Source organism: Bradyrhizobium sp. CCBAU 51745, from assembly GCF_028128715.1.
GTDB classification, from domain to species: domain Bacteria; phylum Pseudomonadota; class Alphaproteobacteria; order Rhizobiales; family Xanthobacteraceae; genus Bradyrhizobium; species Bradyrhizobium manausense.
The window spans coordinates 1-51,215 of record NZ_LBJP01000063.1; the positions used below are offsets into that span (position 1 = coordinate 1).

Consider the following 51,215-nt stretch of genomic DNA (forward strand, 5'->3'; position numbering starts at 1 on the left):
CACAAGGTCGGCGGATTCTTTTGTGCTAGTCGTCTCGACAACGGATGCCGAAATTGTCGCAAGTGAGCGCGAACGTCTCTTTCGCATTCGCGTCTTCAAAGCAAAAGCGTGTACCGGCGTCGCCGCGATCGGTCCACCAGTTAATCTGTTTTCCCTTTGCGATGCGCGAAGCTTCTCCGCGGAGCAGGTCCAATTGTCTTCCAGCAGCATGTACGATCAAGCAATGTTCGTTGGGCATTAGATCTCCGAAAGTGGAATTCGCAGAATACGAAGGCCGCAGCTGGGGCAGCTGCGGCCCGCGCATTGGTCAAAACTTCCGGGTGAAAAATTTAAGTGAAGTATCAGCCAGCCCCGGTTTGCCGAATCTTCCCGGCACCACTAGTTCCGGCCACAACAAATGTGAGTCGCGGGATTTATTTTCAGACGAACGGTCCCGAGCATCTCGGGGGCTGGAGACGAGACGCTCCGAGACCGCCCGACGCACCAAACTCAACCCGGCACGCCGGTTCATATCCTTCTGCTCGGGATTCAATCCCTCAGTCCAAAAAGATACAGTGTTCTAAATTTAATCGGCCGTTTGGGTGTGGCGTTCTCTAGGGCGATAGATGGTCCTAGGCCCAGAGGTGCGCCGCGTGATCGTGCAGAACGTCGCGGTGTAGGGCCGCAGGAGCCGTTGTAGAGCGGAGCCTGCGGCCCTTCTGTTGGCGCCGGTTCACGCTGGCGGGCCTATAACTCCCGGCTCATTGCAGGGTGACTCCGGTTCTTGACCTGATCCAACCCCCTTGAGCGGCCAGCTTGGTAGGGGCGATCGCGGCGTTTCGAGACGATGCCCTCGAGGCCGAGCTCGCAGGCCTTGCGGAAGAGATCCGGACCGATCTCGCCCCGCTCGAACGGCGCCACGAAGATGCCTTCCGGCCGCCGCGCGAGCAGCTTACCGAGGCGCGCCTTGCGCTCGAACAGCGGCAGCTCGCGCAGATCATCGCCCTCGGGCGCCACCAGGTCGAAGGCGTAGAGCTGGGCTTCTCCGTTATGCTTGTTCGATTGCAGAGCGTTGAAGTCCGATATGCCCTGGACGTCGAGCACGCAGATCTCGCCATCGATGACGAAGCGCTGCTGTTTCATCTTTAGCGCGGTCTCGGCGATCCAAGGGAAGCGCCAGGTCCAATCGAGCCCGCTCTTGGACAGGATTTTGACGTCGCGGCCGTCGCGGATCACGCGCTCCCGGTAGCCGTCATATTTAACCTCGTCGATCCAATCATCACCGACCGGCACAACCTTGCGCGCCTGCGGCCTGCAGAACTCGAACTGTTTTGGCATGGCCAGCATGTAAGTCGGCGGCAGCAAATTGCCACATCAGCCGCGCTTTCGCCGACGATATGGCGACGTGACAATTTGGGCAATCAGGCGCCTCGAGGTGCGCCACTGCGCTTTTTAATCGATCCACGCCCGCCCCCTTTTTTCAGGAGGCTAGCAGGCACACGGCACGGCAGATACATCAATTGTTGCTCCGATTGCTGCGGGACAGATGTCAAGCGGCGGCTCAGAAATCAAAGGCCCGCCGGTTCGCTGGCGGGCCCCAGCGATCGATCACGTCGCGCATAATTCGGGCGAACATTCTGGCCCAATCGAGTGCTTGTTCGCGGGGCACTTGCCCCGGACGTAGCCGTCGCGACGGTAGGTCGTCGAAGTAGAAATAACGACTTCGGCGCCCATCAGCGAAGCGCACCTTGAAGCTTCCGGTGCCGGGCACGGTTTCGTGCTTGATGAGACGGACACTCATCCCGCCATCGAAGCCCGACACCCGCGAGAGTCAAATTATCGATTAGCGGTATCTCGGAACGATTGCGAGCTACTGCGCGTCGTGGGTGTGGAAAGCGTTCTCTCGGAACGGGGGCCATCACCCGTCTGCTGATCGCGTTCTGGGGCTTGCACAAACAAGTATAAGCTGTCCCGAGAATCGTTTTATCTTCACCTTAGCCAAACCTCACGGGGGAAGCGGGGAATGGTTAGGCCCGGCGCGCGATCACCGGACAAGAACCGCGCCGGGCCACGAGCGTTTGATTGTCAGAAATACCGCCGGCCTGCCGTCATCGTCGACCGCATCCCCCACCAGCAGAGCATGGCCGATAGCGATATCCCGTCCAGATCCACAGGGCTGAGCGAAGGCAATGAGGGCGGCCGACAACCCGATCACGAAAAGGCCGAGCGCAAGCGCCGTCCATACGCGTGTATTGGCCCGCAGCAGTGCTGCGACGACCGTGCCGAGGATCCCGAGAAGGACGGTTATCGACGTCCTCCTCGGACCCAAGTTTGGCGACACGCGATGGACTGACTGGACTGTCGCCCTGCCAAAACGCGAGGAAATCCGGACTAGTTGGACGTGCCAACACAGGGCGACACTGCGCCGCCCGAACTTGAAAACCGGCGTGCCCGCAAGGGTACCGTGGGTTCCGCCATCAGGTTCAGTTTCAGCGTCAATAATTCTGTCTAATTGGCTGAATTAACTGGAGTTTGATCCGATCTAGGTCAACTTCAATTCCAGGTGGATGGCATCGGGATCCCAGCCCTTTGCGCGCACGAATCCAAATCTATCGAAGAGGCGGAGCATGGCTGCATTCTCGGGGAGCACCTCTGCCGTCAGTTCGCCCAGCCTGGCGTCGCGCGCCAGCGCGATCAGGTGACGCAGGAGCAGGCCACCGATGCCGCGCCCCTGCCAGGCGTCGATCACCATGAAGGCCATTTCGGCGCGGCCTGGCTCTGCGACGATGTAGCGACCGCCGCCGACGATGCCCGCATCGTCCACGCAAGCGACCAGCGCGACATGGCGCTCGAAATCGATCTCCATGAAGAAGTCGCGCTCCCTGTCCGAAAAATGCTGCTTCGGGACGAAGAACCGACGCCGCCGCGACTGCGCGCTGGTCTGTCCCAGCGCCGCGAGCATCTCGACCTCGTCCTCAGGGTGGAGCGCCCGAATTTCGACGGACGTGCCGTCGCGCAACGTGTCCCGGCGCGTGTAGCTCGCGGCATCGATCATCGGTGTCTCGCTGCGTTCGTGAGGCGGAGACGACGACCGTCGTCAGCATCCGGCGATCAGGCTGGTGACTGCGGCGGAACTGCTTGATCTGGATCAAGCCGGCTGCACGAGCGGAGCCGCTACGCTGAGCAGGCTCCTGAGCACACGGGCACCGCGCTTGAAGACAATTCGACAAGTTCTGACGACCGACGGCGTCATCCAGCTCGTGATCCGGCTCGGATTGCTCGGACTGCTGGTGGCGTGGACCTTCCTGATCATCAAGCCGTTCGTCCCGATCCTGACCTGGAGCGCGGTGCTGGCGGTGGCGTTCTATCCGGCGTTCAGCTGGCTCGCCAAACTCCTCGGCGGCAGCCCGCGTATCGCGGCGGCCATTCTCACCGTGATCATGCTCGGCATCGTCATCGGCCCCGCGGCGTGGCTGGGCTTGAGTGCCGTCGACGGGATCAGGGACATCGCAAGCCAGATCAGTGCTGGCGAACTCGCGTTGCGGGCCGCACCCGAGCAGATCAAGAGCTGGCCCGTGATCGGCCAGCAGCTCTACGATCTCTGGAATCTGGCCTACACCAACATCCGAGCGGTGCTGCAGGAGGTGACGCCGTATCTGAAGCCGCTTGCGGGGTTCATGCTGTCCTTCGTCGGCAGCGCCGGCATTGGCATGCTTGAGTTCCTGCTGTCGGTGCTGGTCGCCGGGCTCCTTTTTCCCTACGGCCCGCAGCTTGCCGGTGCGATCCGTGGCTTTCTGTTCCGGATCGTGCCGGAACAGAGCGAGCATTTTCTGGAGCTTTCCGGCGCCACCATCCGCGCGGTGTCACAGGGCGTGATCGGCGTTGCGATCATCCAGGCGTTGCTCGCCGGCATCGGCTTCAAGCTCGCCGCCATTCCGAGCGCGGGCTTACTCGCTGTCATCGTTCTATTGCTGTCAATCGTGCAGATCGGCGCGGCCATCGTTCTTCTTCCCGTGGTCATCTGGATCTGGATGGACAAGGACATGACCGCAGCACTGCCGCTGACGATATTCTTCGTCATCGTGGGTCTGCTCGACAACATCCTGAAGCCGTTGGTCATGGGGCGCGGGCTGACCACGCCGACGCTCGTGATCCTGATCGGGGTGATCGGCGGAACGCTTGCGCATGGGATCATCGGGCTCTTTATCGGGCCAATCATCCTGGCGGTTGCCTGGGAGCTTGCGGCCGCCTGGATCCGCATCGAGCGGGCCGCGCCGGTGCCGGACGTTGTTGCCGACCGTTGACCCAAATCAACGTCGACGATTGCAGCCGCTCTTGGATGGCTGTTTGGCGCGCTCCAGGGGGCGGTCGATGCCGGAGAGGGGCGTCGGCTGTCCGGGACGGCTTGCGCGATTGAGGTCTGGTCGAACCCTATGCTGTTGCAATTGACGGTCGGCGCGCTGATCAGCGCGGTCAACATCGGCATTCACGCACTGGTTACGCTCATCGCCGTCGCAATTGCCCGCAGCGCAGGCCTTCGCAAGGTCGAGCGGCCGAGATTGCATCTGATGGGCGTGATGGTTGCGACCGCAGCGGTTCTGAATGTCGCGCATGCGCTGGAAGTCCTGATATGGGCATGGACCTATGCCATCGTCCAGGCCGTGGCCGCTCCCGAGAGCGACCTCATCTATTTCGCTTTCGTCAACTACACGACGCTTGGCTATGGCGATATCACGCCGGTGCGCGAATGGCGGCTGATCGGGCCGCTGACCGCGATGAACGGCGTGCTGCTGTTCGGCTGGTCAGCCGCAATCCTGTTCGAGGTCTTGCGCAAGACGCTCGACCACGTCGGACTGATCACGGACGATGTCGTCAGAGGAAAGGAACACGTGCCGTGAGCGCGACCGGCAGCGTCCCGTGCCGGCCTGGCTCGTACAAGCGCCTTTTGTGGCGCAAGCGGAGCTGAGGCCAGATGCCCAATTTCGTGACATCCCGCTGGGTTGCCGATTTCTTGTTCGGTTTTGGCGCGCTGTTTGCGATCATCAATCCTTACGGACTGGCCTTCATCTTCCTGGACCGGACCAGAGGCCTCTCTGAGGACGAGCGCGCGGATCTTGCGCTGCGCGTTGCCGGATACGCCTTCGCTGTTCTGTTAGCCTCGCTATTTCTCGGCAGCCAGATTCTGAACTTCTTCGGCGTGACCATACCAGCGCTGCGGATTGCCGGGGGCCTCGTGGTCGCCGCAACCGGCTGGTCGATGCTCCACGCCACGCCAGGTGCGGCCGGCCCCCACGCCGAGGCGACCGCCGATCTTGCGACCATGAAGCGCATGGCGTTCTTTCCGCTGACGATCCCGCTCACAACAGGACCTGGAACGATAGCAACCGCCATCGCCATCGGAATCAGCCGGACCGACAGCCTGGATGCAATGTTTGGATCGTCGATCGTTTCGCTGGCGGTTGCCCTCGCCGTAACCGCGGCAATATACCACGCCTACCGCAAGTCGAGCGCGATGGCACGCCTGTTCGGAGAGGAGGGCACCAGCGTGGTTACAAAGCTGTCGGCGTTCCTCCTGCTCTGCATCGGTGTGCAGATCATCATCACCGGGACAACGGACGTCGCGCGAACGATCCTGGATGGTGCTCCACACAACGTCCATGAGCGACTTCCCGTCAGGTCAAGCCGGTAGATCGAGGCTTGCAAGCTGGTGCCGGTCCAGCAGCACGATCTGACGCTGCGTGTTGCCGATAAAGCCGATGATGCCGAGCTCGTGCAAACGCGACAAGGCGCGTGAGACGGTCTCCAGCGTCAAGCCGAGATAGTCGGCGATATCGCGCCTCGACATGGGCAGCGCCATGACACTTGCCGCGGTCAGCCGCCTGTCCATCTCGAGCAGGAACGCCGCAACGCGCTCCAGCGAGGTCTTGCGCCCGAGCAGCAGCATATGATCTTCCGCATGCTGCAGGTTGTTCGTGGTCATGCTGAGCAGGTTCCTGGCGACCATCGCGTCATTTTCGGCGACCAGTTCGAGGCTCTGCCGCTTGACCAGACGTACTGTGGTATCGACGATCGCCTCGGCCGTGAATCTGTGCTCGCTGCCATTTTCCAGCCCAAAGATATCGCCGGTGAGATGAAAGGCGCCGATCTGCCTGCGACCGTCCGACAGCAGCTTGTAGCTCCGCACAGCCCCGGACTTGACTTGATAAACATATTCGGCGGGTTCTTTCTCGCCGTAGACTTCAGCGCCTTTCTTGTAGGAAAATTCGCTCAGACTGACCAGCGCAGTTGAAGAGCTGGTCATGCCGAGGTCGCGGAGCGAATTGGGGCGCGGTGCAGAATCAGTGGTGATGCGAACGAACATAGGCCAACTCCTCAGCTCTACGCCGAATTGGTCCGTCGGACAGAATATCTCGTCGCAGGAGATGCGGCCGCGCTATCCCATTCCCGCTGAAGTTGATTTACGACTAACGCGGTATTCCCAACCATTGTCCCAAGGTACATGGTACCCAGGGACCGAATGGACTTACTTGCGCGGATTGAGAAGTCCTTTGCCGCCTACGGAAGGGATCTCGTGAGGAAGCACATATTTTGATTTTCGTTCAATTTGCCGAATATCGCTTCGGTCATTCATTCGTCATCGTTGAACTCTGCGATAGGTGAAGAGTGCCCGGTCTGGTCCACGTAGTTGATGACGACGCATCGTTCCGGACGGCGATAGAACGCCGGCTGAAGCTCGCCGGCTATGATGTCGCGACCTATGCATCGGCGCAGGACCTGCTGGACGCCGCGCCAGGTGACGATCAGCCCGGATGCATTTTGCTCGACGTGCGGATACCGGGACTGAGCGGCCCCGAATTGCAGAGCCGGCTGGTAGCATCGGGCTCGACGCTGCCCATCATCTTCCTGACCGGACATGCCGATACGGCAACCACGGTGCGGACGATCAAGGCCGGAGCGGAAGACTTCCTGACCAAGCCGGTCTCGTCAGAGTTGCTGCTTGACGCGATCGAACGCGCGCTGGTGCGGCAGGACGCGGTGCGAAGTCAACGTGGCAGGCTGGAGGTATTTCGCGCGCACCTCGCCAGGCTGACCCAGCGTGAACGACAGGTGTTTGATCTCATCGTCCGCGGCAAGATCAACAAGCAGATCGCTTATGAACTGGGGACGACCGAGCGAACCGTGAAGGCCCACCGCCACCAGGTGATGGAGAAGATGCAAGTCCATTCGCTTGCAGAGCTTGTTTCGATCGCGGAACGACTTGGATTGCTCGATACGAAGGGCGATTAGCTCTCTGATCGCGCCGGGATCGTGGTTTGCGGCAACGGGACTGCCCCAAGGGACAATATGAAAGTTCGTGGGGCGGTGCTGCCATGCGAGCGTCGCGCAGCAAATAGCGCCGGCCCGAGAGGTCGCTCCTTGCCGTCCCGCGAAACAGTTTTCGTCGTCGATGACGATCCTTCGATGCGGACCAGCCTGAGCAGGCTGCTTCGTGCGCACGGGTTCGTTGCGACGCTGTTCGATTCAGCGAACGCCTTGCTCGATCAGGGCAGGTTCGAGGAGGCGATCTGCATCGTGCTCGACATCAATCTTGACGGAAAGTCCGGCATTGAGCTGCGGCTCCGACTGGCAGGGCAGGGGGTTGTCGCGCCGGTGATCTACATCACCGGCAATGACAGCGCGGCAAATCATGCCGCTGCGATCGCATCAGGCTGCGTTGCATACCTGACAAAGCCGTTCTCGGCGGAATCGCTGATCGCCTCGGTGATGCGCGCATCGGCCGCCTGATCTGCCGGATCTCTCATTCGTCGACATATTGCTCCAGCGTTTTCGCCGGTGGGCCCTTGTGCGCGGCTGCGAACTGCGCCAGGGGAATAGACGTCGTGAGCGCCAGCAGATTGGAATCGACGGTCTCGAGTGTCAGCGTCTTTCCCGCCTCCAGCTGCTTGACCACGTCTGCCGACGCGACGTCGGCCGCGATGCAGGCGTTAGTCAGGCACCAGGTATACGGCACGCGGACTGGAGCACCCTCGTCGATGGTGAGTTTGATCGGTTGCTGCAGATACATGCCAACGGGCACGAACAGCTGCAGTCGCGCTGTCGGGGTATCGTCGCGCTCGATCAAGTCGATGCGCACGGCTATCTGACCGGTCGGGAATTTGCCTGTGATCGTGGTCCGGCACAACGTGGGTGCGCCGCCCGCCTTAAAGCATAGTTTCTGCCAGTCGCCGTAGTTGATGTCCTGGGCCTCGCGCTGACCACGCGTTGCGACTTCGGCAGGGAACGCTGACGTCGCGGTGATGAGGAGGACCAAAAAGGCTGAGAGATAGTTGAGAGCGCTGGTCATGGTTCGCGTTTCCGGATCGGGGCGCTATTTTTGCGCATCGAGAAATTTCGCCACCAGTGGCGACCAGATCGGGATCGCATCCGGTGAGCCGATGAAAAAATGGCCCTCGTGGCCGAATGGCGGCATCAAATGGTACTCGGCCTTGCCGCCGGCGGCCGTGAACGCATCGCGCATCCGCTTCGACAATTCGGGGCCGAAGAACGTGTCGTTCTCGATGTAGATCCAAAGCATCGGCACGCGCGAGGTGCCGCCAAAATCGGCGGTCGCTTCCACCAGTTTGTCAGGCGCACAGTTGTTGTTGGGCTTGCCACCGACACGGCCGCCGCGGCCGGCGGCGAAGGTGATGATCGCCTTCACCGGTGGCGGGTTCAGGCTCGACAGGGCGATCGCCGCCCAGCCGCCTGCGGACTGCCCGACCACGACGACGTCTTTCGGAATGATGCGTTTCTCGGCCGCCAAGTAGTCGATGATCCAGAGGTCGACTTGCGCGAGGGCGAGGCCGGCATCGTGGAAGTTGGGGTTGATGCAATTGCCGATTTTGGAGAAGAACGGACCGTAGAGCGCCCGTTCTGGAATATCGATGGCGGCGGCCCCATAGCCGCTTCCGACCGGCGCCACCACCAGATTGCCGCGCTTGGCGAACCATTTGGCGGCGTCGCGGAACTCGACCAGCGGAAAGAAGCTACGATCGGTCGGTTTGAGCGAGACGCCATGGTTCATGATCACCAGCGGGAAGGGACCGTCACCGACCGGTCGGGCCAAATAGGCGAACATTGGCAGCGGCAGCGGCAGGGCCCAGATCTCCTCCTGAATCCGCACGTCGTCCTCGGCATGCGCGCGCACCGCAAGGACGAGAAGGACAAGGACGGCAGTCATCAACCGGCGGAGGATTGCAGGCAAGGGACCCATCATGCCCTCCGTCATCCCGAATACGTGGCGGCGACGACGATCGGACCGAGAACCGTCAGCACGACGTTGCCGACGGCATACGGCACCGCAACGCCAAGCACCGGCGTCTTGCTCTCGGCAACATCGCAGGCACCAGTCACGGCGGCATCCACTGTCATGGCGCCGGCCAGCGCGCCGCACGTCACAACCGGGTTCATCCGCAGCACGTAGTAGGCGACCAGCGTTCCGACCGTCATCGGGACGAGGGTGACGACCACGCCCATGCCGACGAGGAGCAGGCCATGGGCCTGGATCGCCGACCAGGCAGCGAGGCCGTTGCCGAGGCCAATCGCCGCAATGAAACCGCCAAGGCCGATATCACTCAAGGTCTGCTGGGCGGCTGGCGGCATCGCGCCCATGGTCGGCCTGCGCGAACGCAGCCAGCCGCAGACAAGGCCCGCAATCAACGCGCCACCTCCGCCGCCGAGCGTCAGCGCCACGTTGCCAACCTTGAGGCTGGCGAGGCCGGCCAGAAGACCGACGGCAATGCCGGCGGCAAGAAAAGCAATATCTGTGCGATCGCTCGTGTTGAGGGCAGAACCAACCTGCGCCGTCGCCCGCGCAATATTGCCGGTGCTGCCGACCAGCGTCATGACGTCGCCGACATAGACGCGCGTATCGGGCCCGAGTGGCACTTCGCGGCCCATCCGGGTCAGTGCGCGCAGGAAGACGCCGCGGGTTGCGTCCCCGACGATGTCGACCACCTCGCGGAGCGACCGGCCGTGCAGCTTGCGGTTTTCTATGAGCACGTCGACGACGTTGCCAGGCAGGTTGCGCAGCAATTCGTCGGCGTCGATTTCAGCGCCGATGACCGGCTTGGCCGCGACGATCGCCGCGGTCGGGCCGGTCAGGACGATGTCGTCACCGTTTTCGAGCACGACATCGTGATGCGGTCCGACGTCGGCGCCATGGCGGACGATCCGCTCGACGACGGTACGTCCGCCGATCTCGGCTTCAATGGCTTCGACGGTGCGGCCGGCGGCGGCCGAGACGCGATAGGCCCGTGCCTGGAATTTGCGGTAGGAGAGATTATCCGTCTTCACGGGGACGCCACCGGCAAGCTCGGTCTCGAGTTTCTTGGCCTCCGCCTTGAGATCGACCCGCATCAGCCGCGGCGCGACGAATGGGACGAACAGCAGCGTCAGGATGTAGCCGAGCACATAAGTAACAGCATAGCCGGCTGCGATATTGGCTTCCTGTTGCTTCAAGATGTCGGGTGCGAGGCCGAGCTGCGCCAGCGCGCCAGACGCGGTGCCGATCACCGAGGACTGGGTCAGCGCGCCGGCGGTGAGGCCCGCGGCGGTGCCGGTATCGAGCTTGAGCAGGTGTGCAAGGATGAGCACGAGCACGAGGCCCGTTGCCCCGATCACCAGCGACAGCACGACCTGCGCCAGCGTCCGGACGCTCAAGGAGGCAAAAAACTCCGGCCCGGACCGGTAGCCGATCGTGAAGACGAACAGGCTGAACAGGATCGCCCGCAGGATCGGTGGAAAGGAGAAGGAGCCGAGCTGTCCGATCAAGACAGCGACAACAAGGATACAGGCGGTGGTGCCGATCGAGAATCCGCTGATCTTGATCCGGCCCAGGATGGTGCCGATGGCAATCGCCAGCAGCAGGAAGATTTCCGGTGCGGTGACGATGATCCACCTGACGGTTTCCATGGTCGACGTTCCCCGGCGCTTTTGCCGCGATTTGATTTGCTGCGGGAGGAGATTGCTTGATCCAGATCAAGCCCCGGCGAGGACACGGCGGGGTCTATGAAACGATGAAGGATTTACGCCCCGTAGTGTCGACATGAGCACCTTGAACATTGCCGCCGGCGCGGTCCGCCGCGACGAAACGGTCGAGATTGTCCTGCTGCTGGCCTTCGCCGGCGGCTTCATCGATGCTTACACATGGATCATCCACGGCGTGTTGGCGAACGCCCAGACCGCCAACGTGATCTTTCTCTGGGTCAACGCCATGGCCGGCGATTGGACCAAGGCACTGCATTTCGTGCCGCCCATCCTGGCCTTCACCGCCGGCATCGTCATGGCCGCCTGGCTGCGCCGCGTGGCCGGCGAGCGGGCCAGTGCGCTCAGCGTCCTGGTCGAGATAGTCTTCTTGATCGTGATCGGAATCTTGCACAACAGGTTGCCGGATGTTGCCGGAACGCTCGGCATTTCCATGGTCGCGGCCATGCAATCGGCCATATTCATCAAGGTCGAAGGCGCAGCCTGCAGCACGGTCATGATCACTGGGAACATGCGTCAGACCATCGAGAACCTCTTCGCGGTCGCCTACGGAGGTGCCCCGCTGGGGACGCTGCGCAAGTCGGCAACCTTCTTCGCGCTATGCGCGCTGTTCGGCTGCGGCGCAGCCGCCGGGGCTTTCGCCACCGGGACCATTCCCAGCCTCGCGCTCGGCATTCCCGTGATCGCACTCCTGATTGTCCTGCTGCGCTGCGAAGCCACACCACGCGAGGTGGTCACATGAATGCGCCATCCGAATCGAAATGGACGCGGTTCTTTCCACCGGCCGGCTGGCTTGCCGCCTATCGTCGCGAATGGCTTCCCTCCGATGCCGTCGCCGGCGTCACACTCGCCGCTTACGCCATTCCGGTCTCGCTGGCCTACGCCGCACTTGCCGGCCTGCAGCCGCAGATCGGTGTCTATGGCTATATGCTCGGCGGCATTGGTTATGCCTTGCTGGGGACTTCGCGGCAGTTGGCGGTTGGCCCGACCTCGGCGATCTCGCTGATGATTGCCGCGACCGTCGGCACGCTCGCCGGTGGCGATGCCGTGAAGTATGCGCAGATTGCAAGTCTCGCGGCTTTCGGCGTTGCCGTGCTCTGCTTCATCGCCTGGCTGTTCAAGCTCAGTGTGCTGGTCCGGCTCGTCAGCGACAGCATCCTTGTCGGATTCAAGGCGGGAGCGGGGCTTACCATCATCATGAGTCAGTTGCCGAGCCTTTTCGGCGTCGCCGGCGGCGGACACAATTTCTTTGACCGTGCCTTCAAGCTGGTCGGTCAACTCGGTCATCTCGATCTCCTGGTGCTCGCGATCGGTGCTGTCGCCCTCCTGCTGCTTCTGCTCGGCGAGCGGCTATGGCCTGGCAAGCCGGTCGGTATCACCGTGGTGGCGATTGCGATCGCGGTGGCGACGATATTAGGCTTTCCGAGCCTCGGTGTGCCCGTTACCGGGAGTATCCCGGAAGGGCTCCCGGCGCTGGGCATGCCGACGTTCGGCCTGCTTGAGTTCGACGAATTGTTTCCGCTCGCCGCCGGCTGCGTGCTCTTGGCTTACATCGAGGGCGTTTCGGCGGCGCGGAGCTTTGCGGTCAAGCACGGCTATCCGCTCGACGTCCGCCAGGAATTTTTGGGGCTGGGCGCCGCGAACCTCGCGGCCGCCTTCGGCCATGGCTATCCTGTCGCCGGCGGCTTGTCGCAATCGGCGGTCAATGACAGCGCCGGGGCGCGAACGCCTCTGGCGCTCGTCATCTGCTCGGTCACGCTCGGGCTCTGTCTTCTGTTCTTCACGGGGCTGCTGACCAACCTGCCCAAGGCGGTGCTCGCGGCCATCGTCTTTGCCGCGGTCTACAAGCTGGTCGATATCCGTGCGCTGGTGCGGATGTGGCAGGTGAGCCGGATCGACTTCTATGCTGCGTCGATCGCCCTGATCGCTGTGCTGTTGCTCGGCATCCTCCAGGGTGTCCTGCTGGCCTCGGTCGCGTCGATCTTCCTGCTGCTGGCGCGCGCCTCGCGGCCGAACGTCGCATTTCTCGGCCGCTTGCCGGGCAGTGGCCGCTATTCGGACAGTGCGCGGCATGCGGATGTCGAGCCGCTTGCTGGAATCATCGCGTTTCGCCCCGAGGCGTCGCTGCTCTACATCAACGCGGAAACTATCCTGGATGCGGTCCTGACCGCGCTGCGAAGTTCGCCGGGCATCCATCTGGTCGCCTGCGACCTTTCGGCGTCGCCCACGATCGATCTGGCGGGCGCGCGCATGCTGCACGATCTCTGCGACGAGCTTGCCGCACGCCGGGTGGGCCTCTGCATCGTCGGCGCGCATGCGCAGCTTCGTGACCTCCTGCGCGCCGAGGGGCTCAGTGAGAAGACCGACAGCAGTCAGTGGCTGCGCTCGCTCGACAGCGTGCTCGGCGAAAGCACAGGCGGTCCGGCTCAGCGAACGGCTTGACGAGCTTGTTGCAATGCGAACGGCATAGCGCCTGCCGAGAATGCGCGCGACCGTTGACTTGGATCAATGGAGCGACAAGCGCGCAAAGCACGATCCCGCATCACCTTTTGCCTGTCAGGATCGGGAGAGACATATGTCCAAGGACACCAAGGCGGCGCAGAAGCGCATCGACCAGTTCTTCTCCGGTCCCGGCGCGCGGGCGGACGATTGGCGTGATCTGGTCGAGGCTGCCAAAGCCTGGGCGCGCGGCGGCGATCGCGCTGCCTATGACGAGGCGCTGGCCAGTCTGTCGGTGACGGAAGAATTCCACGGCTATCCCGGCCTGCAATTGATGGCGGCCCTGCGCGAAGCAGCATCGTCAGGCGATGCGGCCGCGTCGCGGTCGCTTGCGACCCGGATCACTCAGGCGTTGGCCACGCGATCGTTCCGCCAGCATGCCGGTGATTGGAATGCGAAGGATGACGGCAATGGCGATGCGCCCGAACTGATCTCGCCCACCTTCGCCGGGCATAAGGCGCGCCGACCCTATTTCGAGACTTTGATCGTCACCGGCATATCGTCCAGCCAATGGCCGGCTCTTGCGGCCGAATGGCGCAAGCTGCGCCGTCCGGAGGATGGCTTCATCTACGAACCCGTCATCGTCGGCAGTCTGGAAGACGCGTTCTGCGCGACCATGCTCAACCCGAATCTGGGGGCTGTCGTCATCAACGAGGGCTTTGGCCTTCGTTCGCGGCACGACGCGCCGGTCCTCCGTTCGCTAACGGCCATGGCCGGCCTCAAGGATGAATCCGATGCGTCCGCCTTGCGCCTCGCCCAGATCATCAAGCGCGTCAGGCCAGAGCTCGACATCTACATGATCTCGAATCGGGACGTCGAAGAGCTTGCCGGCAATCCTGAAACCAATGTCGTTCGCCGGATTTTCTACTCGGTGGAAGAGCTGTTGGAGCTGCATCTGTCGATTCTCGAAGGCATCCAGGATCGCTACGACACGCCGTTCTTCGACAATCTCAAGAAATACGCGCAGCGCCCCATAGGCACCTTCCACGCGCTGCCGATCGCCCGCGGCAAGTCGATCTTCAAATCCGACTGGATCCGCGACATGGGCGAGTTCTACGGTCCGAACCTGTTCCTGGCCGAGAGCAGCGCAACCACTGGCGGTCTCGACAGCATGCTGGAGCCGACTGGCAACATCAAGAAGGCCCAGGAAAAGGCGGCGAGGGCGCTTGGCGCCGACCGCGTCTTCTTCGTCACCAACGGCACCTCGACCTCGAACAAAATGGCGGTGCAGGCGCTGCTCGCGCCGGGCGACATCGCGATCGTCGATCGCAACTGCCACAAGTCGCACCATTACGGCATGGTGCTCGCCGGTGCGCAGCCGCTCTATGTCGAAGCGTTCCCGATGACGGAATATTCGATGTATGGCGCGGTGCCGCTGAAGACGATCAAGCAGGCGCTGCTCAACGCCAGGGCCGAGGGCCGGCTCGATCGCGTCAAGATGCTGGACCTGACCAACTGCACCTTCGACGGCCACATCTACAACACCCGCCGGGTGATGGAGGAATGTCTCGCCATCAAGCCGGACCTGATCTTCCTGTGGGACGAGGCCTGGTTCGGCTTCGCGCGTTTCTCGCCGTTCCTGCGCCGCCGCACCGGCCTCGGCGCCGCCAACGAGATCGAGGCGTGGATGCGCGATCCGAAGTCGGTCGATGCCTATGAGAAGCAAAAGGCGCAGCTCGGCAAGAACCCGACCGATGAGGTGCTGCTCAGCACAAGGCTCGTTCCCGATCCGCGCCAGATTCGCCTGCGGGTCTACCAGACCAACTCGACCCACAAGTCGATGTCGGCGATCCGGCAGGGTTCGATGCTGTCGGTCAAGGACGTCGAATTCCACACGGTCGAGCAGCAGTTCAAGGAGGCCGTGTTCACGCATGCCTCCACCAGCCCGAACCAGCAGCTCATTGCCAGCCTCGACATCTCGCGGCGACAGATGGAGCTGGAGGGCTATGGGCTCGTCGCCAATGCGATCGAGATCGCGCTGGCGATCCGCCAGGCGGTCAACAACAATCCGCTGCTCTCAAAATACTTCCGCATCCTCGGCGCCGACGCCATGGTGCCGGCGCAATACCGCCAGAGCGGCTTCACGGATTTTCTCGCTCCCGGCGTGAACTGGGCGAATACGCTCAAGAGCCTGGATGAGGACGAGTTCTGCCTCGACCCGACCCGCATGACGCTGGTGTGCGGCATGGCCGGCTATGACGGTACCCAGTTCAAGGGCATTCTGGCCAACGAGTACAACATTCAGGTCAACAAGACCTCGCGCAACTCGGTCCTGGTCCAGTCCAACATCAACAACACCCGCAGCGATGTTGCGCATCTCATTCGGGTTCTCGCCGAGATCGCAGGCGAGGTCGACCGCGGGCTGCTGCAGGGCGGCGAAAACGCGCGCAAGACCTTCGAGGCGCGCGTCAAGAGCCTGATGAAGGACGTGCCTGACTTGCCGAACTTCTCCCACTTTCATCCGAGCTTCCGCGGCGATTCCGGCACCAAGACCAACGAGGGCGACATTCGCAGCGGCTTCTATGCCGCCTATGACGTCGCGGGCTGCGAGCATATCCGCCTCAACGATCCCGAAATCGACCGTCGGCTGAAGGCCGGCCCCGAGCTGGTCTCGGCGAACTTCGTGATCCCGTATCCCCCGGGCTTCCCGATCATGGTGCCCGGCCAGGTCATCACCCAGGAGACCATCGACTTCATGCGCAAGCTCGATGTGAAGGAAATCCATGGTTACGACGCCAAGGAAGGGCTCAAGCTCGTGCGCACCGAAGCCCTGGCGAAGATCGGCCGGCCCAAGCCCGGCGCGCAGCCGAAGCTCAAGGCGGCTTCATAAGTATCGGAGGGACCGCCATGCAGGGATTTTTCACATTCCTTCAGCAGAACCCGTATCTGCTGCTGTTTTTCACCGTCGGCCTCGCCGTTTGGATCGGTCGGGCCAGTGTCAAGGGTTATGGCCTCGGCATGGTCGCCGGCGCCATTGTGGTGGGTGCCGGCCTCTCGGTTTGGGCGTCCACCTACGGCGTGAAACTCGAGCTCAACAACTTTGCCAAGAGCCTGTTCTACTACCTGTTCATGTATGGCGTCGGCTTGCGTGTCGGCCCGTCCTTCGTCAACAGCCTCGGCGGCGATGGCCTCAAATTCACCCTCCTCGCCGTGGTGTCGAGCGTGATCGGCCTTACTCTCGTCGTGGTCGGCGCAAAGCTCTTCGATCTGCCGGTGGGCGCTGCCGGAGGCATGCTGGCGGGCTCGCAGACCATGTCGGCCGCGATCGGATCGGCCGAACAGGCCGTGACCTCGGGAGTCGTCAAGCTGCCAGCGGGCATGGCTCCTGAAGCGGCTTCGGGCATGATCGCGCTCTCCTACGGCATCACCTACATCTGGGGCACCGTGGGCATCATCCTGATCTGCAAATATCTGCCGCGCTGGTGGGGTGTCGACGCCAGGGCCGCCGCGAAGCAGTATGAAAAGGAATTCGGGGTCAAGGATCTCGAAGGCGGCGGCCTGACCGGCTACCGCCAGTTTGGCCTGCGCGCCTATCGGCTGGAGAATCCCGCAATAGCCGGACTCAGCATTGCCAAGTTCCGGGCGATGAATCCGGAATACCGGATCGTCAATGTCGGGCGCGACGGCGAACCACAAGGCGCCGATCCCGAGTTCGTGCTGCAAAAAGGCGACATCATCGCTCTGGGCGGCTCGACCGAGCACCTCACCGAGAAGATGGGTTTGATCGGCGCCGAAGTGGCCGATGCCCGGACGCTCGGCATCCCCATGGATCAGGCCGAAATCGTGGTCTTCAACAAGGATGTCGTCGGGCGCACTTTCGAATCCTTCCGCGAAACGGCCATCGCTGGCCAGTTGCAGGTCACCAAGGTCGAGCGCGGGGGCGTGCAGATCCCCGCTGGTCTGAAAACCCAGCTGCAGCGGATGGACATCGTCTCGGTGGTCGGCCTGAAGGGGGCCGTGAACGAGCTCGGTGAGATGTGGGGACGCATCGCGCGTACCAACACCTCGACCGACCTGCTGACGCTCTCGGCGGGCATGATCGTCGGCTTCCTGATCGGCATGATCCAATTTCCCGCCTTCGGCGCCAAGATCGGCCTCGGCAATGCCGGCGGCCTGCTGCTGTCAGGCGTCCTGGTCTCATCGATCGTGTCGCGGCTGCGCTTCTTCGGCAACACCCCCAATGCGGCGCGCAACGTGCTCGAGGATCTCGGGCTCGTGGTCTTCGTCGCCATCGTCGGCATCAATGCGGGCGCCGGATTGCTGTCTCAGCTGACGGGCGCGGTGGCCCTGAAAATCTTCATCGTCGGCTTCATCGCCTGCACGATCCCGCCCTTCATCGTCTGGGCGATCGGGTACCACATCTTCAAGATCAATCCGGCCGTGCTGATGGGCGGTGTGGCCGGTGCGCGGTCGCACTCCGGCCCGTGCCGCGAGGCGGCGGTGGAAATCCAGAGCACCGTACCCTGGATCGGATTCCCGGTCGGCTATGCCGTTTCGGGCATCCTGCTCACGGTGTTCGGCTACTTCGCAATGATCTTGGCTCAGTAACTCAGTGTGACTGCAAAGGGGAAACTACTCATGAGAAAGTCTGCAACGCGCCTCGCTCTCGCCGCTCTGCTCGTCGGTGTGGCCGGCTTCGGCACGCCGTCGCGTGCCGATACCGGCCAGGTCGCCGTGGTCTTCACCAAGGGCGGCTTCATCGTCGGCGTCGGCGGCGGGGACGGCGTGCTGCTCTACAGGGGCCACAAATATCCCTTCACGGTATCAGGGATGAGCGTCGGCTTCACGGTCGGTGCCTCCACGACCAAACTGGTCGGTCGAGCGCTCAACCTGAAGGGGCCGCAGTCGATCGAAGGCTCCTATGCCGCGGGCGGAGCGGGTGGGGCCGTTGCGGCCGGCGCCGGCGCGGTGCAATTGCAGAACGGCAATGGCGTGATCCTTCAGCTCAGCGGACCGAAGGTCGGAGCCGAAGTGTCGGCCGCGGTCGGCGGCGTCACGATCAAGCTGAAATAGCGGGAGCAAGGCTTGCGCAAACAAAACGGGCTGCGTCAATGCAGCCAGTTTTCATGTGGCGATCGCGCACGTCAGTATCGCTCCTCGACGAATTTGAGTCCGCGCAGGCTGGCCTGGTCGTTGTAGCGACCCTTGTGGGAGCGCGGCGGCAGCTTGACCTTCTCGCGCTTGATCTTCTTGTAGGGGATCGTCTGCAGGATATGCGAGATGACGTTGAGCCGGGCGCGCCGCTTGTCGTCGGAGCGGATCAGCCGCCAAGGCGCATGCTTGGTGTCGGTCGCCTCGAACATCATGTCGCGCGCGCGGGAGTAATCATACCAGCGGCCAAATGACTCGGTGTCCATCGGGCTGAGCTTCCACTGCCGCAGCGGATCCTCGATCCGCGCCTTGAAGCGGAGCTCCTGCTCCTCCATTCCGACCTCGAGCCACAGCTTGATCAGGATGATGCCGGCGTCCACGGCGAACTTCTCGACCAGCGGGCACAATTCCAAGAAGCGCTTGTGATCGGCCGGCGAGCAGAAGCCCATGACATATTCGACGCCGGCGCGGTTGTACCAGCTGCGGTCGAAAATCACGATCTCGCCGCCGGCCGGATATTGCTCGATATAGCGTTGCAGGAAGAGTTGGGTCTTTTGCCGGTCGGAGGGGGCGGGCAGGGCGCAGACGCGGAAGACGCGCGGGCTGACCTTTTCGGTCAAGGCCTTGATGGTCCCTCCCTTGCCGGCGGCGTCGCGCCCCTCGAAGATGATGATCACTTTCAGTTTTTGGGTCCTGACCCATTCCTGAAGGTGGCAGAGCTCGACCTGGAGCTTTTCGAGCTCCTTCTCATAAGCCTTGCGCTTCATTTTCTCCGCGGGCTCGTTCTTGGCCATGCCTGTCCTTTCGCTGCTAGAGCATGATCCGGAAAGGTGTGAAGCGGTTTTCCGATAGGATCATGCTCAAACAAAGAGCTAAAGCGCGATGTCGATTCAACCGAATCTCATCGCGCCTTAGCGTCGTTATCAGTCGTCCCATGCAATGGTCACGCCGATGTCGCCGGGCATGCCGCCTGGAAACTCGATGACCTGATAGGCGATGCGATAGCCGCGTGGCTGGAGATAGTCCTTCCAGAGCTGGAAGATCTCTTTGGGGATTCCGGTCAGCGTATTCTCCCAACCCTTTTCCATCTGGTTGATGGCGCGCCCCTTGTCGGTGCAGAGCGAGTTGGGAAAGCGATAGACCATCACTTCGGTCAGGCCGTTTCGCACGGCACGCTGGATGATGGTCGCGGCGAGCTTGATCTTCTCCTCCTCGGTCTTGCCGGAGGGCTTGCTCAATCGCTCGATCAGCGCGTGCTTTTCGGCCTCGGCGGCCGCAGCGAGCCGGACATACTCTTCCGCCTTCTCGGCCTCCTTCAGTGCGGCCTCTTTGCGGATCTGCGTCGCACTGGGAATGAGATCGTCAAGCCCGGGCATGGCTGCGGCTCCCTGTGATTGTTCGAACAGCGTTGACCAACGCTAGGTCCGGCGCGCGGCGTTCCCTTGATTCAAATCAAGCAATCTGGGAGGCTAGCCGAACACAGTGCCGCCCAAGGCGTTTCACCGGGAGAGAGGCAATTGGACAATCAGCTCAATCCGATGGCACCGCACCATCTGCCGTTCTATCTCGCGCCGGGGAGCGGGGCCGACACGCTGATGGTGGTGATGGGGATATTCCTGGTCGGCGCCGTGCTGTGGGTCGGCACGCTGTATTGGAAGCTGCACAGCCTGCCCGAGCGGATGGCGCACAAGTCGCAGAAGCTGCAATTCGAGTTCGTTGCCGTGCTCGGCCTGATCTCGCTGTTCACCCATATGCACATCTTCTGGATCGCCGGCCTGCTGCTGGCGTTGATCGATATTCCCGACTTTGGAACGCCGTTGCGCAGCATCGCTGACTCCGTCGAGAAAATTGCCGACGCGACACCGGGAGAAGCGAACGAACCAGCTGAAGCACCGTCGCCGGCCGAAACGCCGGTTGCCGCCAAGGAGAAGGAGCATAGCCATGTTTGAGCTCATGTTCTGCTCGCTCCTCACGATCGTGCCTGATTACCTTTATCGCCGTTATGGCCAGGGCAAGCGCTTTGGCAAGGAGATCACGTTCTTCTCGGTCTGGTATGAGCTGCGCTGGGGCATCACCGGCTGCCTGATGCTGACGATTTCGCTGATCACCATGATCTTTTACTTTCATCCGGCCACGGACTCCGCAACGCTCTATTTCCGCACAGTGCCGATCCTGCCGGAGGGATCGGGCCGGGTTGCCGAAGTAAAGGTCGGTTTCAGCCAGGCCGTGAAGAAGGGCGATGTCCTGTTCACGCTGGATAGCTCCAAGCAACAGGCCGCGTTCGAAACCGCCAAGCGGAAGGTTGCCGAGGTAGACGCAGCGATGCAGACGGCGCAGGCCGACGTAGCCAAGGCGGAAGCGCAAATTGGCGAGGCGAAAGCTAATCTTCAGCAGGCCAAGGATGAACTCGACGTCAAGAGCGAGCTACAGCGCCGCAATCCCGGCATTGTTCCGCAACGCGACATCGAGAAGCTGCAGGTGCTGGTCGATCAGCGTCAATCCGGCGTTGACGCCGCGACCGCCGCGAAAGAGTCCGCAAGCCTGCAGGTCTCAATTCTGCTGCCGGCGCAGAAGGCCAGTGCCGCAGCGGCGCTTGATCAGGCCCAGGTCGATCTCGACAAAACCATTGTCCGCGCCGGCGTCGACGGCCGGGTCGAGCAATTCCTGATTCGCCCCGGCGACGTCGTCAACCAGTTGATGCGACCGGCTGGCGTGCTCATTCCGGAGGGCGCGGGCAAAAAAGTGCTGCAGGCTGGCTTCGGACAGATCGAGGCTGGCGTATTGCAGGAAGGCATGGTGGCGGAAGCCGCCTGCATCTCCAAGCCATGGGTCATCATCCCGATGGTGATCACGACGGTGCAGGATTATATCGCTGCAGGACAGTTCCAAAGCGGACAGCAACTGATTGAGGCACAGAACGCGCCCAAGTCCGGCACGATCCTCGTGTTTCTCGAACCGCTGTACAAGAACGGGCTCGACGGCGTGACGGCGGGCAGCAGCTGCGTCGTCAACGCCTATACCAGCAATCATGAGGAAATTTCCGCGGCGCATACCAGCACCAGCCGGGCCATCGCGCTCCACGTCGTCGATGGCGTCGGCCTCGTGCATGCGATGCTGCTCCGCATCCAGGCCTTGCTGATGCCCATCAAGACGCTGGTCTTGAGCGGTCATTGAGGGCTGGAACAAGGTCGCTTAGGTCTGTCACGCCGGTGCGTCTCCCGCTAGAATTATGAGTCAGAAGCGGCCGAAAAAGGTCGCCGGCGGAGGCGAGATGAGCGGGCGCAAATCCCGGATGTCGGTCAAGCTGGGGCCGGTTTGGCTCTGGCTCAGTCTGTTGCTGGCCGCTCTCTCCGGCAGCGCTGATGCAGTCGAGCGCAGCGCGCGCGGCGAACTCAAGCGTGTGCTCATGCTGCATTCCTTTGGGCGCGAATTCCGCCCCTGGAGCGAGTATGCGCGAAGCATCAAGGCTGGGCTCGAGCAGCGATCGGCTTGGCCGCTCGACATCCAGGAACACACGCTGCTCAGCGCGCGTTTCAACAATCCTGGTCCGGAAGCGCCCTTCGTCGAATATCTGCATTCGCTTTACGAGAGCGCGCCGCCCGACATCGTGTTGAGCATTGGTGCTCCGGCGGCGAGGTTCGCGCAGCGATATCGCGCGAAGCTTTTTCCCGATACGCCGATGGTGCTGACCGTGGTCGAGGAACGGCTGGTGGATCGCGCTGATCTTACCGACAACGACGCCGTTGTGTCGGCCCATCTCGATTTCATGGCGGTGTTTGACAATATCCTGCGCGTCCTGCCGGACACAAGAACCGTCGCCATTGTGATCGGAGCATCACCGCTCGAGAAATTCTGGATCGACGCGTTGAAGCGGGATCTGATCCCGCTGGGCAATCGGGTCGACCTCGTTTGGTATTCGGACCTGCCGTTCGAGGCGATCCTCGCGCGCGCGGCCAGGCTTCCGCCCCATACCGTGCTGTTCTGGGGGCAGATGTCGGTCGACGCCGCTGGCATCGTCCACGAGGGGGACCTCGCCTTGCGCAGCCTGCGCGCGGTCGCCAACGCGCCGATTTTCTCTTACCAGGACCCCTTCTTCGGCGGCAGCACCGTTGGCGGCCCGATGCAGCTCACGGCGGAGATAAGCCGCAAGACGGTCGATGCGGTGATGCGTATTCTCGGAGGCGAGAAGCCGTCTGCCATCACGTACGAGCCGATCGAATTCGGACGGCCGAAATACGACTGGCGCGAATTGCAGCGCTGGGGCATCAGCGAAAGCAGTCTGCCTCCCGACAGCGAGATTCTGTTTCGCGAGGCGACCGTGTGGGAGCGCTATCGCTGGCAGATGCTGCTGATCGCCGCCATCATCCTGATGCAGGCCGGCTTGATCAGTGGATTGTTGCATGAGCGTCATCGCCGCCGGGGTGCGGAGATCGAGTCGCGCCAGCGCCTCGCCGAGCTCGCCCACGCCAACCGCTATTCGGCCGTTGGCGAGTTGACGACCTCGATCGCGCATGAGCTCAATCAGCCGCTGGGCTCGATCCTGACCAATACCGAGACGGCTGAACTCATGCTCCAGGGCAATTCCCCCGATATCGACGAGATCCGGCTGATCCTCGCCGATATCAGGCGGGACGATCAGCGGGCAAGCGAGGTCATCCGCCGGCTGCGCAGTGTCCTGAAGAAGACGCCGTTCGAGATCAAGGATATCGAGCTCAACGACACGGTCCGCGAAGCGGTCGGCCTCGCCAGGGCCGTTGCCGATGGACGCCGGATCACGCTGACCTGCACGCCGGTGTTGATCGATCTGCACGTCAAGGGCGATCCCATCCAGCTTCAGCAGGTCGTTCTCAACCTGATTATCAATGCGATGGACGCGATCTCCGATGCGAACACCGGCAAGCGTGAGGTCCGCGTCTGGACCGTGCGCGCCGGTCGGGAGGCCGAGGTCAATGTCGTCGATACCGGGCCGGGGGTGACGGCCCCCGATCTCGCCAATGTGTTCGATCCCTTCTTTACCACCAAGCCTCAAGGCATGGGCATGGGGCTTGCGATCGCGAAAACTATCGTCGAGGCCCACCAGGGCACGATCAGCACGACGAACCAGCCGGCGGGCGGGGCACGGTTCACCATCCGCCTGCCACTCCTCCGCTGATCACCGGCATCTGGATCCAATGGTCTGTCGCGTCGCAACAGCGCGGAGGCTCCGTTTCGTTGATCTCGATCAACAAACGCCGATGTCCCGGCCCGATGGTCGCGGGCGGAAAGCTTCGTGGAGGTCGTGATGTTTCGCTGCGGCAAGATCCTGATGGCGCTTGCGCTGGTAATGGCGGTTCCTGCCGCGGCAATGGCTCAAGCTACTACGCCGGCTGCACCGGCTGCGCAGACGCAGCCCGCAACGCCACCAGCCGCTGCCGCCGAGCTGCTGAAACCAGAGCAGCTCGAGGCGCTGGTCGCGCCGATCGCGCTCTATCCCGACGAACTGCTGGCCAACGTGCTGGCGGCATCGACCTATCCGCTCGAAGTGGTGCAGGCCGATCGCTGGCTGAAGGATAACAAGACCCTCAAGGGCGACGCGCTGAAGACGCAGGTCGACAAGCAGAGCTGGGACGACAGCGTCAAGGCGCTCGCCAGCACCGCCGATGTTCTTGCCATGATGAGCGACAAGCTCGAATGGACCCAGAAGCTCGGCGACGCCTTTCTCGCCCAGCAGCCCGACGTGATGGATGCAATCCAGCGTCTGCGCAACAAGGCCTACGACAACAACAAGCTGGTCACCACCAAGCAACAGAAGGTCAGCGTCCAGTCCCAGGAAGGCAAGCAGGTCGTCGTCATCCAGCAGGCGGACCCTGCGACGATGTATGTGCCCTATTACGATCCGGCGACGGTCTACGGCACCTGGCCCTATGCGGAATATCCGCCGTACTACTGGGGCTACCCCTCCTATATCGGTGCGGGCGTGGTCGCAGCCGGCATCGCTTTCGGCACCGCCTGGGCGATCGGGCGCTGGGGCAATTACTGGGGCGGCGGCTGCAATTGGGGTAACCGCAACGTCTACGTCAATCATCGCACCACCAACATCGGCAACGGCTGGCAGCACAATCCGGCGCATCGCGGCGGGGTGCGTTACAACAACGTCAACGTCCAGCAGCGCTTCGGCAACAACAATATCAGGGCCGGCGCGTCGGACCGCATGGATTTTCGCGGGCGCGACGGCAACCAGGTGCTGCGTCCCGGTCAGGGCGGCGCGGGCGACCGTGCAGGCGATCGTGCAGGCGATCGTGTCGGTGATCGGGCAGGCGATCGGGCTGGTGATCGCGCCGGCGATCGTGGCGGCGCCGGTGATCGCGGCGGTGTCGGTGATCGCGGAGATCGTCCGGGTGCAGGCGATCGTGCCAGCGCAGGGACGCGCGATCGGCCTGGCGGTGGTGATCGTGCTGGCGCAGGTGATCGTGCCAAGGGTGGCAACAAGGGCGGCAACAAAGGCGGTGGCGACCGCGCCAAGGCAGCCAACCGTGCCGGCGGCGGTGGTGGTGGCAATCGCGGCGGCGCCATGAACGTCTCGTCCGGCCGGTCGGCAGCCGCGGCATCGGCACGCGGACGCGCGAGCATGGCCAGCATGCCGCGCGGCGGCGGCGGTGGACCGAGCATGGCCGGGCGCGGTGGCGGAGGAATGGCCGCGCGTGGGGGAGGCGGCGGCTTCGGAGGCGGAGGAGGTCGTGGTGGCGGCGGCGGTGGCCGGCGTTCCGATCTCGCGCTCAAGCACGACATCGTCCTGCTCGGCCATCTCTCGAACGGGCTCGGCTATTATCGCTTCAGCTATATCGGCAGCGACAAGGCCTATGTCGGCGTGATGGCGCAGGAGGTCGAGCAGGTGATGCCTGACGCGGTGACCCGGGGCAGCGACGGATATCTGAGGGTCTATTACGAAAAGCTCGGGCTGACATTCCGCACCTACCGCGACTGGCTCGCGGGCGGCGCGAAAATCCCTGCGGAGGTGACGCCATGAACGGCGCGACATGGTTCCATCGTGCGATCATGCCGGGCGTGGTCGTGCTCGCACTGTTCGCCTCGCCGTCATCAGCGCAGGAATCCTACAAGTCCCCGGAGGACGCTGCCGCAGCACTTGCCGACGCAGTCAAGGCGGGCCCGAAAGACATCCTGAAAGTGCTGGGCCGGGCAGCCGCGGACATCGTCTCGTCAGGCGACGAGGTCGCCGACAAGGACATCCGGGCGCGGTTCTCGTCGATGTATGACGCCAAGCATGGCATCAAGGCGGAGGGCAACAAGACCGCGACCTTGTTGCTCGGACCGGATGATTTCCCGTTCCCGATTCCGCTGGTCAACACCAAGACCGGCTGGGAATTCGATACGGACGAGGGCCGCATCGAGGTGCTTCGCCGGCGCATCGGCCGCAACGAGCTCGACGCGATCCAGACTGCGCTCGCCTATGTCGATGCGCAGAATGAATACGCGGACAAGGACCGCGGCGAGGGCGTCGGCGTCTATGCCCAGCGCTTCGTCTCGACGCCCGGCAAGAAGGACGGGCTGTTCTGGCGCGACGACAGCGATCCGAGCCCGCTCGGCCCCTTCGCGGCAGCTGCTTCGAAGGAAGGCTACGAGGCGAGCGACGTCGGGCCCGCACCCTATCACGGCTACTACTTCCGCATCCTCAAGGGGCAGGGGCGCGATGCGCCGGGTGGCGCGCTCAACTATGTCGTCAAGGGCAAGATGATCGGCGGCTTCGCCCTGATCGCCTGGCCCGCCGAATATGGCAATTCCGGCGTGATGACCTTCCTGGTCAATCATGCCGGCACCGTCTATCAGAAGGATCTCGGCAACCGCACAGAGTTCATCGCCGCGCGCACCACGCTGTTCGATCCCGATCAGACCTGGAAGAAGGTCGATGCCGCAAAACCTTGAATGGCGCATCGCCGTCCGCCGTCGCGCGTTCCGTCTGATCGCGGTCCTCCTGCTCGCGATCGGGCTGGCAGCGCCGGCGACGCCGTCCTTTGCCCAGGCGGCCGGCCATGTCAGGGTCAAGATCGTCAAGGCCGGCCTGCTGGTCGGTGGCGGCGTCGGCCGCGGTGTGCTGACCTATCGCGGCAAGACCTATCCATTCAAAATCACCGGCTTGAGCCTCGGCATCACGGCCGGCGCCACGGTCGGTCGCTTCGATGGCTGGGCCTCTGATATAAGCGACGTCAGCGACTTCGCCGGCACCTACAGCTCGGTCGGCGGCGGCTTTGCGCTGGTCGGCGGCGTCAATGGCGTTCAGCTCCGCAACGAGAAGGGCGTCACCATCGTGCTGCAGGGCCCAAAGGCTGGGCTCGAGCTTGCGGCCAATATCAGCGAGATCACGATCTCGCTGAGGTGAGCCGCATCGCGCGTGCCATGTGGTTGGCCTCAGGCGATCCTCAACTTGAGCGTCAAAAGTGCCGCTGAACCAAGAGCAACCGCGACGCCAATTGCGCACGCAGTCCATCCCATCAAGTCAAATATCTGTCCGAGCACCGCGGTACCCGTCAAACCTCCGAGGAAATAGCAGGCCAGATAGGTACCGCTGGCGACGCCGCGGTTTTCGGTCGCGGCCTGTCCGACGAAGCTCGTCGCTACCGCTTGAGCGAAGAACGTCCCGACGCCGACCAGGACCATGCCGGTGAGCACCTCGGCAAGATGCGGGCGCAGCATCAAAAGCACGCCGAGCGCCGCGAGGGCGAGCGCGCCCCAGATCGCCGGTCGTGTCCCGATGCGTGTGGCGACCTTGCCGGCCAAAAGGGTGGTGACGATCGAGGGCAGGAAGACGAGATAGACGAGGCCAAGGTCCATCATGCCGAGCGAGAGTGGCGGCCGCACCAGGACGAAATTCACGAAGGTGAAGGTGCCGATGAAGGCTAACAGGATGCAAAAGCCGATGCCGAAGGCCGCGCGCAGCCGTTCATTGCGCCAGTGCGCGAACATGGCGGCAAGCGGCGAGGCGGCCGTGGACATCACATGCATTGGCTGGACGCGATTGATGGTGAAATAGACCAGAGCAGCGCCGGTCAGATTGAGTGCGGCAAAGAAGTAGAAATTCCAGGACAGCCCAAGGCTGTCGGCGACCGCGGCCGAGATCAGTCGCCCGATCAGATTGCTTGCGACATTTCCCGTGATGTAGGCAGCAAAGGCCCCGCCGGCATCCATCGCGCTGCATTGTTCGCCGAGATGAGCGAGCGTCAGCGCAAACGCCGATGCCATGCACAGGCCTTGCGCGATACGGAGACCCGTGAAGACAGCGAGGTTGGGCGCCACCGCAAGCAGACTGGTCGGGATCGCCAGCAGCGTGAGACTGAGAAGAATGCCAAGCCGCCGGTCGATATGCGGGCTGAAGACACCGACGACGAGGCTTGAGATGGCCATGCCGAAGGTGGAGGCGTTGACCGCAAAGCCCATCGCCGCCGGCGTCACCCCGTAATGGCGTGTCAGGGACGGCAGGATCGCCTGCGTCGCAAAGAGATCGACGACCGTCAGGAATGCGGTCAAGCCGATGACGAGCGAACGGAAGGCGACGCCCGGCGAGGGTCCATGCATCGTCATGGTGGTCGGTCTGATGCGGGCGGACAAATCAGTCATGACACTGCATCTCCTGACGAGAAGGACGATGTGACGCCCGGCACGCGGGGCAGCATGGGGAATTCCGGGCGCCACATCCAGTAACGAGGGCAGGGGCTTGATGCACTCGCTACATATTGTGGTCGTGCTGATCCTTGCGGACGTCGCCGACATAGAGAATGACGGTCTGCTTGCCGAGGTTCTTCCACCAGTGCGAGGTCCCGAAGACTTCAGGCCTGATATCGCCGGCCTTGTGCACGATCGGATCGACGCAGTTGGAGGCGTATTCGACGATCTCGCCCTGCTGCACGAAAATCAGTGCCGGACGGTCGTCATGGCTGTGCCAGGGCACGATGCCGCCGGGTTCGATCGTCAGCTTGCGAAAGCGCAGCTCGCGATCCCTGATGTTGGCCGGCTGCTTCTCGAGGTCGATCGAGCCGAGCGTGACGTCGGTGACGCCGACTGGCTTGTAATCGACCATCTGCCGGGCATTCGGCTTCATCTTGTCGGCCGGGCATTCGCCGGCAGAGGCGGGTTGGATCGCGAACATGACCGCGCCGGCCAAAGCGACGGCGGGCAAGAGGGTAAGCGACAGTCTCGAATGCGTGATCATGGATCGTCTCCGTTGTTGGCCGCAACCGCGAGGGTCATTGGCAATGGCGTCAGGCTCGCCGAAGACGCGCGCTGAATGAAATGCCGTCTCGCTCTCGACGCGATAGCCCCGCGCTATCGCGGCGCGATAGGCAGCGGCTATCGAACCAATCGTGGAATGGCATTTCTACCGGCCGACGATCTGGCGTCGGATGGCAGTGCCCCCTTGCAGGGTGGCGCGAACGTCAAAATAATGCGAACCCATGGTACCGGAGCGGAAGATGACGTCGTTGACCCCAACCGATGCAGAACGGCTCAAGCTTGCCTTTCAACGCTGCCGCGACATGGAGGGCACGCTGAACGAGCAGCTTCGTGCCTATGCGGAGGCCGGCCGCGAGATATTCCCCGCTTACGGGGAGGCGGTCGATCGCCTGGTGGATCGATTGAGCCAGAACGGAGGCGGCGAGAACGCGCCGCGTCCGGGCGAGGTGATGCCGCCCTTCATGCTGCCTGACGATCGGGGGCAGCTCGTTGGGCTGCCATCATTGCTTGCGCGCGGGCCTGTGGCCGTGATGTTCTTTCGCGGACACTGGTGTCCCTACTGCCGGTTGAACGTCCGCGCCGTGATCCAGGCGCAGGATCGGATCCGTGCGATGGGCGCGCAAATCGTCGCAATCATGCCGGAGACGCAGGAATATACCGAAAAGTTCATTGCGGAGTCGGGCGTGCCGTTTCCAGTGCTCACCGACCTCGACAACGGCTATGCGCTGTCGCTCAATCTGGCGATCTGGCTCGGCACCGAAATCCAGCGGTTATTGTCCTACCATGACATGGCCAAATTCCACGGCAATGACGGCTGGATGCTACCGATCCCGGCTGTCTTCGTGGTCGGTCGAGACGGCCTCGTCAAAGCCCGCTTCGTCGACCCCGATTTCCGCAAGCGCATGGAGATCGACGATTTGCTCGCAGCGCTGGAGGGCGCGAGCCGGGAGAATTAGGTCTGCCGCTGCGAAATCCTCTCGGGCAGGACCGCAAGCTCAGCCCGCAATCGCTCGCCAATCCGCGCCGCGCAGCATCCGCATCACCGCGTTGGCGACGGCGGTCCGCTGACGGCCGGCGACGCCGTAGAGGTTAACGGTGCGGCGGGCGTCGAGGCCGCTCACAGCGGCACGCTTGAGGTTGTCGGGCAGCGGTGAGGTGCGCGGCACCATCGCGATGCCGATGTCGGCCTCGACAAGCTCGATGAGGTCGCGCTCGCTGGAGATCTCGTGGCCATGATCGACGTCGATGCCGTGCTCGCGCAAGCTCGATGAGATCCGGCTGGCATGCTCGCAATAGTTTCGGCTCAGCATTTGCTCAGCGCGAAGATCGTCGAATTCGATCGTGCTCTGGCTTGCAAGCCGGTGCCCTTTGCCGATCACGAGGTCGAAATTCTCGGTGAACAGCGGCCAGACGTCGAGCCTCTCCCAGGCCCCGTCGATCTCGGCGGCAATGCCGAGCTCGGCTTCACCCTTCTTGAGATACTCCGCGACTTCGCGGCTTGAGCCACGCAAGAAGCGGAATTCGAGCCGGTTGAACTGCCGCCTGATCTGGTTGAGATGCGGAATGAGCAGTGACAGATCGATGGCATGGGTCAGCGCAACGCGCAGCGCGCCGACTTCACCGCTCTTGAATGAGGAGGCGAGCGATCGTGCTCCGGCGGCGGCCTCATAGCACTGCTTCAACAGCGGATGCATCCGCTGACCGAGCTCAGTCAGCTGTGCGGCCGGCCGCTCGCGGCGAAACAGGTCACCACCAAGCTCGGCCTCGAGCTGCTTGATGGCCCGCGTCAGCGAGGGCTGCGTCACGTTGCATTCCTCGGCTGCGCGCGTGAAGTTCAGCAGTTGCGCTACCGCGAGGAAATAGCGGACCTGGTGCATTTCCATGGATCGGCTCCCAGCAGGATCATGACGGAACTTAGCCGATCGGGACGGGGAAGGACATCCCGCGCCCGATAGCGGGCGCGTATCATTTCGGAAGCCATCCGGCATTTCCCCTTCTTGAGGCCATCGCTCACAATTCGCATCAGTCAGGGGCCCGGTCAGGAGGCCGCCCCGGCGTCATTGGAGGATCGGCCATGAATATTCCCCTCAAGCCGCAAGCGTCTCAGACCGCACGAACACTCGCCGGCAAGGTCGCCCTGGTGACGGGTTCGACCAGTGGCATCGGGCTCGGCATCATCAGGGCACTCGCGGCTGAAGGCGCCGATGTTGTCCTGAACGGGCTCGGCGTCGCCGCGGAGATCGGCAAAGTTCGCGAGCAGATCGCGGCCGAGTTCGGCGTCAAGGCGAGCTTTTCGCCGGCCGACATGACCCGGCCGAATTCGATCGCCGAAATGATCGCGGCGACCGTTGCACAGTCCGGTCGGCTCGACATCCTTGTCAACAATGCCGGCATCCAGCACGTTGCGCCATTGGAGGCGTTTCCTGTCGAAAAGTGGGACCAGATCCTCGCAATCAATTTGTCGTCTGCCTTCCACACCACGCGGCTGGCACTGCCGGCGATGCGCCGGAACGGGTTCGGTCGCATCATCAACGTCTCCTCGACGCATGGCCTGATCGCGTCCCCCTTCAAGGCGGCTTATGTTGCCGCCAAGCATGGCATCGTCGGGCTGACCAAGGTGACGGCGCTGGAGACCGCCGAGGAAGCCATCACCTGCAATGCGATCTGCCCCGGTTATGTCTATACCCCGCTGGTCGAGGCGCAGATCGATGGGCAGGCCAAGGCGCATGGTATCTCCCGCGACCAGGTGATCCGCGACGTCCTGCTCGCGCAGCAGCCGAACAAGCGCTTCACCACGGTGGAAGAGCTCGGCGCTCTCACGGTGTTTCTCTCGACCGAAGCTGCAGGCTCGATCACCGGCATTGCGCTGCCGGTCGATGGCGGCTGGACCGCGCATTGACATGAACAGGCGTAACAAACCGCGACGGCTGACGAATATCCGACGATTGGAAGCCCCTCAGGAGCGAGACATGAACGGCATGCAAGGCAATTCAAAGGACCTGCCGGGCCAGGTCGTGCTGGTGCTGCAGGGCGGCGGCGCCCTCGGCTCCTACCAGGCCGGCGTCTACCAGGCCCTGCACGAGGCCGGCATCGAGCCGGACTGGATCATCGGCACCTCGATCGGTGCGATCAATGCCAGCCTGATCGCCGGCAATGAGCCGCAGCATCGGCTTGAGCGGCTGAAGGTATTTTGGAAGCGGATGGAGCAGAGCCCGGCCTGGAGCTTCCGCACCGCATTCCCCGGCTTCAACGAAAAGCTCACCTATTGGTCAACCATCACCAGCGGCATTCCGGGCTTCTTCCGGCCCAATCCGCTGGCGCATGCCGGCGATTCCTATCCGCTGGGTGCTGACCACGCAGGCTTCTATTCGACCGCGCCGCTGGAGAAGACGCTGAACGAGCTCGTCGACTTCAGCCTGGTCAATCGCTGCACGCCGCGGCTCACAGTGGGCGCGGCCCATGTACGCTCAAGTCAGATGCGCTATTTCGACAGCCGCGATGGCGAGCTGACGGTGAAGCACGTGATGGCGTCAGGTGCGCTGCCGCCAGCGTTTCCGGCCGTGCGTATCGATGGCGAGCTCTACTGGGACGGCGGCATCCTCTCCAACACGCCGACGGAAGCGGTGTTCGACGACAACCCGCGCAAGAACTCGCTGATCTTCGCCGTGCACCTCTGGAATCCCGTGGGCGCCGAGCCTACCACGATGGCCGAGGTGCTGAACCGCCACAAGGACGTCCAGTACTCCAGCCGTATCGCCAGCCAGATCACGCGCCAGCAACAGGCGCATCGTTTGCGCCACGTCATCAACCAGTTGGCCGCAAGGCTCCCCGAGCACGAACGCGGCAATCCCGTTGTCCGCGAACTGACGAGCTATGGCTGTCCGACACGGATGCACGTGGTGCGTCTGCTCGCCCCGCAACTCGATCACGAGACGCACACCAAGGATATCGACTTCAGCCCGTCAGGCATCATGAGGCGCTGGGAGTCTGGCTACGCGCACACCCAGGCGGCGCTGGCAAGCCGGCCTTGGGTAGGCGAGTTCGACCCCCTGGCGGGCGTGATCCTGCATGACCAGCAGGAGATGATGCCGATGGCAGCCGAATGAGCAAGGCCATCGGATAGTTGGCGCTTACCCAAACGAGAGGACGTCCGTGGTGACGTGACCACGGACGTCCTCTCGTTTGGTATGGATGTGTAGGTTGAAGGGCGTCTCTGCGCTATCCGTTGTGACGAATCACGAACCGGCAAAGCAAATGATCGAGCGAGATCCGTCCCGGTCCATAGGCCATGACGCCGAGCGCCATTGCCGCCCAGGTGATGTGGACCGGCCAGCCGTCGGGCACGGTGAGCTCGACAATGATGGTCATGAACAGGAGCCCGAGTGCGGCAAAGCGGGTGCCGAGGCCGAGCACCAGCAGGACCGGAAACATGATCTCGCCGCAGCCGGACAGGAAGGCCATCGTCGCTGGGCTCGGGTAATGATAGGGGCCGCCGGGCAGATGCAGCATGAACTCGTCGGTGAACAACGTTACCGCAACGTCGCTCAATTTGAAGAAGCCGGTCCATTTGAGGATGCCCGAACGCCAGAACGGGACCGCCAATGCCAGGCGCAGTGCGAGCTGCACCATGGATGGAGTCGCGATCGCCTGGACAAGACCATTGGCCCTGTCGACGAGCACGCCGATAGAGGGCAGGGCAGTTGCAGGCGCGATACGTTGTTCCGAGATCATCTTGCGTCTCCAGACGTCAGCGAGGCGAAGGCGCCCGCCTCGAACAGGCCGGCGATGTTGGTGGCGAGATCGAAATCGGGTGCGTCTTCCAGCCCCGCCGCGGCGGCTTCTGCCAGCATGCATCCCGACATCAGGCAAGTCAGGAAGACCGCACCGCCGGGCGGGAGCAGTTGCACCGCGACGTCGACGTCCGGCCGCGTGATCAGGGCATCTTCTGGTAAGGATGCGTCGATGCTGTCAGCAGACTCCGTGCCGCGGTTGGCGGCAAAGATGGTCACCGCCGCGTAAGGCGAGCGCACCACGCGCGTCGCTGGATGCAACGTGAAGACGAGGCTGGCAAGACGGTCGGGCGCGATGGTCGCCAATGCGGATGGCAAAAGCGGCGCGCTGTCAGCGGCGTGATAGGCGTCAAGCCACGCCCGCTCGATCCGGGCGACATCGGCGAGCCAGGGCAGCGATTGAGCGTGTTCATAACGTTCGATGAAGGCGGGAAAATCGCAGCCGTAGTCGAACAGCAATGGGGAGTTCGGCGGGGTTTCTCGGACATGGAAACGCGCCATGGCGCGGAAAAACTCTGCCCCCGTCAGGCTCTGCACGGCCGGGTAGATCGAGGCGAGCGCGTCGATCAGGCTGACCGTGACGTTGTTGCGATAGACGTTGTAGCACGTGACCGCCGGCTTGCCGCACGGCCCGGTCACGATGCCCGGGACCTCGCTGACAGGATCGAGCAAGGCAGGCGCGAACGCGGCCGCGTAGGAGGCGTGCGGTTCAGGCTGCATGACGAAGCCTCCTGACATGACGATCCAGGATCGTCTGTGCCGCCGCGGCCTCGGCCTTCAGGACCGGCCAATCGGGAATGTTGCTGTCCCATTCGATCAGCGTCGGAACGGGCCCGCAGCGCCCGATCACGATCTCGAACAGTTTCCAGACCGCGTCCGCGACCGGACCGTCATGGCTGTCGATCAGCAACAGCTCGCCTTCGTCGCGCTGCTCGGCGTGGCCGGCAAGGTGAATTTCGCCGACGCGCGCCAAGGGGAAGTCGGCGAGATATTGCAGTGCCGAGAAGCAGTGGTTGGCCGCGGAGACGAAGACGTTGTTGACGTCGAGCAGCAGGCCGCAGCCGGTACGCTCGGCGACGGTGCGGATGAAGTCGGTTTCGCACATCGTGGAGTTGCGGAACGCTACATATGTCGCGGGATTTTCCAGCAGGATCGGCCGCCGGATCGCCTCCTGCACCTCGTCGATATGGTCGCAGACGTGAGTGAGCGTCGCCTTGTTGTAGGGCAACGGCAGCAGATCGTTGAAGAAGCTGGTCTCGTGTGTCGACCATGCCAGATGCTCGGAGACGAGGGCGGGCTGATAGCGCGCGACGAGGCCGCGAAAGCGTGCCAGATGGGCGCGGTCGAGCGGCGCGGGTCCGCCGATCGACATGCAGACGCCGTGCAGCGAGAGCGGATGATCGCGCCGCAGCCGCTCCAGCATCCGGTGCGGCGGCCCACCCGCGCCCATGTAATTCTCGGCGTGGACTTCGAAGAAGCCACGTTGCGGGCCCTCGGCGAGAATTGCGGTGAGATGCTCGGGCTTGAAGCTCGTTCCGGCGACGCCGCCGACGGGAGGCGAAAAGCGGAGGGGGACGGCCGCAGACGTCCGGGGGCTGATCGTTGCGTCCATGTCGCTCCTCCGCGCTGTTTGCATTGATGCCGCCTTGCCTCAGACCGGCTTGAGCGAGCCCTTTTTGCCGCCAGGCAGATCGATGCTGGCGCAGGTGCCGCCCTGCACGAATTTCCAGGCGTTGCCCTGGAAATCGACGGTCGAAGTACCCTGGCAGGTCGTGCCCGGTCCGGCGGCGCAATCGTTCTGGCCCTTCAGCGCCACGCCGAAGCACTTTTCCTTCTTGGCTGCGATGGCAGCATCGGCCTCGGCCTTGGTCAGGGGAGCGGCGGAGGCGAGCGTTGCGAGTGCGGTGGAGACGGCGCCGGCGAGTACGAGCGAGCTGATGGTGGTCTTGGCAGACATGAGATCTCTCCTCTGGAGTAGGGCAGTGGGCCCAGGGTCTCGTTCGTCCTCGCCGCGGCCGCCGTTACCGGAAAGGCTGCTCACGAGTTGGTGAGACGGTTGGGTGACGCGCACTTCGTCGTGCGCTTGGGCGGCGAATTAGCGGCAGGTGGGGGAATAGTTCCAATGCCTAGTCTCTATGGAGACCTTAGCCGGCGCGCATTGGCCGGGACTGCTGGCATCTGCGAGACGTAACGAACGGCTGCGGGCCTGCGAAGAAGGTTAGCAGTTCGCCTCGTCAACCCGCCGGATCAAGTCATGGACGCCAGCCACGGACGCGTGACATCAGGCCAGGCGCTGCGGCGGTTGACGGTCAGCATCCGTCTCGCCGTGTCGGCGCTGGTTTTGACCGCGATCCTTTTGACCGCGGCCTTGTCCAGCCTCCTGTGGTGGCGCACGGCGGAGGCGACCAGCCGGCAACTTGCCTCGACCATCAATGAGCAAATCGTCGCCGCCGTTCGCAAGGAAGTCGGCGCGATCGTCGACGAAGCGCGCGCGGCGCACACCGCGATCCGCACACTTTTTCTGCAAAACGTCCTCGATACCCGTGAGGCCGACAAGCGCGAATTCGTGTTTCTGTCTCAACTGCAATCGCAGGCGACGATCTCCTGGGTCGCGTTTGGCTGGCCCGACGGCGCGTTCTTTGCCGCCCACAAGCTCGGCGACGGCCGCATGGAGATGATGGAGATCTCGCTCACCGATCATGCCGGCCAGCGCCGCATCGACGAATACGATGTCGTGCCCGGCGATATCGAATTTGCCAACCGCCGTTTCGAGCCGACCGATTTCCGCGTGGCCGATCGCACCTGGTTCAAGACCGGACTGAAGGCCGAAGAGCCCGCATGGTTCAAGGTCACGGACCATCCGATCGGGCAACGTCCATCGATCGCTTTTGCAGGCCCGATCGACGTCTATCAGGAACGCCAGGGCGTCCTTGCCATCATGATCGAATACACCCGCCTGGCGCGCTTTCTCGCCCAGCTCGAGGTCGGGCGCACCGGAACAGCCTTCATCTTCGATGGCAACGGCGAACTGGTCGCCGCGCCCGACAAGGACGCCGATGAACTGCATCCCGCGCACGGTGGACAGAAGTTGCTGCCGCTGGCGCAGAAGGCGCTGGCCCAGGCCGGCGGCGGCAAGGAAAGCTGGCGTAGCCGGCTCACCTCAGACGGTGCCGCCTATGAATTCGCACTCACGCCGCTGCCGTTTCCCGGCTGGCGGCTCGCAACCATCATTCCGGAGGCCGAGTTTCTCGGTCCGGTCGAGACGACGTTACGGCGCCTGATCCTCGGCCTCGCTGTCGGCGCAGTGCTTGCGGCTCTCGCCTCCGCCTTGCTCGCGCGCAAAGTGATCGCGGCGCCGCTCTCCCGCGTCGTCGGCGAGATCCGCCATGTCGAGACCTTTGCCTTGGAACTGGTGCGCCGTCATCCCTCGCGGCTGAAGGAGATTGCGAGCCTGTCGGGTGCGATCGCGGAGATGGCAGCGGGCCTTTCGGCGTTCCGAATGTTCATCCCGGCCGATCTCGTCCGGGCGCTGCTGCGCCAGGGCGTCGAGGCAAAACCCGGCGGCGCGATCCAGGAATTGACCGTGATGTTCGTGGATGTGGCCGGCTTTACCGGGCTCTCAGAACGCATGGGCGACCGCGTCGTGCCCTTGCTGTCGCGCTATCTCGACCTTGCCTCGGAAGTCGTCGTCGCCAATGGCGGGACGATCGACAAGTTCATCGGGGACGCCGTGATGGCGTTCTGGGGCGCGCCGCAGCCGCAAGCCGATCATGCGGAGCGCTGCTGCCGCGCCGCGCTCGGCATCCGCCGCGCCATCGCGGAATCCGGCCTCACCGACGATCTCGGCCATCCCCTGCAGATCCGCATCGGCATCAATTCCGGCCGCATGCTGATCGGCAATATCGGCTCGGAGCTGCGGCTGAACTACACCGTGATTGGCGACGCCGTGAACGTGGCAAGCCGCCTGGAAAGCGCCAACAAGAGCTATGGCACGCAAATTCTGATCGGCGAGGCAACCGAGCGCCTTGCGCGTGGTGCCATTGTCACACGCGAGATCGACAGCATCGCAGTCTACGGCCGCGAGGAGGGGATCGCTGTCCATGAACTGATCGGCCTCGCAGGGACGGCTGACGCAAAGCGCCAGGCCGCAACGTGGATCGCGTGCTACGAGCACGGCCTTGCCAAATATCGCAGCGGCGATCTCGAAGGCGCGATCGTTGATTTCGAGACGGTGCTGCTGGATCAGCCGCAAGATATTCCGGCGAAGGCAATGCTCGCGCGTTGCAGGGAGCTCCTGGAGAATAAGCCGACAGTTTGGCGGCCGGTCACCACCTTGAACTCAAAATAGCGTCCTTGGCGGCGTCGCGTCCTCGCGCAGGCTGAGCCAGCGGGCCAAGTCTAAGCCGCGGCGTCCCGCGGCGGCGGCGCCAGCGCCAGCTGATCCCGGACGCTCGGCCGCGCTTGCATCCTCGAGTACCACGCCGACAGCGCCTCGCATTCGCCGGGCACCGGCAGCTGAACGAGCTTCGCGAAGATCAGCCCACCGATCACGGTGATGTCGGCCATCGAGAAGGCTTCGCCGGCAACGAAGGGCTGCTGCCGCAACACTGAATCGAAATAGTGCATCCCCTTGATTGCCCTGTCGCGCTGGCGCAGGCCCCATTCCCTGTTCTGGTAGATCTCGACCTGAGGTCCGAGCCCGGGCGTGGCGTGATGGAAGTAGACGCTGATGGCGTCGAGCAGCTCCAGCTCCGCGCGCTTGCTCATCATGTGGATCACGCCCTTTTCGCGCGGCGTCGTGCCGGTGAGGGTGGGCGCGCCGTCGAGCGCGTCCAGATATTCGGTGATGGCTGTGCACTCGGCGATCAGCGTGCCGTCGTCGAGCTCGAGCACGGGCAGGGTGCCCGAGTAGTTCTTGCTGGCGATGAAGTCGGGCCGCCTATGCTCACCCTTGCGCAGATTGACGAGCACGAATTCGACGCGGGACTGCAGCTTTTTCTCGGCCAGCGCGATGCGGACGCGGGCGGGATAGGGGCCGGTCGGAAAGTCGTAGATCTTCATCGGAGCCTCCTCGTTACCTACCTGTCACTTGGTAGGTAGACGTTAAGCTTTGTGCTTTACCTGGTCAATGCCTATCTGTCACTTGGTAGGCTGACGGATAGGTGATGAAGGGACCCATGAGTGCGAATGCCAAAGAGGCGATCCTGGCGGCGGCCAAGCGCACCGCGCAGGCCCATGGCTATGGCGGCCTGAACTTTCGCGACCTTGCCGCGGAGGTCGGCATCAAGGCCGCCAGCATCTATCACCACTTTCCGAGCAAGGCCGAACTCGGTGCTGCAGTGGCGCGGCGCTACTGGGAGGACACCGCGGCGGAGCTCGAGGCGATGCTGGCCGAAAGTGGTGATCCCAGGCAAAGCCTGAGCCGTTATCCCCAAGTGTTTCGCACCGCGCTGACGCGGGACAACCGCATCTGCATGTGCAGCTTCATGGCCGCCGAATATGACGACCTGCCGGACGCGGTGAAGACAGAGGTGCAGGCTTTCGCCGACGTCAACGTGGCGTGGCTGGCCAAGGTCCTGTCCGCCGCGAAGATCGTCAGCCCGAAGCAGAGCCAGGCGCGCGCCCGCGCCATCTTCGCGGCCGTCGCCGGCGCGCAGCTGATGGCGCGCAGCCGCGCGGACATCGCCCTGTTCGACAGCGTGATCGAGAGCTATCGCGCCGCGGGTCTGTTGCCGGCATAGATCCCTTGTTCGACCGAGCAGGCGGCTGCGCTGACTTCGGCCCGGAAGGGGCCCTGGTGGATCCGACCAAACGCCCCGCCGCAGAGCCGCGCGCGCTACTGTGCATGGGGTTGTTTTCGACATTTTGGCAAACGAGCTCCCTCGGAACGGAACCGGGTCGGCGTCCGATGGGAACTTATTCCCCAGCGCCGCGTTGCCTCGCCATGACTGAAGACCTTTCCTTCCGACGCAAACCCCTGACACCGGAACAGCGCCAGGCGCGGGACGCGGCTCGCCGGATCGAGGCCGAGAAGGCCATGCGCGACCATGAGGAGGCGCAGAAGGCGTTTCACGCCAATCGCGAGCGGCTGAAGGCCGAGCGGCTGGCGCGCGAGGCGGCTGCAGCAAAGGCCTGACAGTCCGCGGCTGCTGTGCGCCGCCGGTTCAGCGCCGGCTCGAAGGACGCAAGGCGCAGGCGCTCAAGCCGTCGAAATTCCCGAAGCTCTCTGTTCACGCGTCGGCTCTCGATCTCCCCGAGGCCATGCGGCAAATCGTCTAGCCAGCCGGACCGGTCGGGCCTGACGCTGCCTGCCGGTGCAAGCGACGCTTGACGGCGAACGCCTTCGGCCGGAAGATTCAATTGATCCTCAGAAGACCAGAACCACGGAGACTTTCGCTCCCGATCCAGATCCCACCCAGTGACAGCGCAAATGGAGCTGACCATGACCACGTTCGACAAGCGCGAGCAGGGCTTTGAGGCCAAATTCGCCCATGACGAGGAGCTCATGTTCAAGGCTGCGGCCCGGTCGAACAAGCTGCTCGGGCTGTGGGCCGCAGGCGAGCTCGGACTCAGCGGCGATGCCGCCGCCGCTTACGCGACGAAGCTGGTGACCGACGGTCTGGCGAATCAGACCATGGACGAGACCATCAACAAGGTCTCGAGCGACCTCGCCGAGAAGGGCATTTCACGCGAGCAGATTGCGCAGAAGATGCAGGAGTGCCTGCACCAGGCGCTGGGGCAGCTCGAAGTCGCCTCGCGCCAGGCTTGACGTCGACCAGCACCTCACTCCTGGTGCTTGCGCGTGGTCGTATCGCTGAACCTGTCCACGAAGGCGATGCCGATCGCCGACGCGACGAAAGTGATGTGGATCAGCACCTGCCACATCACGCCGTTCTCGGTGAGGCTGGCGCGGTTTGATCCGAGATTGCCGGCCTCGATGAAGGTGCGCAGCAACGCGATCGAGGAGATGCCGATAATCGCCATCGCGAGCTTGATCTTGAGCACGCTGGCGTTGACGTGGCCGAGCCACTCCGGCTCGTCGGGATGGCCCTGGAGGTCGAGCCGGGAGACGAAGGTCTCGTAGCCGCCGACGATCACCATCACCAAGAGGTTTGAGATCATCACGACGTCGATCAGCGCCAGCACGCTCATCATGATCTCCTGCTCGGTGAGATCGAGCGCGTGCGAGGAAAGGTGCCAGAGCTCCTTCAGGAACAGTACGATGTAGACGCATTGCGCCACGATCAGCCCGAGATAGAGCGGCAGCTGCAGCCAGCGCGACCCGAAGATGATCATCGGCAACAGGCCGAGGCGCGGCGAGGGCGGGCGGGGGCCGGTGGTGGTTTCGGGCTCTACCGACATGCAATGTCCGATGATGGAGGTGACGCTGCCCCCATGTACCTCGCCCCGATGGCTGGAGAAAGACGGCCCGCCGGGTCGGCTCCTGGTGCTCGCGTCGTCTCATGCTATCGTAGAGGTGGAAAACGGGGAGAGGTGGGCAGTGCTGTGCAGCCGCTTTGGCAAGGGCGTAGGTCACGTCGCGCTTTCGAGTGCGATCATCTTCGGCGTGGGCGCTACGGGCGTCTCGGCGACACCGCTGACGCCGTTTCGCCATGAGGACCAGGCCCAGCGCCATTGCCCCGGCGACAAGGTGGTGTGGCTGGATTTCAAGAAGGGCGTCTACTACCGCAAGGGACAGAGGAGGTATGGCCAGGGGTTCGACGGCAGCTTCGTCTGCGCGAATGAAGCCCGCGACAGCCTCTATCGCAGCTCTCCGTTGGGCTTGCGCTGAGCGGGGCGAGCGCGTGGCGGAGCGCAGCTATTTCTGCTTCGGCAGCGTCACCGGGACGTGCGCAGAGGTGCTGATGACCCGGGGGCTTCCGTCGGGATAGGTCCGACCGCCGCGGATCAGCGATTCCAGAACCAGGATGAATTTCTCGGCGAGCATGTTCGTCACCTTAGCTGGCGGTGGCCTCTTGAAATTTGGTCGAGGCGCCGAACACGAAAATTCAATCAACTAAATGGGAGCGGGTCACAGCGCCTGCTGCGCTGCCATGGCCCAGCAATCTGAAAATGCGACAGGGTGGTTGGAGGATTAGCCGAAGGCCAGCGCCACGAGGCTCGAGCAGAGCAGGACCAGACCGCCTGCGGTCAATGCCAGAAAGCCATCGGATACGAGGTCATGTTTGCCCATGGGACACCTGCTGCTCTCGTCCTCGATGCTCGATCGAATTGATTAAAATTGTCCGAACGCGCCGCTGTGAAGAAGTGATGCAATGTCGCGCGCGCGAGTGCCTTCAGGCCCTCGTGCGGTAGCCTTCAAACGCATGGGCCAGGAAGATCCCTGCGCTTACCAGACCCATCAGTGCCGAAACCGTCTCGATCATCGTTAAATTCCAATCCCGCCCCTGCACGCGAGAAAACGCGGGCGACCTTGCACAGTCAAAAGAATTCCGGTGAAGCCAGCGATATCGGGGGTGGAGTGAGCTTTTGGCGCAACAGCTTGTGCGGGACTGGCACAGACGAGCCGGTACCACGGTCCTCGCGCCCCGTAGATGAACGGAGAATTGCGAACGTCCTGTTTACCATCCCGGTGCGTAGGTTGAGCGCTCCCCATTTCCGCCGTGTTCGGGTTGCGTTATCGTTACCGTCTCCGGACGGTGGTGGGCCGCTCGGAGTTTGACGTCCGCAGGGCGCCCCCGCAGGAAAGCGGGTTGGGTTCGTCTCCGGCGAAATGGTATTTGGGGCGAATGGGGATCCGACGGTCAGATTCGGTGATGCGGGCCGCGCGATGCGTTGCGGCGGTCGCCACCTGCCTAGCGCTTGCCAATTGCGCCTCGTCCAACAAGTTCGCCAGCCGGGTCGATCCCAAATACGGCGTGTCGTCGAGCCCGCGAGTCGTGGCCTGGGGCGAGCCCGTGCCCAAAGGCGGCGGCACCTATCGCGTCGGCAAGCCCTACGTCGTCGCCGGCCGGACCTACGTGCCGGAGGAGGACGTCAACTACCGGGCCGAGGGCACGGCGTCCTGGTACGGCGATGATTTCCACGGCCGTCTGACCGCCAACGGCGAAGTCTTCGACATGGGCTCGCTGACGGCAGCCCATCCGACCCTGCCGATGCCGTCCTATGCGCGGGTGACCAATCTCTCCAACGGCAAGTCGCTGGTCGTCCGCGTCAATGACCGCGGTCCCTATCACGGCAACCGTCTCATCGACGTCTCGAACAAAGCCGCCGAACTGCTTGAATTCAAAGGCAATGGCGTCGCCAGGGTCCGCGTCGAATATGTCGGCCGGGCGCCGCTGGAAGGCTCGGATGACCGCCAGCTGATGGCGACCTTGCGCACCGGCGTGCCGGCGCCGTCGCCCTCGATGGTCCGGGTCGCCTCGGCGCGGCCATTCGTGCCCGAGCTGCCTTCGTCGAACCGCGGTGCTATCAGGGGCGAAGTCCCGATGCCGGAAGGGCGGCCCTATAGCCTTGGCAATAGCGCAGCGGACGTCGCCTCGATCAACGCAACCGCGGAGATGTCGGCCTCGAGCCGCAGCCGGGGCCGGGCGCTCCAGAATGTCCGCCAGGTGTCCTATGATCAGGACGGCCGCTATGCCTCCGACAGCGGTCCTTCCGCCTCAGATGACGGCGCTGCCGAGGCCCGCAGCATCCTGACCGGCCGCGGCCTGTACTAATCGCGCGCCGCCGAGGGTGACGACGCTTCGCGCAGGAATCTGATCAGCGCGGCGTTGACCTCGTCGGGCCGCTCCTGCTGCACCCAATGGCCTGCGCCGTCGATGATGATCTTTCGCGTGAGATTGGGTAGCACGCGCTCCAGCTCGTTGACGCGCTTGGCACCGATCAGTCCGGTGATGACGGCATCCTGCGCGCCGGCGATGAAGAGCGAGGGTTGGCGGATCTGCGCGTCCTGCCAGGGCGCGGTCAGCTCCCAATTGCGGTCGATGTTGCGATACCAGTTCAGCCCGCCGCGGAAGCCGGACTTGCGGAAATTTTCGGTGAAATGAGCAAGATCGTCCTCGCTCAGCCACGCCGGTAGCGGCTCGTCGGCGGTCGCGTGGCCGAGAAAGCCCTTGCTCTCCTGCACGAACATCGCGGCATTGGGGTCGGCAAGACCGCGGCCGCCGAGCACGATCCGCATGGTGCGGGCGACGTTCTGCTCGAACTCGGCCTCGGCGACACCGGGCGCCTGGAAATACTGCCAGTAGAAGTTGGTGATGCCGCCCTGCCGCAAGAGCTCGAGCGGCCTGCCGCGTCCGCGGAACGGCGGCGGCACGCTCAGGCCTGCGACGGCCGTGAAGATATCCGGACGGAACAGGGCCGCATGCCAGGCGACCGGCGCGCCCCAGTCGTGGCCGACCACCATCGCCTTGGTCTTGCCGAGCGCCTGGACCAGGCCGACGACGTCGCCCACCAGGTCAAAGATCGAATAGGCGGATACGTCCGGCGGCGCCGCGCTCTGGCCGAAGCCGCGCATGTCGGGAGCCACGACGTGAAAGCCGGCGGCTGCCAGTGCCGGGATCTGGTGTCGCCATGAATATGACAGTTCCGGCCAGCCATGGCACAGCACCACCAGCGGTCCCTGGCCGGCGGCTTCGCGGATGAAGAGGTCGATCCCATTGGCCTTGATCACACGAGTCGTGGACATCGCTTTTCCGCCTTGTTTCAGGGGTTTGGTCGGGAAACATGAGGTGGCACGATAGGGATGCGACGAGAATCGTGCAATCTCGGAGCAAGCACCCGATCCTCGTGTTGTTCGCACCAGTTCCGTTTGTTAGAACGCCGCTCTCAGGGCTTCGCCATGGCATTTCATCTGATCCCGCTCCGCCATCCCCGGTTCACAGCCGGAGCGCTGGCACGCGGGCTGGTCGCGGCGGCGCTTGCCGTGAGCCTCGGCTGGGGCGGGGTGCTCTATGCCGCCAACCAGAGCGTCCAGGGCGCCAAGAAAACCGAAGATGCCGGCTTTGACGGCGATGCCCCCACGGCGATCCTGATCGAGGCCTCCAGCGGTAGCGTGCTGTTCGAGAAGAACGCCGACGAGCTGCGCGCGCCCTCCAGCATGATGAAGCTCGTGACCGCGGAGGTCGTGTTCAACGCGATCAAGAAGGGCGAAATCAAGCTGACCGACGAATACCGGATCAGCGAGAATGCCTGGCGCAGGGGCGGGGCGCCCTCGGGCGGCTCAACCATGTTCGCGGCCATCAACAGCAAGGTCTCGGTCGACGACCTCCTGCATGGCGCGATCATCCAGAGCGGCAACGATGCCTGCATCGCGCTCGCCGAAGGCATCGCGGGCAACGAGAAGATCTTTGCCTCCGACTTCATGACCAAGCGCGCCCGCGAGCTCGGCATGACCAAGTCGACCTTCGCCAATTCCAACGGCCTGCCCGACCCCGGCAACAAGATGACGGTGCGCGAGCTCGGCATGCTCGCGCGTCACATCATCCTGGACTTCCCGGAGTTCTACAAACTGTTCGGCGAGAAGGAGTTCACCTGGAACAAAATCCGCCAACCGAACCGCAATCCCTTGCTCAATTCGATGGAAGGCGCCGACGGCCTGAAAACCGGTTACACCAAGGAAGGCGGCTATGGCATGGTCGGCTCGGCGGTGCAGAATGGCACGCGGTTGATCGTCGTGGTCAACGGGCTCGAAGACCCCGAGGATCGCGCCACCGAAGCCAAGAAGATGCTGGAATGGGGCTTCCGCAACTTCGAGACCCGCACCCTGATCGCGGCCGACGAACCGGTCGGCTACGCAAAGGTCTTCGGGGGCGAGAGTCGCTCGGTGAAGCTGGTTGCGAAAGTGCCAGTGAAGGTGATGGTGCACAAGAACGGCGGCGACAAGCTGATCGCGCGCGTCGTCTATAGCGGTCCCGTGCGCGCGCCGGTTCGGGAAGGCCAGCAGGTCGGCGTGGTCAAGGTCTGGCGCAGCGGCAATATCGCGGTGGAAACGCCGGTCTACGCCGCGGAATCGATCGGCACCGGCTCGACCATGCGGCGCGCGATCGACGGCGCCAGCGAGCTCGTGATCGGCATGTTCCGCGCAGGCGCCGAGAAGCTCTGACCATGAGTGAGAGCACGGGACAGCGGCCGTCCGGGCGCGGACGCTTCATCACCTTTGAAGGCGGTGAGGGGACGGGCAAGTCGACCCAGATCAAGAAGCTGGCCGAGCGTCTCAGTGCGGCCAGACTGCGGATCCTAGTCACGCGCGAGCCTGGCGGCTCGCCCGGCGCCGAGATCATGCGCCATCTGGTGCTGTCGGGGATGGGCAAGCTGCTCGGGCCCGAAGCCGAGACGCTGCTATTCGCGGCCGCGCGCGACGACCATGTCCACACCGTGATCGAGCCTGCGCTCAAACAAGGCGTCTGGGTGCTGTGCGACCGCTTCGCCGACTCGACACGAGCCTATCAGGGTAGCCTCGGCAGCGTACCCGCCGGACTGATCAACGCCATGCAGCGGGTCACAATCGGCGATCTCAAGCCTGATCTCACCTTCATCCTCGATCTGCCGGTCGAGGTTGGCCTGGCGCGCGCGGCGGCGCGGCGCGGCAGCAGCACGCCTGACAGGTTCGAAGGCGAGAAGCTCGCCTTCCACCAGGGCCTGCGCGAGGCCTATCGCAAGATCGCCGTCGACGATCCCGCGCGCTGCATGCTGATCGATGCCAATTCCGACCCTGATACGGTCGCCGGTCGCGTCTGGGACGCGCTGCGCGAACGCCTCCTGCCGACGCCGGCTTCGGTGATCTCGGCATGAGCCCGCGTCAGGCCGAGCGCGAGAGCGCTATCCCGCATCCCCGCGAGACCAGCCTTCTGTCCGGCCATCGCGAGGCCGAGGCGGCGCTGCTGACCGCCTATCGCAGCGGGCGTATCCCGCATGCCTGGCTGATTGGCGGGCCGCAAGGGATCGGCAAGGCAACGCTGGCCTATCGTATGGCGCGCTTCGTGCTCGCCCATGGCCAACCCCTGGCGACGGCCGTGCAGACCGCCGAAGATCTCTTCATTGATCCTGATGATGCCGTGGCGCGACAGGTCGCAGCCGGCTCGCATGGCGGCCTGCTGACGCTGGAGCGCACCGCCAATGACCGTGGTGTGATGCGCACCGTCATCACGGTCGACGAGACTCGCGAGACGATCGCATTCTTCGGCTCGACGGCTGCAGCAGAAGGTTGGCGCGTCTGCGTCGTCGACACCGTCGACGAGCTCAATCCCAATGCGGCAAACGCGCTGCTCAAGATCCTTGAGGAGCCGCCGCAGCGATCGCTGTTCCTTTTGGTGAGCCACGCTCCGGCGCGCGTGCTCGCCACCATCCAGTCGCGTTGCCGCAAGCTGCGTTTGCGATCACTGACGACCGACGAGGTCATTGCCGCAGCAGCTGCGGCCGCCGACATCCCGCCGACTGATTTGGCACTCCGCGAGGCAGCCGAGGCCTCCGAGGGCAGTGTCTCGCGCGCGCTGACGCTGCTCGGCGGCGATGCGCTGAAGCTCCAGCAGCGCACCGCCGCGCTCTTGGCACGGTTGCCGGAGGTCGATCCGCGTGAATTGCACACGCTTGGTGAATCCCTCGGCACCAGCGACCGCGTGGCCCTTGCCGCCTTCGTCGACGGCATCGATCGCTGGATCGCGGAGCGCCTGCATGCAGACGAAGCCAATGCCAACCAGAACCTGCCGCGCCTTGCGCGCTTGAGCGAGGTATGGGAAAAGATCGTCCGCGCCGCGCGCGACACCGAAACCTACAATCTGGAGCGAAAGCCCTTGGTTTTCTCGGTGTTCGGCTGGCTGGCGGACGCAACGCGCTAGAGCATGATCCGGAAAAGTGTGTAGCGGTTTTCCGAGAGGAGCATGCTCAGAATAACAACCTAACGCAGTTCGTTTCCAAAATTCGAAAAGCCGGTAAAGGAATTTGTCGTGGCAACACGCGCTAAGAAAGCCGCCAAGGGCAAGAGCAGCAAGAAGGCTGCAAAGAAGGCCGCCAAAAAGGCCGTGAAGGCGCTGGCGCGTAAGGCTGCCAAGAAGGTCAAGAAGACCAAGAAGGCCGTCGCCAAGAAGGGCGTGAAGAAGAGCGCTGCAAGGACGGCAAAGAAGGCCAGCAAGAAGGCTGCCAAGGGGCCGGTCATCGCCAAGAAAGCGGTGAAGAAGCCAGCAAAGGCCCCTGCGAAGAACGCGGTCAAGAAGGCGAAGGTGGCTCAGCCCGCCGTGATCGCGGCGCCGGCACCCGTCGCTACGCCGCCGAAGACGGTGAAGCCCAAAGTGTCAAAACCCAAGGCGCCGAAGCCGGTGACCGCAGCGAAAGCGGATGTGGTCGCTGCTGCGCCCGCCCGCGACAATGTCTTCTACATCTCGACCGCCATCGCCTATCCCAACGGCAGCCCGCATATCGGTCACGCCTATGAGGCGATCTCGGCCGACGTGCTGGCGCGCTTCGCCCGGCTCGACGGCAAGGACGTGTTCTTCCTGACCGGCACGGACGAGCATGGCCAGAAGATGGTTCAGACCGCGCAGAACGAGGGCCTGTCCCCGTCCGCACTCGCGACCCGCAATGCCAACCGCTTCAAGGAGATGGACCAGCGTCTGAACGTCTCGTTCGACCGCTTCATTCGCACCACCGAAGAGCAGCATCATCGCTCGAGCCAGGAGATCTGGCGTCGCATGGAAGCGAATGGCGACATCTACGCCGACATCTATTCGGGCTGGTACTCGGTGCGTGATGAGGCCTATTACGCCGAGGACGAGACACGCCTGAACGACGATGGCGTACGCCTCGGACCGCAAGGCACGCCGGTCGAATGGGTCGAGGAGAAGAGCTATTTCTTCCGCCTGTCGGCCTATCAGGACAAGCTGCTGAAGCTTTACGCGGACCATCCCGAATTCATCGGCCCGGATGCGCGCCGCAACGAGGTGGTGAGTTTCGTCAAGGGTGGCCTGCGCGATCTCTCGATCTCGCGCACCACCTTCGACTGGGGCGTGAAGGTGCCCGGCAACGAAGAGCATGTGATGTATGTCTGGGTCGACGCGCTGACCAACTACATCACTGGCGTAGGCTTCCCTGACGAAAGCGATAAGAACTGGCGCTACTGGCCGGCCGACGTGCATATCATCGGCAAGGACATCATCCGCTTCCACGCCGTGTACTGGCCGGCTTTCCTGATGTCGGCCGGCCTTGCGCTGCCGAAGCGGGTCTATGCCCATGGCTTCCTGTTCAACAGGGGCGAGAAGATGTCGAAGTCGGTCGGCAACGTCGTCGACCCGTTCAATCTCGCCGACCAGTACGGCGTCGACCAGATGCGCTATTTCTTCCTGCGCGAGGTCTCCTATGGCCAGGATGGCAACTACAACCACGAGGCCATCGTCGCGCGCATCAATGCCGACCTCGCCAACGATCTCGGCAACCTCGCGCAGCGCTCGCTGTCGATGATCGCCAAACAGCTCGGCGGCGTGCTGCCGGAGCCCGGCGCGTTCAGCGACAACGATAAGGCGATCCTGGCGATGGCCGATGGCATGATTGCCGCATCGCGCGAAGCCATGGCGACACAGCAGATCCATCACTGGCTCAACGCCGTGTGGGCTGTGGTCGCGGAGGCCAACCGCTATTTCGCGGGTGAGGCACCATGGGCACTCGCCAAGACCGATCCTGTCCGGCAGAAGACGGTGCTCTACGTCACCGCGGAAGTCGTGCGTCAGATCGCGATCCTGGCCCAGCCGGCGATGCCGACCGCATCAGGGTTGCTGCTCGACAGCCTCGGTATCCCGGCGGCTGAGCGCAATTTCGCGATGCTCGGCGGCGAGAAGCGGATCGCGCCCGGCACCACGCTGCCAGCGCCGACGCCGGCGTTCCCGCGCTACATCGAGCCGGCGGCCTGAGGCGCATGTAACGATGCTGGTCGACAGTCACTGCCATCTGGATTTCCCGGACTTTGCGGAGGATCTCGACGGGATCGTGTCGCGTGCCCGCGCGGCTGGGATTGGCCGCATGGTCACGATCTCGACACGAGTGCGAAAGCTCGATCAGCTTCTCGCCATCGCCGAGCGTTATGACGACGTCTATTGCTCGGTCGGCACCCATCCGCACAACGCGGATGAGGAAGACGGCATCTCGCCGGACGAGCTGATTGAGCTGACACGGCATCCCAAGGTGGTTGCGCTCGGCGAAGCCGGGCTCGACTATTTCTACGACGACGGCTCGCCCGAGGCGCAGGCGAGGGGCTTTCGTGCCCATATCGCCGCCGCGCGCGCCACGGGCCTGCCGCTGGTGATCCACACCCGCGAGGCGGACGAGGACTGCGCCCGCATCCTGGAAGAGGAGGCGGCCAAGGGATCGTTTCGCGCCGTGCTGCATTGTTACACCGGCGGGCGTGAGCTGGCACTGAAGGCGGTGTCCCTCGGGCTCTATATCGGCTTCACGGGCATCTTGACCTTCAAGAAGTCGGATACGCTGCGCGCGCTTGCGGCCGAACTGCCTGCTGACCGTATTCTGGTTGAAACAGACTCGCCCTACCTTGCGCCGGGCAAGTTCCGGGGCAAGCGCAACGAGCCGGCCTATGTGGTCGAGGTCGCCAAGGTTCTGGCCGAAACGCGCGGCGTGTCGTTGGACGAGATTTCTCGCCAAACCACCGACAATTTCTTCCGCCTGTTCTCCAAGGTGAAAGCTTGAGGTTCTGAGCCGCATGACGCTGACGCTGACGATCCTGGGCTGCGGCTCCTCCGCCGGTGTTCCGCGTCCCGCCCTCGGCTGGGGCGCATGCGATCCGACCAATCCGAAGAATCGCCGCCGCCGCTGCTCACTGCTGGTCGAGCGGAAGTCCGAGCATGGCACGACGCGGATCGTGATCGACACCTCGCCGGACCTGCGCGAGCAACTGCTCTCGACCAACGTCGACCACATCGACGCGGTGTTCCTGACCCACGAGCACGCCGACCAGACCCATGGCATGGACGATTTGCGCTCGGTCGTCATGCACATGCGCCGCCGCATCCCGACCTATTTCAACCAGTCGACCGCCAAGGACATCATGGCGCGGTTCTCCTATTGCTTCATTTCGCCGGAGGGCAGCGACTACCCGCCGATCCTGACACGGCATTCGATCGAGGCGGGCGAGAGCCAGACTATTCTTGGGAAGGGCGGCGCCGTGACGATGACGGCCTTCCTGGTCCAGCACGGCAACATTCCCGCGCTCGGCTATCGTATCGGCGATGCCGCTTACACGCCGGACCTCAATGACATCCCGCGCGAGAGCTGGGGCGCGCTGGAAAATCTCGACCTCTGGATCGTCGACGGCCTGCGCTACACCAGTCACGTCAGCCATTTCAGCATCAACGACGCTTTGTCGTGGATCGAGCGCTTCAAGCCGAAGCGCGCCGTGATCACCAACATGACGGCGGACGTCGATTATGAGGTGATCCGGCAGACTCTGCCCGCAGGCGTGGTGCCGGCCTATGACGGCCTGCAGCTGGAGACACATTGACCTACCAGGCGTAGCGCACCGCAGCTTTGCGGGTATGGCCGCGCACTATAGGCTCGACAGCCTGCGAACCCGACGCCAACTAGGTCGAGATCGCCTTCGCCGACCCAACTGCGTTGCGCAGCAGGAATTTCTGGATCTTGCCGGTCGAG

The 51,215-nt window shown here is 63.4% G+C and carries 52 protein-coding genes; 32 read left to right on the forward strand and 20 right to left on the reverse strand.

What is annotated here, in order from left to right; translation table 11 throughout:
• Positions 1–241, forward strand: a 241-nt coding sequence (locus XH98_RS15145; RefSeq protein ID WP_271619088.1) for a hypothetical protein, incomplete at its 5' end; no start/stop codon positions are given.
• Positions 242–726: 485 nt separating this feature from the next.
• Here the strand turns inward: XH98_RS15145 and XH98_RS15150 are convergent.
• The 3 genes from XH98_RS15150 to XH98_RS15160 form a co-directional block, all read right to left on the reverse strand.
• Positions 727–1,317 (reverse strand): ATP-dependent DNA ligase, encoded by a 591-nt coding sequence (locus tag XH98_RS15150; RefSeq protein WP_271619089.1) that lies wholly within the window; start codon positions 1,315–1,317, stop codon positions 727–729.
• Positions 1,318–1,540: 223 nt separating this feature from the next.
• Positions 1,541–1,780: a hypothetical protein gene (locus XH98_RS15155; protein ID WP_271601288.1), complete on the reverse strand. Its 240-nt coding sequence runs from the start codon at positions 1,778–1,780 to the stop codon at positions 1,541–1,543.
• A gap of 741 nt (positions 1,781–2,521) precedes the next feature.
• A complete protein-coding gene (locus XH98_RS15160; RefSeq protein ID WP_271619090.1) occupies positions 2,522–3,034 on the reverse strand; it encodes a GNAT family N-acetyltransferase in 513 nt (170 codons plus the stop codon).
• Between the two features lie 157 nt (positions 3,035–3,191).
• On the opposite strand from XH98_RS15160, the gene XH98_RS15165 reads away from it, so the two are divergent.
• From XH98_RS15165 to XH98_RS15175, 3 genes are all read left to right on the forward strand, one after another.
• A complete protein-coding gene (locus XH98_RS15165) occupies positions 3,192–4,283 on the forward strand; it encodes an AI-2E family transporter (RefSeq protein ID WP_271601290.1) in 1,092 nt (363 codons plus the stop codon).
• Between the two features lie 129 nt (positions 4,284–4,412).
• The gene (locus XH98_RS15170; protein ID WP_271601291.1) at positions 4,413–4,877 is read left to right on the forward strand and encodes a potassium channel family protein; all 465 of its coding nucleotides are present in this window, start codon (positions 4,413–4,415) and stop codon (positions 4,875–4,877) included.
• 74 nt (positions 4,878–4,951) lie between these two features.
• Positions 4,952–5,668 carry a MarC family protein gene (locus tag XH98_RS15175; RefSeq protein WP_271619091.1) on the forward strand — a complete coding sequence of 239 codons (717 nt, stop codon included), beginning with the start codon at positions 4,952–4,954 and terminating at the stop codon, positions 5,666–5,668.
• Here XH98_RS15175 and XH98_RS15180 read toward each other — a convergent pair.
• Positions 5,657–6,340, reverse strand: coding sequence for a helix-turn-helix domain-containing protein (locus XH98_RS15180; protein WP_057755158.1), 684 nt, complete (start codon positions 6,338–6,340; stop codon positions 5,657–5,659). The two genes, XH98_RS15175 and XH98_RS15180, sit on opposite strands and share 12 nt — an antisense overlap.
• A 302-nt stretch (positions 6,341–6,642) precedes the next feature.
• On the opposite strand from XH98_RS15180, the gene XH98_RS15185 reads away from it, so the two are divergent.
• Together XH98_RS15185 and XH98_RS15190 are read left to right on the forward strand one after the other, a co-directional pair.
• Complete coding sequence (locus tag XH98_RS15185) at positions 6,643–7,266, forward strand: response regulator transcription factor (RefSeq protein WP_271601293.1); 624 nt, start codon at positions 6,643–6,645, stop codon at positions 7,264–7,266.
• A gap of 57 nt (positions 7,267–7,323) precedes the next feature.
• On the forward strand, positions 7,324–7,764 hold the full coding sequence (locus XH98_RS15190; protein ID WP_442868585.1) for a response regulator: 441 nt from the start codon (positions 7,324–7,326) through the stop codon (positions 7,762–7,764).
• A 13-nt stretch (positions 7,765–7,777) separates the two neighbouring features.
• Here XH98_RS15190 and XH98_RS15195 read toward each other — a convergent pair whose 3' ends face one another.
• Genes XH98_RS15195 through XH98_RS15205 form a run of 3 tightly spaced genes read right to left on the reverse strand, consistent with a single transcriptional unit; the run spans position 7,778 to position 10,932 of the window.
• Positions 7,778–8,323: an invasion associated locus B family protein gene (locus XH98_RS15195; RefSeq protein ID WP_271619092.1), complete on the reverse strand. Its 546-nt coding sequence runs from the start codon at positions 8,321–8,323 to the stop codon at positions 7,778–7,780.
• Positions 8,324–8,347: 24 nt separating this feature from the next.
• A complete protein-coding gene (locus XH98_RS15200; RefSeq protein WP_271601327.1) occupies positions 8,348–9,199 on the reverse strand; it encodes a dienelactone hydrolase family protein in 852 nt (283 codons plus the stop codon).
• Between the two features lie 44 nt (positions 9,200–9,243).
• Positions 9,244–10,932 (reverse strand): aspartate:alanine exchanger family transporter, encoded by a 1,689-nt coding sequence (locus tag XH98_RS15205; RefSeq protein WP_271619093.1) that lies wholly within the window; start codon positions 10,930–10,932, stop codon positions 9,244–9,246.
• A gap of 133 nt (positions 10,933–11,065) precedes the next feature.
• Here XH98_RS15205 and XH98_RS15210 point away from each other — a divergent pair, with 133 nt between their 5' ends.
• The 5 genes from XH98_RS15210 (at position 11,066) to XH98_RS15230 (ending at position 18,516) form a co-directional block, all read left to right on the forward strand.
• The gene (locus tag XH98_RS15210; protein ID WP_271601297.1) at positions 11,066–11,746 is read left to right on the forward strand and encodes a YoaK family protein; all 681 of its coding nucleotides are present in this window, start codon (positions 11,066–11,068) and stop codon (positions 11,744–11,746) included.
• Positions 11,743–13,446, forward strand: coding sequence for a SulP family inorganic anion transporter (locus XH98_RS15215; RefSeq protein WP_271619094.1), 1,704 nt, complete (start codon positions 11,743–11,745; stop codon positions 13,444–13,446). Before XH98_RS15210 ends, XH98_RS15215 begins: the two co-directional genes overlap by 4 nt.
• 133 nt (positions 13,447–13,579) lie before the next feature.
• Complete coding sequence (locus XH98_RS15220; RefSeq protein ID WP_271601299.1) at positions 13,580–16,333, forward strand: decarboxylase; 2,754 nt, start codon at positions 13,580–13,582, stop codon at positions 16,331–16,333.
• Between the two features lie 17 nt (positions 16,334–16,350).
• Entirely contained in the window at positions 16,351–18,051 is a 1,701-nt protein-coding gene (locus XH98_RS15225) for an aspartate:alanine exchanger family transporter (RefSeq protein WP_271619095.1), read from the forward strand.
• Positions 18,052–18,081: 30 nt separating this feature from the next.
• Positions 18,082–18,516, forward strand: coding sequence for a hypothetical protein (locus tag XH98_RS15230; protein WP_271619096.1), 435 nt, complete (start codon positions 18,082–18,084; stop codon positions 18,514–18,516).
• Positions 18,517–18,587: 71 nt separating this feature from the next.
• On the opposite strand, the gene ppk2 is transcribed toward XH98_RS15230, so the two are convergent.
• Positions 18,588–19,388, reverse strand: coding sequence for a polyphosphate kinase 2 (ppk2, locus tag XH98_RS15235; protein WP_271601302.1), 801 nt, complete (start codon positions 19,386–19,388; stop codon positions 18,588–18,590).
• Positions 19,389–19,517: 129 nt separating this feature from the next.
• Positions 19,518–19,970, reverse strand: a complete 453-nt coding sequence (locus XH98_RS15240) for a hypothetical protein (protein ID WP_271601303.1) — start codon at positions 19,968–19,970, stop codon at positions 19,518–19,520.
• Between the two features lie 162 nt (positions 19,971–20,132).
• Between XH98_RS15240 and XH98_RS15245 the strand changes: the two genes are divergently transcribed.
• The 6 genes from XH98_RS15245 (at position 20,133) to XH98_RS15270 (ending at position 26,968) form a co-directional block, all read left to right on the forward strand.
• Complete coding sequence (locus tag XH98_RS15245; protein WP_271601328.1) at positions 20,133–20,543, forward strand: hypothetical protein; 411 nt, start codon at positions 20,133–20,135, stop codon at positions 20,541–20,543.
• On the forward strand, positions 20,536–21,768 hold the full coding sequence (locus tag XH98_RS15250) for an HlyD family secretion protein (RefSeq protein ID WP_271601304.1): 1,233 nt from the start codon (positions 20,536–20,538) through the stop codon (positions 21,766–21,768). The genes XH98_RS15245 and XH98_RS15250 overlap by 8 nt, the downstream gene beginning before the upstream one ends.
• A 97-nt stretch (positions 21,769–21,865) precedes the next feature.
• Positions 21,866–23,746, forward strand: coding sequence for a sensor histidine kinase (locus tag XH98_RS15255; RefSeq protein ID WP_271619097.1), 1,881 nt, complete (start codon positions 21,866–21,868; stop codon positions 23,744–23,746).
• 129 nt (positions 23,747–23,875) lie between these two features.
• The gene (locus tag XH98_RS15260; RefSeq protein WP_271619115.1) at positions 23,876–25,600 is read left to right on the forward strand and encodes a DUF3300 domain-containing protein; all 1,725 of its coding nucleotides are present in this window, start codon (positions 23,876–23,878) and stop codon (positions 25,598–25,600) included.
• The gene (locus XH98_RS15265; protein ID WP_271619098.1) at positions 25,597–26,514 is read left to right on the forward strand and encodes a DUF2950 domain-containing protein; all 918 of its coding nucleotides are present in this window, start codon (positions 25,597–25,599) and stop codon (positions 26,512–26,514) included. Before XH98_RS15260 ends, XH98_RS15265 begins: the two co-directional genes overlap by 4 nt.
• Positions 26,498–26,968, forward strand: a complete 471-nt coding sequence (locus tag XH98_RS15270) for a hypothetical protein (protein WP_271619099.1) — start codon at positions 26,498–26,500, stop codon at positions 26,966–26,968. The genes XH98_RS15265 and XH98_RS15270 overlap by 17 nt, the downstream gene beginning before the upstream one ends.
• Positions 26,969–26,997: 29 nt before the next feature.
• Here the strand turns inward: XH98_RS15270 and XH98_RS15275 are convergent, their stop codons facing one another.
• Complete coding sequence (locus XH98_RS15275) at positions 26,998–28,203, reverse strand: MFS transporter (RefSeq protein WP_271619100.1); 1,206 nt, start codon at positions 28,201–28,203, stop codon at positions 26,998–27,000.
• A 109-nt stretch (positions 28,204–28,312) separates the two neighbouring features.
• Positions 28,313–28,795, reverse strand: a complete 483-nt coding sequence (locus XH98_RS15280) for a cupin domain-containing protein (protein ID WP_057755109.1) — start codon at positions 28,793–28,795, stop codon at positions 28,313–28,315.
• A gap of 259 nt (positions 28,796–29,054) precedes the next feature.
• Between XH98_RS15280 and XH98_RS15285 the strand changes: the two genes are divergently transcribed.
• Positions 29,055–29,771 (forward strand): peroxiredoxin-like family protein, encoded by a 717-nt coding sequence (locus XH98_RS15285; RefSeq protein ID WP_271619101.1) that lies wholly within the window; start codon positions 29,055–29,057, stop codon positions 29,769–29,771.
• A 39-nt stretch (positions 29,772–29,810) separates the two neighbouring features.
• Here the strand turns inward: XH98_RS15285 and XH98_RS15290 are convergent, their stop codons facing one another.
• Positions 29,811–30,698 (reverse strand): LysR family transcriptional regulator, encoded by an 888-nt coding sequence (locus tag XH98_RS15290; protein ID WP_271601311.1) that lies wholly within the window; start codon positions 30,696–30,698, stop codon positions 29,811–29,813.
• A 191-nt stretch (positions 30,699–30,889) separates the two neighbouring features.
• Between XH98_RS15290 and XH98_RS15295 the strand changes: the two genes are divergently transcribed.
• The gene (locus XH98_RS15295; protein ID WP_271619102.1) at positions 30,890–31,714 is read left to right on the forward strand and encodes a 3-hydroxybutyrate dehydrogenase; all 825 of its coding nucleotides are present in this window, start codon (positions 30,890–30,892) and stop codon (positions 31,712–31,714) included.
• A gap of 70 nt (positions 31,715–31,784) precedes the next feature.
• Positions 31,785–32,921 (forward strand): patatin-like phospholipase family protein, encoded by a 1,137-nt coding sequence (locus tag XH98_RS15300; RefSeq protein ID WP_271619103.1) that lies wholly within the window; start codon positions 31,785–31,787, stop codon positions 32,919–32,921.
• A gap of 112 nt (positions 32,922–33,033) precedes the next feature.
• Here XH98_RS15300 and XH98_RS15305 read toward each other — a convergent pair whose 3' ends face one another.
• From XH98_RS15305 to XH98_RS15320, 4 genes are read right to left on the reverse strand one after another with little or no spacing between them, the layout of a single operon-like run.
• Entirely contained in the window at positions 33,034–33,546 is a 513-nt protein-coding gene (locus XH98_RS15305) for a DoxX family protein (RefSeq protein WP_271619104.1), read from the reverse strand.
• Positions 33,543–34,325: an HvfC/BufC N-terminal domain-containing protein gene (locus tag XH98_RS15310; RefSeq protein WP_271619105.1), complete on the reverse strand. Its 783-nt coding sequence runs from the start codon at positions 34,323–34,325 to the stop codon at positions 33,543–33,545. Before XH98_RS15310 ends, XH98_RS15305 begins: the two co-directional genes overlap by 4 nt.
• The gene (gene bufB, locus XH98_RS15315; RefSeq protein WP_271619106.1) at positions 34,315–35,217 is read right to left on the reverse strand and encodes an MNIO family bufferin maturase; all 903 of its coding nucleotides are present in this window, start codon (positions 35,215–35,217) and stop codon (positions 34,315–34,317) included. Before bufB ends, XH98_RS15310 begins: the two co-directional genes overlap by 11 nt.
• A 39-nt stretch (positions 35,218–35,256) precedes the next feature.
• A complete protein-coding gene (locus XH98_RS15320) occupies positions 35,257–35,562 on the reverse strand; it encodes a BufA1 family periplasmic bufferin-type metallophore (protein WP_271597399.1) in 306 nt (101 codons plus the stop codon).
• A 297-nt stretch (positions 35,563–35,859) separates the two neighbouring features.
• On the opposite strand from XH98_RS15320, the gene XH98_RS15325 reads away from it, so the two are divergent.
• Positions 35,860–37,953 carry an adenylate/guanylate cyclase domain-containing protein gene (locus tag XH98_RS15325; RefSeq protein ID WP_271619107.1) on the forward strand — a complete coding sequence of 698 codons (2,094 nt, stop codon included), beginning with the start codon at positions 35,860–35,862 and terminating at the stop codon, positions 37,951–37,953.
• 50 nt (positions 37,954–38,003) lie between these two features.
• Here the strand turns inward: XH98_RS15325 and XH98_RS15330 are convergent, their stop codons facing one another.
• Complete coding sequence (locus XH98_RS15330; RefSeq protein ID WP_271619108.1) at positions 38,004–38,666, reverse strand: glutathione S-transferase; 663 nt, start codon at positions 38,664–38,666, stop codon at positions 38,004–38,006.
• A gap of 116 nt (positions 38,667–38,782) precedes the next feature.
• Here XH98_RS15330 and XH98_RS15335 point away from each other — a divergent pair, with 116 nt between their 5' ends.
• The 3 genes from XH98_RS15335 to XH98_RS15345 all read left to right on the forward strand — a co-directional run bounded on the left by XH98_RS15335 (position 38,783) and on the right by XH98_RS15345 (position 40,374).
• Positions 38,783–39,346, forward strand: coding sequence for a TetR/AcrR family transcriptional regulator (locus tag XH98_RS15335; RefSeq protein WP_271597402.1), 564 nt, complete (start codon positions 38,783–38,785; stop codon positions 39,344–39,346).
• Positions 39,347–39,549: 203 nt separating this feature from the next.
• Entirely contained in the window at positions 39,550–39,741 is a 192-nt protein-coding gene (locus tag XH98_RS15340; RefSeq protein WP_057756667.1) for a hypothetical protein, read from the forward strand.
• A gap of 306 nt (positions 39,742–40,047) precedes the next feature.
• A complete protein-coding gene (locus tag XH98_RS15345) occupies positions 40,048–40,374 on the forward strand; it encodes a DUF1476 domain-containing protein (protein ID WP_057756665.1) in 327 nt (108 codons plus the stop codon).
• Positions 40,375–40,388: 14 nt separating this feature from the next.
• Here XH98_RS15345 and XH98_RS15350 read toward each other — a convergent pair whose 3' ends face one another.
• Positions 40,389–40,967 carry a TIGR00645 family protein gene (locus XH98_RS15350; protein ID WP_057755080.1) on the reverse strand — a complete coding sequence of 193 codons (579 nt, stop codon included), beginning with the start codon at positions 40,965–40,967 and terminating at the stop codon, positions 40,389–40,391.
• A 139-nt stretch (positions 40,968–41,106) separates the two neighbouring features.
• Between XH98_RS15350 and XH98_RS15355 the strand changes: the two genes are divergently transcribed.
• Positions 41,107–41,397: a hypothetical protein gene (locus XH98_RS15355; protein ID WP_271619109.1), complete on the forward strand. Its 291-nt coding sequence runs from the start codon at positions 41,107–41,109 to the stop codon at positions 41,395–41,397.
• A 27-nt stretch (positions 41,398–41,424) separates the two neighbouring features.
• Here the strand turns inward: XH98_RS15355 and XH98_RS15360 are convergent, their stop codons facing one another.
• On the reverse strand, positions 41,425–41,553 hold the full coding sequence (locus tag XH98_RS15360; protein WP_271597404.1) for a hypothetical protein: 129 nt from the start codon (positions 41,551–41,553) through the stop codon (positions 41,425–41,427).
• Positions 41,554–42,382: 829 nt separating this feature from the next.
• Between XH98_RS15360 and XH98_RS15365 the strand changes: the two genes are divergently transcribed.
• Positions 42,383–43,285 carry a septal ring lytic transglycosylase RlpA family protein gene (locus tag XH98_RS15365; RefSeq protein ID WP_271619110.1) on the forward strand — a complete coding sequence of 301 codons (903 nt, stop codon included), beginning with the start codon at positions 42,383–42,385 and terminating at the stop codon, positions 43,283–43,285.
• On the opposite strand, the gene XH98_RS15370 is transcribed toward XH98_RS15365, so the two are convergent.
• The gene (locus tag XH98_RS15370; protein ID WP_271619111.1) at positions 43,282–44,256 is read right to left on the reverse strand and encodes an alpha/beta fold hydrolase; all 975 of its coding nucleotides are present in this window, start codon (positions 44,254–44,256) and stop codon (positions 43,282–43,284) included. The genes XH98_RS15365 and XH98_RS15370 overlap by 4 nt on opposite strands.
• A gap of 153 nt (positions 44,257–44,409) precedes the next feature.
• Here XH98_RS15370 and XH98_RS15375 point away from each other — a divergent pair, with 153 nt between their 5' ends.
• From XH98_RS15375 to XH98_RS15400, 6 genes are all read left to right on the forward strand, one after another.
• Complete coding sequence (locus XH98_RS15375) at positions 44,410–45,672, forward strand: D-alanyl-D-alanine carboxypeptidase family protein (RefSeq protein WP_271619112.1); 1,263 nt, start codon at positions 44,410–44,412, stop codon at positions 45,670–45,672.
• Positions 45,673–45,674: 2 nt separating this feature from the next.
• Positions 45,675–46,361: a dTMP kinase gene (gene tmk, locus XH98_RS15380; RefSeq protein WP_271597408.1), complete on the forward strand. Its 687-nt coding sequence runs from the start codon at positions 45,675–45,677 to the stop codon at positions 46,359–46,361.
• Positions 46,358–47,404, forward strand: a complete 1,047-nt coding sequence (locus XH98_RS15385; RefSeq protein WP_271619113.1) for a DNA polymerase III subunit delta' — start codon at positions 46,358–46,360, stop codon at positions 47,402–47,404. The genes tmk and XH98_RS15385 overlap by 4 nt, the downstream gene beginning before the upstream one ends.
• A gap of 108 nt (positions 47,405–47,512) precedes the next feature.
• A complete protein-coding gene (metG, locus tag XH98_RS15390; protein ID WP_271597410.1) occupies positions 47,513–49,465 on the forward strand; it encodes a methionine--tRNA ligase in 1,953 nt (650 codons plus the stop codon).
• A 13-nt stretch (positions 49,466–49,478) separates the two neighbouring features.
• A complete protein-coding gene (locus XH98_RS15395) occupies positions 49,479–50,255 on the forward strand; it encodes a TatD family hydrolase (RefSeq protein ID WP_271619114.1) in 777 nt (258 codons plus the stop codon).
• Between the two features lie 13 nt (positions 50,256–50,268).
• On the forward strand, positions 50,269–51,066 hold the full coding sequence (locus XH98_RS15400; protein WP_057755055.1) for an MBL fold metallo-hydrolase: 798 nt from the start codon (positions 50,269–50,271) through the stop codon (positions 51,064–51,066).
• The last annotated feature ends 149 nt before the right edge of the window (positions 51,067–51,215 follow it).

Excerpts from the sequence above, each read along its gene's own strand:
- XH98_RS15205 (WP_271619093.1), bottom strand. The coding sequence starts at position 10,932 with ATGGAAACCGTCAGGTGGATCATCGTCACCGCACCGGAAATCTTCCTG.
- XH98_RS15285 (WP_271619101.1), top strand. The coding sequence starts at position 29,055 with ATGACGTCGTTGACCCCAACCGATGCAGAACGGCTCAAGCTTGCCTTT.
- bufB (WP_271619106.1), bottom strand. The coding sequence starts at position 35,217 with ATGGACGCAACGATCAGCCCCCGGACGTCTGCGGCCGTCCCCCTCCGC.
- XH98_RS15325 (WP_271619107.1), top strand. The coding sequence starts at position 35,860 with ATGGACGCCAGCCACGGACGCGTGACATCAGGCCAGGCGCTGCGGCGG.
- ppk2 (WP_271601302.1), bottom strand. The coding sequence starts at position 19,388 with ATGGCCAAGAACGAGCCCGCGGAGAAAATGAAGCGCAAGGCTTATGAG.
- XH98_RS15240 (WP_271601303.1), bottom strand. The coding sequence starts at position 19,970 with ATGCCCGGGCTTGACGATCTCATTCCCAGTGCGACGCAGATCCGCAAA.
- XH98_RS15155 (WP_271601288.1), bottom strand. The coding sequence starts at position 1,780 with ATGAGTGTCCGTCTCATCAAGCACGAAACCGTGCCCGGCACCGGAAGC.
- XH98_RS15250 (WP_271601304.1), top strand. The coding sequence starts at position 20,536 with ATGTTTGAGCTCATGTTCTGCTCGCTCCTCACGATCGTGCCTGATTAC.
- XH98_RS15160 (WP_271619090.1), bottom strand. The coding sequence starts at position 3,034 with ATGATCGATGCCGCGAGCTACACGCGCCGGGACACGTTGCGCGACGGC.
- XH98_RS15370 (WP_271619111.1), bottom strand. The coding sequence starts at position 44,256 with ATGTCCACGACTCGTGTGATCAAGGCCAATGGGATCGACCTCTTCATC.
- XH98_RS15300 (WP_271619103.1), top strand. The coding sequence starts at position 31,785 with ATGAACGGCATGCAAGGCAATTCAAAGGACCTGCCGGGCCAGGTCGTG.
- XH98_RS15180 (WP_057755158.1), bottom strand. The coding sequence starts at position 6,340 with ATGTTCGTTCGCATCACCACTGATTCTGCACCGCGCCCCAATTCGCTC.
- XH98_RS15200 (WP_271601327.1), bottom strand. The coding sequence starts at position 9,199 with ATGACTGCCGTCCTTGTCCTTCTCGTCCTTGCGGTGCGCGCGCATGCC.
- XH98_RS15245 (WP_271601328.1), top strand. The coding sequence starts at position 20,133 with ATGGCACCGCACCATCTGCCGTTCTATCTCGCGCCGGGGAGCGGGGCC.
- XH98_RS15385 (WP_271619113.1), top strand. The coding sequence starts at position 46,358 with ATGAGCCCGCGTCAGGCCGAGCGCGAGAGCGCTATCCCGCATCCCCGC.
- XH98_RS15230 (WP_271619096.1), top strand. The coding sequence starts at position 18,082 with ATGAGAAAGTCTGCAACGCGCCTCGCTCTCGCCGCTCTGCTCGTCGGT.
- XH98_RS15375 (WP_271619112.1), top strand. The coding sequence starts at position 44,410 with ATGGCATTTCATCTGATCCCGCTCCGCCATCCCCGGTTCACAGCCGGA.
- XH98_RS15190 (WP_442868585.1), top strand. The coding sequence starts at position 7,324 with ATGAAAGTTCGTGGGGCGGTGCTGCCATGCGAGCGTCGCGCAGCAAAT.
- XH98_RS15310 (WP_271619105.1), bottom strand. The coding sequence starts at position 34,325 with ATGCAGCCTGAACCGCACGCCTCCTACGCGGCCGCGTTCGCGCCTGCC.
- XH98_RS15335 (WP_271597402.1), top strand. The coding sequence starts at position 38,783 with ATGAGTGCGAATGCCAAAGAGGCGATCCTGGCGGCGGCCAAGCGCACC.
- XH98_RS15350 (WP_057755080.1), bottom strand. The coding sequence starts at position 40,967 with ATGTCGGTAGAGCCCGAAACCACCACCGGCCCCCGCCCGCCCTCGCCG.
- tmk (WP_271597408.1), top strand. The coding sequence starts at position 45,675 with ATGAGTGAGAGCACGGGACAGCGGCCGTCCGGGCGCGGACGCTTCATC.
- XH98_RS15395 (WP_271619114.1), top strand. The coding sequence starts at position 49,479 with ATGCTGGTCGACAGTCACTGCCATCTGGATTTCCCGGACTTTGCGGAG.
- XH98_RS15280 (WP_057755109.1), bottom strand. The coding sequence starts at position 28,795 with ATGATCACGCATTCGAGACTGTCGCTTACCCTCTTGCCCGCCGTCGCT.
- XH98_RS15290 (WP_271601311.1), bottom strand. The coding sequence starts at position 30,698 with ATGGAAATGCACCAGGTCCGCTATTTCCTCGCGGTAGCGCAACTGCTG.
- XH98_RS15305 (WP_271619104.1), bottom strand. The coding sequence starts at position 33,546 with ATGATCTCGGAACAACGTATCGCGCCTGCAACTGCCCTGCCCTCTATC.
- XH98_RS15195 (WP_271619092.1), bottom strand. The coding sequence starts at position 8,323 with ATGACCAGCGCTCTCAACTATCTCTCAGCCTTTTTGGTCCTCCTCATC.
- XH98_RS15345 (WP_057756665.1), top strand. The coding sequence starts at position 40,048 with ATGACCACGTTCGACAAGCGCGAGCAGGGCTTTGAGGCCAAATTCGCC.
- XH98_RS15150 (WP_271619089.1), bottom strand. The coding sequence starts at position 1,317 with ATGCCAAAACAGTTCGAGTTCTGCAGGCCGCAGGCGCGCAAGGTTGTG.
- XH98_RS15360 (WP_271597404.1), bottom strand. The coding sequence starts at position 41,553 with ATGCTCGCCGAGAAATTCATCCTGGTTCTGGAATCGCTGATCCGCGGC.
- XH98_RS15330 (WP_271619108.1), bottom strand. The coding sequence starts at position 38,666 with ATGAAGATCTACGACTTTCCGACCGGCCCCTATCCCGCCCGCGTCCGC.
- XH98_RS15175 (WP_271619091.1), top strand. The coding sequence starts at position 4,952 with ATGCCCAATTTCGTGACATCCCGCTGGGTTGCCGATTTCTTGTTCGGT.
- XH98_RS15275 (WP_271619100.1), bottom strand. The coding sequence starts at position 28,203 with ATGACTGATTTGTCCGCCCGCATCAGACCGACCACCATGACGATGCAT.
- XH98_RS15225 (WP_271619095.1), top strand. The coding sequence starts at position 16,351 with ATGCAGGGATTTTTCACATTCCTTCAGCAGAACCCGTATCTGCTGCTG.
- XH98_RS15260 (WP_271619115.1), top strand. The coding sequence starts at position 23,876 with ATGTTTCGCTGCGGCAAGATCCTGATGGCGCTTGCGCTGGTAATGGCG.
- XH98_RS15215 (WP_271619094.1), top strand. The coding sequence starts at position 11,743 with ATGAATGCGCCATCCGAATCGAAATGGACGCGGTTCTTTCCACCGGCC.
- XH98_RS15170 (WP_271601291.1), top strand. The coding sequence starts at position 4,413 with ATGCTGTTGCAATTGACGGTCGGCGCGCTGATCAGCGCGGTCAACATC.
- XH98_RS15255 (WP_271619097.1), top strand. The coding sequence starts at position 21,866 with ATGAGCGGGCGCAAATCCCGGATGTCGGTCAAGCTGGGGCCGGTTTGG.
- XH98_RS15210 (WP_271601297.1), top strand. The coding sequence starts at position 11,066 with ATGAGCACCTTGAACATTGCCGCCGGCGCGGTCCGCCGCGACGAAACG.
- XH98_RS15340 (WP_057756667.1), top strand. The coding sequence starts at position 39,550 with ATGACTGAAGACCTTTCCTTCCGACGCAAACCCCTGACACCGGAACAG.
- XH98_RS15320 (WP_271597399.1), bottom strand. The coding sequence starts at position 35,562 with ATGTCTGCCAAGACCACCATCAGCTCGCTCGTACTCGCCGGCGCCGTC.
- XH98_RS15220 (WP_271601299.1), top strand. The coding sequence starts at position 13,580 with ATGTCCAAGGACACCAAGGCGGCGCAGAAGCGCATCGACCAGTTCTTC.
- XH98_RS15295 (WP_271619102.1), top strand. The coding sequence starts at position 30,890 with ATGAATATTCCCCTCAAGCCGCAAGCGTCTCAGACCGCACGAACACTC.
- XH98_RS15365 (WP_271619110.1), top strand. The coding sequence starts at position 42,383 with ATGCGGGCCGCGCGATGCGTTGCGGCGGTCGCCACCTGCCTAGCGCTT.
- XH98_RS15400 (WP_057755055.1), top strand. The coding sequence starts at position 50,269 with ATGACGCTGACGCTGACGATCCTGGGCTGCGGCTCCTCCGCCGGTGTT.
- XH98_RS15265 (WP_271619098.1), top strand. The coding sequence starts at position 25,597 with ATGAACGGCGCGACATGGTTCCATCGTGCGATCATGCCGGGCGTGGTC.
- XH98_RS15270 (WP_271619099.1), top strand. The coding sequence starts at position 26,498 with ATGCCGCAAAACCTTGAATGGCGCATCGCCGTCCGCCGTCGCGCGTTC.